The 57671-nt window shown below is 41.5% G+C and carries 47 protein-coding genes and 1 pseudogene (2 of these 48 cut by a window edge); 9 read left to right on the top strand and 39 right to left on the bottom strand.

The features are described 5' to 3' along the window. The 8 genes from queF to ABD036_RS10300 all read left to right on the top strand — a co-directional run. On the top strand, positions 1-224 hold the final stretch of the coding sequence (gene queF / locus ABD036_RS10335) for an NADPH-dependent 7-cyano-7-deazaguanine reductase QueF (RefSeq protein WP_343859535.1). It extends 646 nt beyond the left edge of the window; 224 of the gene's 870 nt are visible here — the last part of the coding sequence; its start codon lies off the left edge, out of view; the stop codon is at positions 222-224. 68 nt (positions 225-292) lie between these two features. After that, positions 293-1651 carry a nucleotide 5'-monophosphate nucleosidase PpnN gene (gene ppnN, locus ABD036_RS10330; protein ID WP_343859533.1) on the top strand — a complete coding sequence of 453 codons (1359 nt, stop codon included), beginning with the start codon at positions 293-295 and terminating at the stop codon, positions 1649-1651. A 149-nt stretch (positions 1652-1800) separates the two neighbouring features. Further along, positions 1801-2175, top strand: a complete 375-nt coding sequence (locus tag ABD036_RS10325) for a DUF3192 domain-containing protein (RefSeq protein WP_343859531.1) — start codon at positions 1801-1803, stop codon at positions 2173-2175. 62 nt (positions 2176-2237) lie between these two features. Next, positions 2238-3953, top strand: a complete 1716-nt coding sequence (locus ABD036_RS10320; protein WP_343859528.1) for a hypothetical protein — start codon at positions 2238-2240, stop codon at positions 3951-3953. Positions 3954-4128: 175 nt separating this feature from the next. Further along, positions 4129-5136 carry an isocitrate dehydrogenase gene (locus tag ABD036_RS10315; RefSeq protein WP_343859526.1) on the top strand — a complete coding sequence of 336 codons (1008 nt, stop codon included), beginning with the start codon at positions 4129-4131 and terminating at the stop codon, positions 5134-5136. Positions 5137-6309: 1173 nt separating this feature from the next. Then, a complete protein-coding gene (locus tag ABD036_RS10310) occupies positions 6310-6633 on the top strand; it encodes a ComEA family DNA-binding protein (RefSeq protein WP_343859523.1) in 324 nt (107 codons plus the stop codon). A 90-nt stretch (positions 6634-6723) separates the two neighbouring features. Beyond that, complete coding sequence (locus ABD036_RS10305; protein WP_343859521.1) at positions 6724-7056, top strand: type II toxin-antitoxin system Phd/YefM family antitoxin; 333 nt, start codon at positions 6724-6726, stop codon at positions 7054-7056. A gap of 56 nt (positions 7057-7112) precedes the next feature. Beyond that, positions 7113-7451, top strand: a complete 339-nt coding sequence (locus ABD036_RS10300) for a type II toxin-antitoxin system RelE/ParE family toxin (RefSeq protein WP_343859518.1) — start codon at positions 7113-7115, stop codon at positions 7449-7451. 131 nt (positions 7452-7582) lie between these two features. Here ABD036_RS10300 and galU read toward each other — a convergent pair whose 3' ends face one another. The 35 genes and pseudogenes from galU to ABD036_RS10125 form a co-directional block, all read right to left on the bottom strand. After that, positions 7583-8476 (bottom strand): UTP--glucose-1-phosphate uridylyltransferase GalU, encoded by an 894-nt coding sequence (gene galU / locus ABD036_RS10295; protein ID WP_343859515.1) that lies wholly within the window; start codon positions 8474-8476, stop codon positions 7583-7585. Positions 8477-8486: 10 nt separating this feature from the next. After that, positions 8487-9827 (bottom strand): UDP-glucose dehydrogenase family protein, encoded by a 1341-nt coding sequence (locus ABD036_RS10290; protein ID WP_343859512.1) that lies wholly within the window; start codon positions 9825-9827, stop codon positions 8487-8489. A gap of 111 nt (positions 9828-9938) precedes the next feature. Further along, positions 9939-10805: a glycosyltransferase family 2 protein gene (locus ABD036_RS10285; RefSeq protein WP_343859509.1), complete on the bottom strand. Its 867-nt coding sequence runs from the start codon at positions 10803-10805 to the stop codon at positions 9939-9941. After that, positions 10802-11692, bottom strand: a complete 891-nt coding sequence (locus ABD036_RS10280) for a glycosyltransferase (protein ID WP_343859506.1) — start codon at positions 11690-11692, stop codon at positions 10802-10804. The genes ABD036_RS10285 and ABD036_RS10280 overlap by 4 nt, the downstream gene beginning before the upstream one ends. Before the next feature lie 85 nt (positions 11693-11777). Beyond that, entirely contained in the window at positions 11778-12863 is a 1086-nt protein-coding gene (locus ABD036_RS10275; protein ID WP_343859503.1) for a glycosyltransferase family 2 protein, read from the bottom strand. Between the two features lie 10 nt (positions 12864-12873). Next, a complete protein-coding gene (locus ABD036_RS10270) occupies positions 12874-14637 on the bottom strand; it encodes a glycosyltransferase family 2 protein (RefSeq protein ID WP_343859500.1) in 1764 nt (587 codons plus the stop codon). Positions 14638-14639: 2 nt separating this feature from the next. Then, positions 14640-16025 (bottom strand): glycosyltransferase, encoded by a 1386-nt coding sequence (locus ABD036_RS10265; protein WP_343859498.1) that lies wholly within the window; start codon positions 16023-16025, stop codon positions 14640-14642. Next, positions 16022-17389: a hypothetical protein gene (locus ABD036_RS10260; protein ID WP_343859496.1), complete on the bottom strand. Its 1368-nt coding sequence runs from the start codon at positions 17387-17389 to the stop codon at positions 16022-16024. Before ABD036_RS10260 ends, ABD036_RS10265 begins: the two co-directional genes overlap by 4 nt. A 25-nt stretch (positions 17390-17414) precedes the next feature. Then, positions 17415-17897, bottom strand: coding sequence for an FAD synthase family protein (locus ABD036_RS10255; protein ID WP_343859908.1), 483 nt, complete (start codon positions 17895-17897; stop codon positions 17415-17417). 483 nt (positions 17898-18380) lie between these two features. Continuing rightward, a pseudogene (locus tag ABD036_RS10250) lies at positions 18381-18545 on the bottom strand (LicD family protein); the annotation flags it as partial. A 107-nt stretch (positions 18546-18652) separates the two neighbouring features. After that, positions 18653-19774 (bottom strand): glycosyltransferase, encoded by a 1122-nt coding sequence (locus ABD036_RS10245; RefSeq protein ID WP_343859494.1) that lies wholly within the window; start codon positions 19772-19774, stop codon positions 18653-18655. Next, positions 19771-20964 carry a hypothetical protein gene (locus tag ABD036_RS10240; RefSeq protein ID WP_343859491.1) on the bottom strand — a complete coding sequence of 398 codons (1194 nt, stop codon included), beginning with the start codon at positions 20962-20964 and terminating at the stop codon, positions 19771-19773. The genes ABD036_RS10245 and ABD036_RS10240 overlap by 4 nt, the downstream gene beginning before the upstream one ends. Before the next feature lies 1 nt (position 20965). After that, complete coding sequence (locus ABD036_RS10235; RefSeq protein ID WP_343859489.1) at positions 20966-22912, bottom strand: glycosyltransferase; 1947 nt, start codon at positions 22910-22912, stop codon at positions 20966-20968. 1 nt (position 22913) lies between these two features. Beyond that, entirely contained in the window at positions 22914-23384 is a 471-nt protein-coding gene (locus tag ABD036_RS10230) for a hypothetical protein (RefSeq protein WP_343859487.1), read from the bottom strand. A gap of 283 nt (positions 23385-23667) precedes the next feature. After that, positions 23668-24546 (bottom strand): WcbI family polysaccharide biosynthesis putative acetyltransferase, encoded by an 879-nt coding sequence (locus ABD036_RS10225; protein WP_343859484.1) that lies wholly within the window; start codon positions 24544-24546, stop codon positions 23668-23670. Between the two features lie 27 nt (positions 24547-24573). Then, positions 24574-25032, bottom strand: a complete 459-nt coding sequence (locus ABD036_RS10220) for a GDP-mannose mannosyl hydrolase (RefSeq protein ID WP_343859481.1) — start codon at positions 25030-25032, stop codon at positions 24574-24576. Between the two features lie 80 nt (positions 25033-25112). After that, a complete protein-coding gene (fcl, locus tag ABD036_RS10215) occupies positions 25113-26075 on the bottom strand; it encodes a GDP-L-fucose synthase (protein WP_343859479.1) in 963 nt (320 codons plus the stop codon). A 27-nt stretch (positions 26076-26102) separates the two neighbouring features. Next, on the bottom strand, positions 26103-26900 hold the full coding sequence (locus ABD036_RS10210; RefSeq protein WP_343859476.1) for a hypothetical protein: 798 nt from the start codon (positions 26898-26900) through the stop codon (positions 26103-26105). Between the two features lie 70 nt (positions 26901-26970). Continuing rightward, complete coding sequence (locus tag ABD036_RS10205) at positions 26971-27765, bottom strand: hypothetical protein (RefSeq protein ID WP_343859473.1); 795 nt, start codon at positions 27763-27765, stop codon at positions 26971-26973. Positions 27766-27882: 117 nt separating this feature from the next. After that, positions 27883-28824 (bottom strand): glycoside hydrolase family protein, encoded by a 942-nt coding sequence (locus tag ABD036_RS10200; RefSeq protein ID WP_343859469.1) that lies wholly within the window; start codon positions 28822-28824, stop codon positions 27883-27885. Between the two features lie 25 nt (positions 28825-28849). After that, positions 28850-29506, bottom strand: coding sequence for an acetyltransferase (locus ABD036_RS10195; RefSeq protein ID WP_343859467.1), 657 nt, complete (start codon positions 29504-29506; stop codon positions 28850-28852). Continuing rightward, positions 29499-30203, bottom strand: a complete 705-nt coding sequence (locus ABD036_RS10190) for a WbqC family protein (RefSeq protein ID WP_343859465.1) — start codon at positions 30201-30203, stop codon at positions 29499-29501. The genes ABD036_RS10195 and ABD036_RS10190 overlap by 8 nt, the downstream gene beginning before the upstream one ends. A gap of 1 nt (position 30204) precedes the next feature. Then, positions 30205-31326, bottom strand: a complete 1122-nt coding sequence (locus ABD036_RS10185; RefSeq protein WP_343859462.1) for a DegT/DnrJ/EryC1/StrS aminotransferase family protein — start codon at positions 31324-31326, stop codon at positions 30205-30207. A gap of 171 nt (positions 31327-31497) precedes the next feature. Then, entirely contained in the window at positions 31498-32613 is a 1116-nt protein-coding gene (gene gmd / locus ABD036_RS10180; protein ID WP_343859460.1) for a GDP-mannose 4,6-dehydratase, read from the bottom strand. Between the two features lie 33 nt (positions 32614-32646). Then, positions 32647-33405 (bottom strand): SDR family NAD(P)-dependent oxidoreductase, encoded by a 759-nt coding sequence (locus ABD036_RS10175; protein WP_343859458.1) that lies wholly within the window; start codon positions 33403-33405, stop codon positions 32647-32649. Then, positions 33395-34333, bottom strand: coding sequence for a phosphoglycerate dehydrogenase (locus ABD036_RS10170; RefSeq protein WP_343859456.1), 939 nt, complete (start codon positions 34331-34333; stop codon positions 33395-33397). The genes ABD036_RS10175 and ABD036_RS10170 overlap by 11 nt, the downstream gene beginning before the upstream one ends. Before the next feature lie 15 nt (positions 34334-34348). Continuing rightward, positions 34349-35047 carry an acylneuraminate cytidylyltransferase family protein gene (locus tag ABD036_RS10165; RefSeq protein ID WP_343859453.1) on the bottom strand — a complete coding sequence of 233 codons (699 nt, stop codon included), beginning with the start codon at positions 35045-35047 and terminating at the stop codon, positions 34349-34351. After that, on the bottom strand, positions 35040-35948 hold the full coding sequence (locus ABD036_RS10160) for a glycosyltransferase family 2 protein (protein WP_343859450.1): 909 nt from the start codon (positions 35946-35948) through the stop codon (positions 35040-35042). The genes ABD036_RS10165 and ABD036_RS10160 overlap by 8 nt, the downstream gene beginning before the upstream one ends. Next, positions 35942-36814, bottom strand: a complete 873-nt coding sequence (locus tag ABD036_RS10155; RefSeq protein WP_343859448.1) for an SMP-30/gluconolactonase/LRE family protein — start codon at positions 36812-36814, stop codon at positions 35942-35944. The genes ABD036_RS10160 and ABD036_RS10155 overlap by 7 nt, the downstream gene beginning before the upstream one ends. Next, the gene (locus tag ABD036_RS10150; protein WP_343859446.1) at positions 36811-39465 is read right to left on the bottom strand and encodes a 6-hydroxymethylpterin diphosphokinase MptE-like protein; all 2655 of its coding nucleotides are present in this window, start codon (positions 39463-39465) and stop codon (positions 36811-36813) included. The genes ABD036_RS10155 and ABD036_RS10150 overlap by 4 nt, the downstream gene beginning before the upstream one ends. Before the next feature lie 58 nt (positions 39466-39523). Beyond that, positions 39524-40204, bottom strand: coding sequence for a 6-hydroxymethylpterin diphosphokinase MptE-like protein (locus ABD036_RS10145; protein ID WP_343859444.1), 681 nt, complete (start codon positions 40202-40204; stop codon positions 39524-39526). 8 nt (positions 40205-40212) lie between these two features. Then, a complete protein-coding gene (locus tag ABD036_RS10140) occupies positions 40213-41193 on the bottom strand; it encodes a sulfotransferase (RefSeq protein ID WP_343859442.1) in 981 nt (326 codons plus the stop codon). Further along, complete coding sequence (locus ABD036_RS10135) at positions 41190-42944, bottom strand: FkbM family methyltransferase (protein WP_343859440.1); 1755 nt, start codon at positions 42942-42944, stop codon at positions 41190-41192. Before ABD036_RS10135 ends, ABD036_RS10140 begins: the two co-directional genes overlap by 4 nt. A 19-nt stretch (positions 42945-42963) precedes the next feature. Then, positions 42964-44196 (bottom strand): hypothetical protein, encoded by a 1233-nt coding sequence (locus tag ABD036_RS10130; RefSeq protein ID WP_343859437.1) that lies wholly within the window; start codon positions 44194-44196, stop codon positions 42964-42966. 9 nt (positions 44197-44205) lie between these two features. Further along, the gene (locus tag ABD036_RS10125; protein WP_343859434.1) at positions 44206-47142 is read right to left on the bottom strand and encodes a coiled-coil domain-containing protein; all 2937 of its coding nucleotides are present in this window, start codon (positions 47140-47142) and stop codon (positions 44206-44208) included. 224 nt (positions 47143-47366) lie between these two features. Here ABD036_RS10125 and ABD036_RS10120 point away from each other — a divergent pair, with 224 nt between their 5' ends. After that, a complete protein-coding gene (locus ABD036_RS10120; protein WP_343859432.1) occupies positions 47367-48191 on the top strand; it encodes a CatB-related O-acetyltransferase in 825 nt (274 codons plus the stop codon). 104 nt (positions 48192-48295) lie between these two features. Here ABD036_RS10120 and ABD036_RS10115 read toward each other — a convergent pair whose 3' ends face one another. From ABD036_RS10115 to ABD036_RS10100, 4 genes are all read right to left on the bottom strand, one after another. Continuing rightward, positions 48296-48802, bottom strand: coding sequence for a hypothetical protein (locus ABD036_RS10115; protein ID WP_343859429.1), 507 nt, complete (start codon positions 48800-48802; stop codon positions 48296-48298). A 76-nt stretch (positions 48803-48878) separates the two neighbouring features. Next, positions 48879-50612: an FG-GAP repeat domain-containing protein gene (locus ABD036_RS10110; RefSeq protein WP_343859427.1), complete on the bottom strand. Its 1734-nt coding sequence runs from the start codon at positions 50610-50612 to the stop codon at positions 48879-48881. Between the two features lie 10 nt (positions 50613-50622). Continuing rightward, positions 50623-52662, bottom strand: a complete 2040-nt coding sequence (locus tag ABD036_RS10105; RefSeq protein WP_343859425.1) for a hypothetical protein — start codon at positions 52660-52662, stop codon at positions 50623-50625. 429 nt (positions 52663-53091) lie between these two features. Next, positions 53092-57671 carry the 3' portion of an FG-GAP-like repeat-containing protein gene (locus tag ABD036_RS10100; protein WP_343859422.1) on the bottom strand. 118 nt of this gene lie beyond the right edge of the window, so only the last 4580 of its 4698 coding nucleotides appear in the window; the start codon falls outside the window, past its right edge — the gene reads right to left on this strand; its stop codon occupies positions 53092-53094.

The raw sequence follows: 57671 nt of genomic DNA, 5'->3' as shown, positions 1-57671 counted from the left end.
AGATAGACCAACAGAGACTGCTGAAGTACCTGATTTCATTTCGCATGCACAATGAGTTTCATGAACAATGCGCCGAGCGCATATTCAATGATATAAAGCGTTATTGTCACCCTGAAAAACTCTCAGTTTACGCGAGATATACGCGCAGAGGCGGGTTAGACATCAACCCATTTCGCAGTGACTTTGAAAACAGTTACCCGCAAGCTAGACAAGCTCGGCAGTAACCTTGAACATACTGATTTATACCAATATTCGCAATCACCTAGACAGTTAGCTGTAAGGAAAGCAATGTATGACCAAAATCCAATTAAACCCCGTTGGGCCGTTAAGTCAATTATCCCAATTTGAAGTAGACGGACTCAAGCAGTCAGTTGACAGTGAACTCTACAAGCTATTTCGCAATTGTAGTCTGGCGGTGCTCAACTCAGGGGTTGAAGAAGATGACTACGAGCATATTTTCGCACCTTATGAAGATTTTCAGATCAATTTGGTTAGACGCGAGCGCGGCGTCAAAATTGAACTGATCAACCCGCCCGCAGTGGCCTTTGTAGATGGCAAACTGATTAAGGGCGTACACGAGCACTTGTTCGCGGTGCTACGTGACATCTTGCATATGGGTAGCAAATACCACTTTGAAGAGTCTCAGGTTTCTGAATCGCGCTATTTAACTGACATTGTGTTTGACATGCTTAGGCACGCAGAAGCGATAAAAGTTGGCAGTGATCCCAATGTCGTCGTGTGTTGGGGTGGTCACTCTATCGGTGAAATCGAATATAAATACACTAAGAAAGTCGGTTATCAATTGGGCTTACGGGAGATGAACATTTGCACCGGGTGCGGCCCTGGTGCCATGAAAGGCCCAATGAAAGGCGCCACCATTGGTCATGCCAAGCAGCGCTACAATTATGGCCGATACTTGGGTATTTCAGAGCCCTCCATTATTGCCGCCGAGCCGCCCAATGCAATTGTCAACGAGCTGGTGATCATGCCCGACATAGAAAAACGCTTGGAAGCTTTCGTGCGCATCGCTCATTCAATCGTGATTTTCCCAGGCGGGGTAGGAACCGCCGAAGAACTGCTGTATTTATTGGGTGTGATGCTTCACGAAAATAACAAATACCAAGTGCTACCTATAGTGTTAACCGGTCCTGCGCATAGCAAAGAATATTTTGAATCTATCGACAAGTTTATAGGTGAAACCTTAGGGCCTGAAGCACAAAGCCTGTATGAAATCATCGTTGATGACCCCGAAGAAGTGGCAAGAACCCTAAAACGCAAACAAGAATTTGTGCACTCCCATCGCCGTGAGATTGGAGATTCGTATTTGTTCAATTGGTCATTACAGATTGAACCTGAATTCCAAAAACCCTTTATTCCTACGCATGAGAGCATGGCGGCCTTGAACTTACACTATTCTCAACCCAAGGCAGAATTAGCGGCCGCATTGAGAAAAGCGTTTTCGGGCATAGTGGCAGGTAATGTTAAGGCCGAAGGGATCAAGCAGATCCGAGAAAAAGGCCCCTTCACAATAAATGGAGACGCCAAGCTCATGGCCATGCTCGACGACTTATTGGAATCATTTGTAGCTCAGCAACGAATGAAGTTACCCGGTAGTAGCTACAGCCCCTGTTATCAGGTGAAAAAAGGCTAAATTAACCTGAACTCTGGATATTATGTATCGAGCAGCGGATATTATTTGTAACAATCGATTAATAATCCGCTTTTTACGTTTAGCAGCCTTTATTCAATCAGAGGTTTTCTTTAACATGGACTCAGATTACTTGGATAAATAGAACCTGTATGAATAAAAAAGTAATAAAGCGCATTGGTGTAGGCGTACTACTTTATGCAACCTTTGTTGTAGCGCTCATTATGTACAACCCCGATGATACCTCTAGCATGGGCTGGGAAGATCGTCAGGAGTACAATTTAGTCCAAGTGTCTAAGTTGCAGTTAGGTTTTGTCAAAGCCACTGTGATGGAAATGATGGGACCGCCCGATATTAGCGAAGCAAAGAAAGTCGGCGATCGCCACATTCAGGTGATGTTTTACCGCACCCAACATATGCAATCTGACGGTATCACTACCCAAGATGAATGCACTCCTTTGCTATTTGAAAACGATGAACTCATTGCTTGGGGAGATGGTGCTTATCAATCTTATCTCGATTTATAATCAAGGTGGTCGATAATATCATCACCTTCATTACGTTTTAAACTGATTGAGTTTTTGCCCATATGCCTACTCAAGTAGTGGTAAAACAATTTGCACGGATCGCTGGGATAATAAAAGACGTTAACAACCATCCCTTAAACTCCACTCAGATTCAGCCCATCGTTAAAGCCGCAGAGTTGTTCCTCAACGGTTTTAATCACACGCCAGACATTTTTAGCGCGCAACCCTATTTATACAAATCCAAATACAGCTACATTGACAACCTCACTTTCAATAGCTTGGTATTTTGCGCCTTGCTGTGCAAACAAAACAAAGTCAATGAACTGTGTAGCCAGCAAATGTTAAGCAGCATTATTAGCTTGTATGCCGAACGTGCCGCCCTGCTTACCCAGTACTATCAACAACAAGGTGACGCCGTCACCGAGCATCCTTACAATAAAGCGCTGATAACCCTGCTACAAAAAGTACATTTGGATGTGTGGTACCAAGGCTATGGCGTGTTTCAACTGTTGTGCAAGGAACCTTCGGCAATTAAAAAGTGGCCCGCTCAATTAACCCGAGTCCAACGCATGGTGTTGTGCGCCCATTGGCTGGCGGTAGGTGTGACGCATCGCACCTCGGGTAAATCCCTTTCTTTTGCTGCATGCTTGCGTCAGTTAACGCAATTATGCCCGCAACACTGGATTAACGATTTACAGCCACTGCTAGAATACCCAGGGCTGGTACCCCCCGGAACGGTGATCAAATATAGCGGTGGCCAAAATGCCATTGTATTGGGGGTGACTAGCGAACGATTGCTAGTTAACAAACTCAGTAAAGACAAAGACCAACCTGTGCAATTCGCACGAGTATATAAAACCACCGAGATGCAGCCACTGGGCGCGCAAGTGATTAAAGGCTTTAGCCAAACACACAACTGGTGGAGCGAACAGTGGCAAGCAGAAAAAGCAGATTGTATTTCGCCTATCAGTGAAAGTTACCCACTGAACAAGCCGCCGCCAGTATTACTCGAAGTGCAGACCCACTTAAACAGTGGCGAGGTCGATATCGACAAACTGGCGGTGCAAATCAGTGCCGAACCGGCGTTTTCGGAATACCTGAAACGCACAGCGACCTTTTCTAATCGCAACAAAATCCCAGTGCAGCAAGTCAAACACGGGCTGATGATGCACGGTTATCTGCGCACCAATAATATGTTGATCGAACAAGCGCTATTACTGCGCCTCAATCAAAGTTATTTTCCTTTGCAACAAGACTTTACCCAGTTTACCCGACTAGTTGCACAGATTGCCTTTAATCTCGCATCCCACGGCAATGACATTACACCTGAGCAAGCTTCAAACCTAGCCTGTTTTGCCTGCAGTGGACTCTTTACGCAGCCACGGCTAAAAACCCGGACACACTGGTCTCCGGCTCAGCAAAACCATTATGATTTGCGCAGCTTGTATGATTTTAGTCATACCGATAGTCTGATTGAGCATGGGTTAATATTGTGCAAAGCATGGCAACAACCGGGGGTGTTTATCACGGCCATTCAACACCTTTCCACTCCGCCCAATGAGTTAAAGCAAACCCAACTGGCGAAATGTTTAACCTGTATTTTAGGGCTGAGTATATTAGCGGCGAAACGCGCTTTTTTTGCCAACTTGCCGCAATGTACTGATTCTGATAATTATATTAACCAAGCCTTGGAGATCTTAGCGATGTCACCAACGGATTATCAACACCTTAGCGAACAATCACTTACGCAAACCCATTGCTACCGTACATTTCATTAACATTTAAGCAGACACCGCCGGCGTTAAATTATTCGAGATAAGCGGCCATAATTACTGGCTTTACGTGGTAAAAGCCGTCGAAAAATGGTATAAAGCCGCCCTCAATTTTAAGCGTTACTTTTACGTACACCATGTTTGCAGTAATTGACTGCCACAGCGCGAATAGGAACTAATAATGACTCAACAACGTATCACCGTGATAAAAGGTGACGGTATTGGCCCAGATATCGTCGATTCAGCCCTACAGATACTTGATAAAGTAGGCTGTAACTTCGCTTATGATTTCGCAGATGCCGGGTTAATGGCATTGGAAAATCATGGCGAGTTGTTGCCACAAGAAACGCTTGAGCTGATCGAAAAAAACAAAGTAACCTTGAAAGGCCCATTGACCACACCCGTTGGTGAAGGCTTTACCTCTATCAACGTGAGTTTGCGTAAACGTTTCCAAATGTATGCCAATGTCCGCCCAGTGTTGTCGTTCAAAGGCACCAAAGCGCGTTACGAAGACATTGACATCATCACTGTGCGTGAAAACACCGAAGGTATGTACTCAGGCCTTGGTCAAGTAGTCTCAGAAGATGGTTCAGAAGCTGAAGCCATGAGCAAGATCACCCGTGCTGGCGCAGAGCGTATTGTCAAGTTCGCCTACGAACTTGCTCGCCGTGAAGGCCGTAAGAAAGTGACCGCAGTACACAAAGCCAACATTCTAAAATCGACCTCTGGGTTGTTCTTGAAAGTGGCGCGCGAAGTGGCAAATCAATATCCAGATATCGAATCAACCGAAATGATTGTCGACAACACCTGCATGCAATTGGTTATGAATCCACATCAGTTTGACGTGATCGTCACCACCAACTTGTTTGGCGACATCATCTCTGACCTATGCGCAGGATTAGTCGGCGGCTTAGGCATGGCACCGGGTGCCAACATCGGTAATGACTGTGCAATATTTGAAGCCGTACACGGCTCAGCACCAGATATCGCCGGTAAAAACTTAGCGAATCCTACGTCGGTTATCTTGGCGTCAGTGCAAATGCTCGAATATTTAGAAATGAGCGACAAAGCCGACGCTATCAGAAAAGCGCTTAAAGAAGTGATCGAGTCAGGCGACCGCACTACCCGCGACCTAGGCGGCGAACACGGCACCACCGACTTCACCCAAGCGGTACTAGATAGACTGTAAAGCCTAAACAAAAAAATACAGCTAAAAGAGCGAAGCACATCGGTGCTTCGCTTTTTTGTTTGTACCGTTTAAAAGCGCAAAAACACAGTCATCCCCGAGGTCCAACATGCCGTCATCCCCGAGTCCAACATACCGTCATCCCCGAGACGCTCTTAGGTGCGCACGCAGTGCGGGGATCTCCCAAACAGTTTGACGTAATCAACTACAAACAACAGCCCAAAAGATCCCGGCTCTAAAAGCACTGCCGGGATGACTTTTGTTGAATGCCACTGCCGGGATGACCTTTATTCTGTCATCCCGGAGGCGAAAACACAGTGTCATCCCCGAGGTCTCTTAGATGCGCCCGCAGTGCGGGGATCTCCCAAACAATCTGACGTAACCAACTACAAACAACAGCCCAAAAGATCCCGGCTCTAAAAGCACTGCCGGGATGACTTTTGTTGAATGCCACTGCCGTGATGACCTTTATTCTGTCATCCCCGAGGCGAAAACATTGCGTCATCCCCGAAAAAGTAAAACCCCGTCATCCCCGAGGTGCTCTTGGTCGGGGATCTCCCAAACAGTCTGACGTAACCAACTACAAACAACAGCCCAAAAGATCCCGGCTCTAAGAGCACTGCCGGGATGACCTTTGTTGAATGCCACTGCCGTGATGACCTTTATTCTGTCATCCCCGAAAAAGTAAAACCCCGTCATCCCCGAGACGCTCTTAGGTGCGCACGCAGTGCGGGGATCTCCCAAACAGTCTGACGTAACTAACTACAAACAACAGCCCACAAGATCCCGGCCTAAGAGCACTGCCGGGATGACCTTTGTTGAATGCCACTGCCGGGATGACCTTTATTCTGTCATCCCCGAAAAAGTAAAACCCCGTCATCCCCAAGTGCTCTTATTGGGGATCTCCCAAACAGTCTGACGCAACCAACTACAAACAACAGCCCAAAAGATCCCGGCTCTAAGAGCACTGCCGGGATGACTTCTATTCTGTCATCCCCGAGGAGCTCTTGGTCGGGGATCTCCTTCCCCCCGTTATGCAGCCAACCACCACCAATCCAAGCAAAAACCTGTACCAAAACCCAAAAAACTAGACTTTACAGCCACGCTACACGGTTCTATTTTTAAACAGTGCAAAACAGCACAAAGGGATTGAAACAATGAACAAGGAGATCCAACATGAAAAAGTTCTTACCTACAATAGTCATCGGCTGTGCAGTATTTTTGGCGAGTGCACCAAGCATTCAAGCTAAATCGCTTGAACAGAAAATTGCCACCGCAAAAACTCAACTGCAAACCCAGTCACAAAAAGTCAATGTCAATACTGCCAGCATAGAGCAGCTACAGCGACTCCCCGGAATCGGTGCAAAAAAAGCGGCGGAAATCGTTGCATTTCGCAACGCTAACGGTGAGTTTTCCACCCTGCAAGACTTAAAAAAAGTCAAAGGGATAGGCTTGCGCATGATTGAAAAGCTGCAAGATGAGGCAGTGGTCAACGAATAAACGTTATTAATAGAATCGCTGTTTGTAAGCAAGGCAGGCCACTAAGCAGTACTGCCTTGATTTTTCTTTTATTAAGCTAGGAAAACTAAAATGCACCCACAGCAAACTTGCGATAAGTCTTTATTTAGACTAAATTTAGTCCACTATATTATTAGAGAAAAGCCAATGCGCATTGAAACTATCAGCTATATCAAAAAGAACGCTTCTAATCTACCCGTTGAAGAGCCGATTATTGTTACTCAAAACGGCGCACCTGCTTATGTCATTGAAGACTATGCACAGCGTAAGTTTCGTGACGATGCGATCGCTATATTGAAATTAGCAAGCTTTGCCGAAAATGATCTCAATAAAGGTAATGCCATTTCAAGTGATGACATGAAAACTAACCTAATCAATCGCCTTAAAGATAGTGAGGTTAAGTAAAATGGAAACAGGTGCTAGATGCAGTTTGTTGAATATACTCACAGGATATATGTAGCTTGAAGCCTAGCATTACCTACGCTGCAACATTCTACAATTTGATCAACCTTTCTGTTGATTACCTCACACGTTTTTCTACTGAAAAACAAGTAATTGAAAACATCATCGATGCGATTGAACGATTTGAAAAAATGGTCAGCGACAATCCTAAGTCCGCACCTATATCACCTTACCTCTCCTCATTAGGAATGATGAATTATCGAGAATTCACAGCAAATGATTTTAGGATCTTATATCGTGTCGAAGATGAACCATACTCAATCAAAGTCGTTTTTTTCTGTTCACAGAAACAAGATCTAACTAGATTGCTTGTGGACTACTGTCTTCTTTATAAGTAACTTTTAAAATATGTTGGATTTCTAAATTGATGAGTCCCCTTGCACCAGCTCGAAGTTTAATCACAAACAACAAAAAGGCACCAAATTGGTGCCCTTGTCTTACAATGTTCTGCTAGTAGCTTTAGCAGCGACTAAAGCTCTAATGACTTCAAATACGCTTTAAACTCTTCGCCAATCTCTTTATGACGCAGCGCATACTCTATATTTGCCTTCATATAACCCAATTTACTTCCACAATCATGGCTCTTGCCAGTCATGTAATAAGCGTCAACCTGTTCTTCGTTCATCATTGATGCGATGGCATCGGTAAGCTGGATTTCACCGCCTGCGCCAGGAGGAGTGAACTCTAACGCATCCCAAATTTTTTCAGACAGCACATACCGACCAACCACAGCCAAGTTAGAAGGCGCTTCATCAACCGGCGGCTTCTCAACCATTTTATGAATTTTGGTCGACTCCCCCTCTCCGAGCTGTTTACCTTCTAAATCAACCACACCGTAATTATTGACCTGATCTTCAGGTACCGCTTCCACCATAATTTGGCTGACGCGGCTAGTATTGAAGGTCGCGACCATGTCGGCTAGATTATCTTTTTTCTGATTACAGGCTGCATCATCAATGATGACATCCGGTAACACCACGGCAAAAGGGCTATCTCCCACCATGGGGCGTGCACACAAAATAGCGTGGCCTAAACCTTTGGCAACCCCTTGACGTACGTGCATGATAGTCACATCTTTGGGACAAATAGATTGAACATCATCCAGTAGTTGACGCTTAACACGCTTTTCAAGCGTTGCTTCCAATTCAAAACTGGTATCAAAATGATTTTCAATACTGTTTTTACTGGCATGAGTTACCAGGATAATTTCTTTAATACCCGCTGCAACGCACTCTGCAACTACATATTGAATTAGCGGTTTATCAACAACCGGTAGCATCTCTTTAGGAATAGCTTTGGTTGCAGGCAACATTCTAGTTCCCAATCCCGCGACTGGAATAACCGCTTTTTTCACTTGACTCATGTCTTTGTCCTTAATGTTTTTTAACAGATAAACCACGACCTATGGCGTAGTAATGCAATCCGTATTCCTGTATTCGTGACGGTTCAAACAAATTACGGCCATCAAATAATAATGGTTCTTTTAATTTTTCTTTGATCAACTCAAAATCCGGTGCTCTAAAAGCTTGCCATTCGGTACAAATTACCAAGAAATCAGCACCTTCTAATGCCGCCTCTTTAGTGCCCATTAAGCGTAAGTCAGAGCGTCCGTTATATATACGCTGGGTTTCTTCCATTGCTTCAGGATCATAGGCTTGGACTGTTGCACCAGCATCCCAAAGGCTCTCCATCAACACACGGCTGGAGGCTTCTCGCATATCATCGGTATTGGGTTTAAACGACAATCCCCATAGCGCAACTGTTTTACCTGCCAAATCACCATTAAAATGAGCAGAAATGTAACCAAATAACTTTTCTTTTTGTTTGTAGTTTACCGCTTCCACCGACTCTAAAATCTGCGCGGTATATCCTGCTTCAGATGCACTGCGAGCGAGCGCTTGCACATCTTTGGGGAAACAAGAGCCGCCATAACCGCAGCCAGGGTAAATAAACTGATAACCAATGCGAGGATCAGAACCTATGCCTAATCGAACGTTTTCGATGTCTGCGCCAAACACCTCAGCCAAATTAGCCATTTCGTTCATAAAGCTAATTTTAGTTGCCAACATGCAGTTGGCTGCGTATTTGGTCAGCTCAGCACTGCGAATATCCATCACAATAATTTTGTCGTGATTGCGGTTGAAAGGCGCGTAGAGCTCACGTAATTTCTTCTCAGCCGTCTCACTGTTGGTACCGATGATAATACGATCAGGACGCATACAGTCGTTAACCGCAGCGCCTTCTTTGAGAAACTCTGGGTTGGACACCACATCAAAGGTTAAGTTTTTATTCAGCTCAGCAAGGGTTTCAGAAATTTTAGCGGAAACTTTATCAGCGGTACCTACCGGCACCGTCGACTTATTGATTACAATTTTATGCTTGGGCATAAATTCAGCGATAGTTTTGGCCACCGCTAATACATATTTCAAGTCAGCCGAGCCGTCTTCATCGGGCGGTGTTCCTACCGCGATAAAGATCACGTCACCGTGCTCCACACCGCGTTTAGCATCAGTCGTAAATTTAACCCTACCCGATTCAAAATTCGATTTAACCAAAGGCGTCAAGCCCGGCTCATATATGGGGATAATGCCTTTTTCTAAATTATCGACTTTATTCTGATCGACATCGATACACACTACGTCGTGACCGACTTCAGCCAACACTGCAGCTTGCACTAAGCCCACATAACCAATACCAAAAACAGTGACTTTCATTTGTTTCCCTAAATGAATGTTATGATGAGAACTATACCGTTGAGACAGTCTAAAAACAATTGCGAGTAAGTGTAAAAGAAGTTATCTAGCGCAGAATAATCAATATGGCGTTTACCAATTGTCGGAAAAAGCCCCTTTTCGATTAAATAGCCCGTCAATTAGACCGCAGAGCATAAACTTAACGCGATCGATTCTATTATCCTGTAACAAACTATTGGCAAAAAAACGGATGGGCAACACGGCCAAGTTACGGCATTTCCAATACCAAGGAACATAGCCTCTGCGACTTAAGACTAGTACATTTCGGAATTGATAATATAGCCTCACTGGCGAGCCGACTTTATAGGTAACGCCTGCAAATTTGCTGCGCGAGTCACCTAGGCGATGGATCATTTCCACTTTTTCAGCAATGGCGACCATTAGATTATTCTTTTTGGCTCGCCAACACCACTCGTGATCAACACCATCGATAAACAGTGATTCGTCTTTGAAACCAATCAAATCTAACTTGGATAAATCGATCATCATACCGGAAGAGATAATCTGGGTTACACACACTAAATCGTCGTAAATCGCCAACTCACGCTGCACGCGTGGCCTAACTGTTTTATCCGAAAAAGAACAGATGATTCGAGGGCCAATAGCGACTAAGGGACGTTTGTCTACTTTTGAAGCCACTAACAAAGAAGACAACCTAAAGGCAAAATCTTCTTCAATACAACTATCCTGATCCAACAGTATGCCGAACTCACAGCCTGCTGTTTTTAGATCATTCAAACCAATATTGTGCGCTGCCGCAATGCCAATATTGTTTGGAAAGTGATGGAAATGTAAGTTGTCACTTTTTATATTTAATTCTGTTGGCACAGGAGAATTATCGACAATGCTCAACACATCCACTTGCTCTAAAACAGAATCAAGCAGTTGCTGGGTAATGTCCATGTCGGGTTTGTACAATATGACGGTAGCGCCAATCACTCGTGTCTTACTCGCTTATTCAGTAAATATCGGTCTATTTTATACGCTAGTTTAACAAGTTTTGCCGGCATAAGCCTTAAAAATAATACCGCACATGCATACACGATATTACCCATACTGTAGCGCTTGAGTACTTTCATTGTGTAGAAGCGCGCTTTGAACTCGTTAATGGATTTGCTCAGCCCTCTTCGTTTGTAAAAATCATTGACTCGTCTAAATTTCAATAACGCTTTAGGCAAGTTAGCAAAGATGTAGTTATTTGCGCACAGCTCAGCCCACAAAAAGTAATCTTGGGTATTTTTTAAGTCTCCTCGATAACGAAAACCATCTTTAAAAATACCAGCGCGAAGTGCCACTGTAGGATGATTAATCGCGCAGCGCTTGGGTAATATTCTCAGAATCTCATGATGTTTAATGGGAAGCTTTCTGGACCCTACTTTCTTACCCTTTTCATTGATTTCAATCAGTGCTGTACCTAGGATATCAATGTTTGGATTTTGTTCGAAAAACTGCACTTGTTTTAAAAAACGATCTTTCATGGAAATATCATCTGCATCCATGCGGAAAAAATACTGGGTGTTTTTCTTAACAAAAAGATCAACGATAAGGTTCATGCAAACGCTGAGTCCTTGATTTTCTGTGGTCTTTAACAGTATTAGATTGTTATGTTGATGTTCCAAATTAACTAACAATGTATAAACGTCGTTATGTACTTCACCATCAATAACGATGATCAAAGTAAAATCTTGATAGGATTGCGTTAGCACGCTCTTAATTGCTTGTTTTATCCAGTCCAAGCGATCGCCTTCATACACAGCCATACCCACAAGAGCATGATTCTCAATTTTATGTTCAAGGTTACTGAGCAATGTGTAAGAAGAGGTCAAAAACAAAACTACCTAAATTGTACGGTTGAGGCTAAAAGGCTGGGATCATATCAGAATATTAGGATTACGCTTAGTGAATTCGACTTTAAAGCTGATGGTTTTGTAAAAACTCTTCGTGGGCTTGCTTCACTTCGGGTAAGTCCACATTTTTAAGAATTTTTGTTAGCGTCGCGCTTTCACTTTCCGGCGCGCCTTTGATCATGGAAATCACATCATGATATCTGCTAATGACCATTTCACGGCCTTTCTCGATGACAGATTCCAGGTTTCTTTTACTGATATATAGTTGTTTTTGATGTTGGTAATCAATCACTTTTTCACTTGGAATATTTACAGTGATATTACTATCATCATTAAAAATACCACTTCGATTGTTTTTAAATTGAGAGCCTTGTTTTCCCTCTACTAGTGGACGACCTCGTTTTAACGCCGCAATATATTCCAGCGGATGTCGCGTCATTCTATGCAAAACGAAAACGGGTTTTAGTGGCTTAGCCAATTCCTCTAATGGTACTTTCGAATAATTTTCTTTATCTATTTCAAATGGCGCTCCATCTGCCAACTTATAGTTTCCCGTATTAATTAAAAAATTATGCGGATTGGCATTCAGTGGTTCAATATAGGTAGCAACCAGTGACTTAACCTGTTGCGCTCTTCGCCCTACGAGATTGGGCGTGAAAGGAGCTGCAAAAGGTGCATATTCATCCATTTTATGTACCCATTCGAAACAATAAACGTCTGCACTTTCAGAGGTTTTGATGAAGTCTTTAATATTAAGCGTAAAATCCAATGGCGTGTAAAACTCGTCCACATCCAAAAACATAAGATGGGTAAAGCCCTGCAAACGTGATTTGCGCAACTCATCGAGATAAATGGCCATTTGTGGTGCGCGTAAACTTTGTTGGAAATACGGATCACCACTTTCAAACCGAATATGATGTTCACTAGCAAGTGCATCAATCAATTCATTGGTGTTATCCGAGGTGTTATTTACGTATATAACTAATTCATCGAAGCCAAAATATAGGTGGTGAAAAATCCAATCAACCAAATAAGCACTTTCATCTTTAGCGATAGCCACCAACTTTACTTTGGGATTATCTTTTCTTAGCCTGAAATTCATTCGAGCATAGGTAATACTCAGCTTTTCCTGTAGTTTTCTCGTAATCATGTGAGGCGGACTAGCGCATTTCCTTTACATTGTCTTTTATTGAAAAATTTTCTCGGGATAGAGTTAAGTTTGGATTATAGGCAGGATCATGTTCAATAACCTGTGACCATTTTTCTGTTAGATAAGCAAGTTCAGATTCAAAACGACTACGTTTCTCGACCGTGTCCTCATGACCTCTAGACACTGATTCATGATGAAATAACTCAGCCTCTGCGCAGTATAAGTTACGACGTCCGAGCCGGGTGACTTTCAAGCAAAAATCCACATCATTAAAGGCGACTTTTAATGTTTCTTCTAAGCCACCAACCGCCTGATAATCGCTCTTACTCACTAGCAAACAGGCCGCAGTGACCGCACTAAAATTGCCAGTTGCACTTAGTCTGTTCATATATCCCGGGTGATATTGTGGGAAATACTTGTGCGCATGGCCCGCACCGCCCCCGTAGCCCATGACAACACCCGCATGTTGTATTCGACCATCAGAATACAGGAGCTTAGCGCCAACACAACCGATGTTTTCGCGCAACACATGACCAACCATATCGGTCAACCAATCAGCTGATATCACTTCTATATCATTGTTAACTAGTCCAACTACGCTACCTTTTGCATGTTCTACGGCAAAGTTATTGATTGCAGAATAATTAAATTCATAAGGATATTTTAATAGTGTTATTTGTGGGTGCTTTGCCAGCTCATCAAAATAAGCGATGCTTTGTGGCTCATCAGAATTATTGTCTACCAATAATATCTCGTAATGTGGGTAACTGGTTTTTTCTAATATTGATTCAATACACGCCTTAACAAGGGATAAACCGTTTTTGGTGGGAATGACCAAACTCACTAATGGTTGCTCTTGGTGTTGCCATCGTAATGACAAATGACGCTTGTTTTGGGATAGCAAAACATTGGCCTTAGCAGATAATGCCTGTTGCAACGCTAGCCTATATTTTTCCATGGAAAAATCGAATGTCGTAAAACGGTGTGACATGACCAAGGGTACATGGCTGATTTTTAGGTTAATTCGGGCATCAGCATTGGCTATAAAGGTAGCAATGGCTTCATTGTCATTGCTAAAACTAAATTGTTTTAACAAAGCGCCTTTTGCAATCCAAAAAACATGCCGCAAATAGGCCGTTGAATATTGTAGATCAGGAGTCCAATCTGGATAGAACTCTGGAGAATGGCGCTTACCCTGCGAAATGGCATCCGTATCAAAATAGATAATATCGGTATTTTCTGTTCGATTTACATCTAAAACTGTCGCCAAGGATCTATGCAGTTCGTTTCCGGCATACACTACAAGGAAATCGTGCTCAATTTTAGGTTCCATACCTGAAATAAAGCGTAGATTTTGGTCATTTTTGACATATTCACTTAGCTGTGTCCGACATGTTTCAATTTGTTCAACTTGGGTGAATACGGTCACACGGCACTGAGCATTGTTTAGTGCCATTATTGACCGATAGGTTCGAGCTAGACTCCCTGTTGCTTTTGCAGGAACCACAACGAGCACATTCAAGACAAGGTTGTTTTGGCTCTGTATTGAATCTATTAATTGGTTTTGGAGTGCCATGTTTTTGCTATACAGCGCTTCTAATTTTTTACGCGAAGGAAAACCGTAAAACAAGCCCGAACGCTGTAAATTTCGACTGTATAAACTGGTTAAATAAGGTGATTTCTTAAGCCAATTTTTAAATTGTTGGGGAAATAGTGAAACTAGAGCTTTTACTCCCAACATTGCATATTTTTTCAGGTGCACCGGTATACTCATTGTTACTGCCCTACCAAAAATTCAGCTAGTAGGTCTCGATATTGAGATTTTGTTTCAGTTAACGTATACCGCTCCAGTACACGTATTCGATTTAAATCACCAATTTGGGCTCGCTGTTTTTCCGGCAAACTAACAATTTGGCGCATTTTATCTGCCGCATCATCTATCTCTGCTTCGGCCCAAGCCTGCCCTTCACTATAGGGATATTGCCCTTCTTCAACCGGAACCAAACGGTAAGACACAGACAATACGTTTTGCTCACCGAGTATGTCCACACTACCAGACCAATTTGTCGCAATTACCGGTTTGCCGAGAATACAGGCTTCAGCGATCGTACGTCCAAATCCCTCACTACGATGCAGCGACAAGTAACAATCACAACGTTGCATTAACTGAGTAAGCTGATCAGTCGAATACATTTGGCTATCCAATTTAATCCGTTTATCACTTAAACAGGCTCGCTGCAGCGCTTGATAATCGGAACTGTCTTTTACGTTTGCCACTTTAAGTACAAGCCTGACATCTGTTTGGGTAGGAAACGCCGTTTGAAAAGCATTGACCGCAGCTAACGGATTTTTGCGTTGCAAATAAGAACTAGCATCAAATACGTAAAGAAAAGTAAAGGGTCGCGATTGAAGTTGGTTAAAAGACGTGATTTCAGTATTGGCAATACAAATTGGCGGCACCAGTACACTATTCGTATACTCTTGGGATTCAAATGCATTTAGAACGAAACTGGAAATACACCAAAAAGTATCCACTGAATCCAGACACTCCTTGGAAACCTTAGGCAAATTTGGCAACTCCCAGGGAGCCTGAAGTGCAATCTTGCCATACACCTTGTGTAAGTCAGGAGTAGATTGCCAGATTTTTTGGTACTCGATTAAATTGATACAAAAGATGGAATGAGAATAGCGATGTTCAACCAATCTATCCTGCTTTTTGATATAGGCTACAGAGTCTGCAGGATGACCAAGCATATTGATAGCGTAGGGAATATCGATACTTTCAAGCATTGCCGCTAAGTTTCTAACATCTTCACCTAATCCGGTTGTAGCACCACTGTAGCCAATTAGATTAACTCCATTGACCTTTCCGGCCGGTATCGCATCGTCTGTTATTGATCGTAAACGTTGCAATCCATCGATATCAAAGGTGTATCGGCCTACAGATTGATACCACTGTACCAATGCGTGCCGATTCTTAAACAAATTGAGATTTTGGTTTCCTAGCAGTTTAGCGCCAAGCAATACCATAATGTTGGTGATCGGGATTTGCTGATCTTGGATGATACCGTTGGCGTTATTAAAAAGCACTTGCCACTGATCTTGGCTAATACCTTCGATGCGCTTTTTAGTCCAGGGTAAAAAGTCGTCAAACACCTTCACTTGTTGGGATTCTCAGTTGCAGACGACACATTCAATTTATCTTGGTACTCGCTCAACTTAGCTGTAATCACAGGGCCATTTGGACGCAACTCATCGGCTTTTTTCATAAACCGGTAAGCCAATTGCAATTCGCCGTTTTGTTCACTCAACAACGCCAATTCTCGATATACTTCAGCATCACTGATCTTGTCATCAATCTGTAGTGTTTGTCTAAATCGGTCTAATGTCGATACGCTGATTTGACGACTATCTTGTCGAATCGAAGTAATACGGCGATAGAAATTACGCAGGCGATGATAGCCACTATAATATGTCTGAGTTACCCATACCTTAAATCTGTATTGATGCGAAACATAACTTACAAAAATATTAAACAATTCAGGTCGTTTAGTCATTGCCACCGAATTGTTTTGGGCGTGCTTAATCAGTACTTGGCTTAACCCAAAATCCCATTCAACCAATGCTTTTACGATGGCATCAAATGATGCTTGGTCTATTTCTTGTTTGCAGTATTGAGGTTGTTGCTTGCTGCTCAGCTTAGCGATATAAACTTCGTTATTGTCAATCGGATACTGCTCAAAAAACACGGTCAGTTGTTGCAAAAACCAATTTTTATAGTAGTCATATTTTTGCGGCTGTATTAATGAATACGACATTGTCCCAACACGATACGATTGTAAGAACCGATCTACCCTATGTTGACAATCTACTGGCATAAAGTTATTTAGCCAACGTTTCAGCTCCAATGCGTCAAAACTGTATGAGTGATTAACTACTTTTGACGGTGTCACCGCAATATCAATATTTAATGCGCTGATAAAATCAGAAACGATATCACTGCCTTGTAACACATCTTTTTCATAGAATCGTACAATAAACTTATCCGTGCCAAATTCATTTAACTGCTTTTTAAGCAAATTCAAATGGTAGGCTTTTGGCTCTTGCGGTAAGCCTAAAGGCTTGGTTTCAGCATGTCGTTTCACTGCTTGATTATAGGACGACTCAATCACATCCAATGGAAAACGAATATAGGCGATGAATTTAGCCTGCGGAAATGCTTCTAATAATTCAGTGATCTGAAAAAAGAAAAATTCAGATGACAGTAGTAAGGTATCACAGCTACTTTCTTCACAATGCTGTACTAATTTTTCGACTTTCTTGTGCGATAGAATAAGTTTTTTATCAAAAGTACGATCGAAAACATCCAATACGTTGCCTGAGCTAACGCCATTTTCATCCAGCGTATGTTCAGGATAAAAAACGCCATGAGACATCAACACGTCTCGATGAGTTTGCAACCAATTTTGTATCGCTGAAGTAGCCGTTTTCGGCGGCCCTACATGAATATAGACTTTCAATGTCACGTTCTTGATACCTGCAAGTCCAACGTTACTTATGTCCGACCGATGATGCCAAATTGATGACAATTTCTAACGCTGAATGCAGAGACTTCTCCAGTCCCATAATTTCTTCTTGATTGATATTAGATAGTGCCTTTTTAATATCAGTGGTCGAAACGTCTTCAGTTCGGTCTAAATACACCACTTCACACTTACTTTTCAAGTGGTCAAATTTACCTTCCCAGTCACTGCCCATGCCAAAAATATTGGCACCAATGCGTTCAATATCAGCTTCTTTTTGTTCCCAATTGTGCTCTGGGAACACTTCATCGACAAATTCGGTCGCCAATAAAATCTCAGCTCTTTCCTCGTAAGAATAAAACGACTTTTTACCTTTTAGGGCGTTGAATTCATCGCTTGATACTCCGACCACGAGTCGATCACCTAAACTGCGTAGTCGTTTGAGAATGCGCACGTGGCCTACATGAAATAAGTCGAAGGTACCGTAAGTCAGAATCGTCTTTTTAGCCACCTGAGCTTTGGCCGCTATAGGCGAATAGTCACCGACTTCGTCTAGGGTAATTTCATGACGTTGCTGTAAAATATCTTTGTCGCGGATGGGATAGACACCAAGCTTTTTTAGTTCTTCAATTTCAGGCAAAAAATGATCGAAATTCATGTGTCGAGCCACAATGGCTTCATCCAACGCAAAACCACTATTAGCAAAATAATTACGATAATCGCCAATGCCTTTGGTTTTTAACGGTCCAAAATCGTACACTTTTAAAGGGTATAGATCCTGCAGCCTAATATAACGCTTGGCAAACCACTTTCTAAAGTTTTCGCTTTTGTAATGTAGGCACAGTTCACCGTCAATTTCCATGCGCACGCCGATAAACACATCAATTTGCATGTAGATATCTAACGGACAAATTTCTTTACTGGCGCAGTAGAACTGCAAAAGGCCATCATGCTCGCTTTCTTTGAGTTTGATCCCTGCAGCCTCTAGTTCCGGTACTATGTCAAACAAGCGCTGCTCGTCCAATTCCTCAATCATCACATCGACATCGTCATCCCATGGAATAATTCCGCCATGCCTAACGCAGCCAAGCATGGTGCCTGAATGCGCAAAAAATTCAATGTCATGGGCTTGGAGAATTTCTTGAAAAATCGCAAACATGCGGTAATAACTAGTGATGACACTTTTTTTCAAGATGACTCTATTATAAAAACTATGTAGTTTTTCTTTAGCCTCAAGAGCCTGTTGATGTTCGGTATTGTGATCCATTATTCAGCCACTTTATTAAATAGTTCATTAAATCGTTTGATATGCGTCAGGTTGTATTGTTCAAAAACCTGTTGTGAGTCTATCGTTAATTTTGCTAAGTCTTGTTCAGAGAAAGTCGTCAATTGGGTAACCAGTTCTTCAACATTGGCACACTGGTGCAGTGGATTTTCGCTGGGTATTCCAACCATCGCATCAACCGTACCAAGTAAGGGTTTACCAAAGGACAAGGCCTCTAGTGTTTTGATTTTTAAACCTGTTCCACCCACCATAGGGTTTACTGCAATATCGATAGTGGAATAAAAATCGTCTAGCTCATCCACCATACCTACAATTGTAAATACTTGATTCTCAGACTCGATGTTGCGACATATGGTGCCAGCTAAGACAAACTCAAATTTATCAAGCAGCTCTGGGTGTGCCATGATATTTGCCTGAAAGCTGAGCATCGAGCTTACGTTAAAGGGATTGCCACTGCCGATGTAACCAACCCGAATCTTACTCGAGGTTATTGGATTTCTTGGCAGAATACGTTGCAAAGGCACCACATAACCTAGAGTAGTTACGGGCGTATCTGTAATGCTTTCAAAATAAGCCTGCTCTTCATCTTGAATAGCAATAATTAAATCAGCTCGAGACAAAGCAAGTGACTCTAATGCTCTTGTTGTATAAAACCATACAGGCTCCAAACCTGCTTGCTTAGCAACTAGATGGCGATCTCCAAACACATCGTGTGTGTCGATTATCTTCAGTGTTTGCGCTGATACGCTGTCTAATACTTTCGAAAACCAGACGTAATTCGTTAAGCAAATATCGAATTGATAGGTATCACAAAGAGTCTCAACTAGTTCACTCACCCGCTTGTCATACCAATCATCGATATCGAAGTATTCACCATATGAAGGTTCGGCTGCTGGACCGACAGGCTGTACAAAGTAGAAGTGATCCCAACAACTGCTCATGTTGCGCTGTTGCTGTTCATCCATGCCTTCCATGCCAAAATACACAAAGTGCACTTGATAGCCTGCTAGTTGATACATTCGAGTCAGGCGATAGATACGAGCACTGTTGCCCTGGAATTGAGGGTGCGATGGTATGGGTGAGATGACTAAGATACTTCTCATAGTAAATCATCCTGTGGCACGTACATTTCTAGTTTATTGATGGCGACACCAATGCGCTTGTGGTCTATCTCAAGCATATTTTCCGTGCCTATCACCAACATCACATTCTCTTTAAATCCATGAGCAGCAAAATTCCCGGAAAACTCTATTACACTAGACTCTACAATGGTTTCGTAAGCGACTTGTTGGCCGTCTAAAAATATCCTCACCTTATTTTCAGTCATGCCTGCCGGCAAAGCATCAAATTTAAGGCGAAAGTGAAAATAGCCAGACGATGGCAGACATAATTGTATGCTTGACTCTTTTTCTGGTCCAGTCCAATGCCAGCAATGATCCCGGCCCCCTTCTCTAGGGTATAAGTTTCGGGTTGGTGTAAGGTCGAGGTTTTTTACGTGATTATCACTAAACAAGCAGTGTTTAAGAAAGCTTTTACCCGCACTGTGATAGTTTAGAATATGCATGTAATACCGCTTTATTAATTCACTTCTTTGTGCTGTACCATTTTCGTAGTGCAAAGGGTCGGTAAAACATAAAATGGTTTTGAGTTTTTCGATAGTCGCGGAGTCTGAGCGCGGGATGGCCAATGCATAATGTTGGTTGGTATTAAGATCATTCAAATCAGAAATCAAATTTAACGATGAACTAAATAACTGGTAATCCAATTTTTCTATTACATTAAGTAGCGATTGGCCTGCCGTGTTCAATGCTTGTGCGGTCAGCGTAATTATCGGTTTATCTCGTGTCAGTACTTGCTCTCCACCTTGCAAGAGTTCCGCTGCCTGTGCATGGGCGCAATGTAACCACCCAATTTTTTTTGCACTGGCTAAATGTGAATCAAGGGTACGCTGACGGATGGACACCCTTGGGTGGGCCAATTCAGAAAAACCGGCTTGCACTTTTGCTTGCAGGATAAGATCTGCTTCGTCTCCCGCTAAAATAACGTCCTGGTATCCCACATCTAAGCATGCTTGCCAATACCAAAAGCCATATCGTGAAAACTCGCCTGAAGATGCGAAGTGTAGTGTATTGAGGCCTGCATCAAGGGCAAATTGTGCTGCCAACGAGTTTCGATCGGCACACATCACAACCACATCGCTGCTATCAAGCTGATTCACGACGGCCCAATTTAGTAGCGCCTTAAGTCGGTAGCTATTGTTTCCAATTACCTGTCCAATGGTTTTACATTCCACGTTACAACTCCGTTTCGAGCTTAGTAATCAAGCTCCCACCTACATAAGCTAAATTCGACAATAAACCATTGTAATATGGTTGAGGGGTTAAATTAACCATGTTTGAGCGTTTCACAAGCGCAAATGCCCACTCTTGAGAGTAAGCGGCAGCCGATTGGCTCAAGCTTAAATCAATATCTGCTTCACCTGTTTGATAGCGCTCAACCGAAAAGCCAGCCGCTTGCCAGTACGTTAACAATGCTTCGCGGGACATATCCACTTCAGGATGAATTTGATTGCCATCCCATACTACAGTGACACAGCCGATAGCACCTACATTTAGCAAACGATTAAGATTGGCAAAGACAGCTACGGGATCGTATTCGATAGCGCCTGCTGGTAGTAACACCTTGAACCGATTAAACCGAGACAGGCCTTCACTGGCCTTATTTTGGGTCAGAATAGTTGTTGGTTGGGTTTCGATTTTCGCTTCGTAATAACCGAATAACTGTTGAGCAACTTGGCTCACGCCCTGTTCATTTTTATCGGCCAGTACCAATAACTTGCGGTTGTCGCTTAGCGGTAAATATCGACTTTTCCACCAATGCAGACCTGGACTGCCTTCAATATTCATCCACTGTTGAGATTGAAAATCAATCGCTTGCTGTTCGGTAGGATATCGCAAGCACACGAAGTTAGCATCCACGGCTTCGCTTTTAGTGACATTGTGCTCATGCGCCATATCAGCTTGCTTCAAACGAGCCTGTTCGCGTTCAACCACTTCAAAATAAGCTTTGGTAGTAACAGTGATATCATGAGTTCGCTCAACCCAATGTCGAGCATTGAGGCCGATCTGCACTCGCTTGCTGGGCTGTTCAATCATTTCAGCTAGGGCGGCGGTTAAATTAGCTTGAAAGTCATCGTCGTACGCTAACTTCACGGCACAATCATCTGGTATTTCTGCAAAGGGACCTATGTCTACCACTAAACAGGCTAACCCAAGCCCTAGCGCACGAGTGAGTGTTCCTGAGGATTCTCCACCGGTGGGATAGCGCAAATTAACGATAAAATCTGAAGCAATCAGATATTTAAAGAAATCTTGATTCGACAAAAAGCCGGTTACTACTACTTCATCTTGCAGCCCATAGTCGGCAATGTCTTGGAACACATCGTATTCATGTTGCTTACATTGTCCTGCCAACACATAAACAAAGTCTTGGCCTGTGGTTTTAAGCTCACTCAATGACGCCAACACTGCTTTAATTTGCTTGGCTTTGGCAATAAACCCCATTGAGGTAATGACCACTTTATTACCGGGTAAACCCAATTGACCACGATAGTTCATTTTCAATTTGGTTTGATGCTGCCGGATCTCTGGAGATAAGTGATGAGGAATAACCGTTACATTAGGGTGCGCCAACGCTCCAATGAAATTAGCAGAGTATTGTGAATGAACAATAATCTCACTAGCCGCGTCAATGATGGACTCGTTCATCAGTAACTGTTCAGGCATGTGCTTGCCTTTCCATCCATACTGGATCATCTGTTGGCCTATTGCATAACCGGTGCTGCCGTATTGATTGAACAGCGCCATTTGATAGGCTTTTTTATCGCCATATGACAAGTTCGTCATATCTATCAAATAGTGTAAATTCAAGTCGTGAACAATGACGATGCCAGGACGATTCAATAACACGGGCAGCATGTAAAGCGTGTCAGGGTTATTTCCCACATGATACATATGTGGTATCGATTTAAGCTGTTCACTTTGCGCTTTGTATTGCTCTAACCTTAACACCATCACTGACGCTGGGATGTTGGTAGGATCAGGAGCAAGGTTGTCAATCACTACACAGATATGCCCTTTTTTAACAAAATAGCTCAGCTGCTCAGCCAAATAATCGGCTATGCCATTAGGCTTGGGTGGCAAAGGACAAAAAATGACAAGTGACGGAAGTTTGGTAAACATATTACTTGCCCGAGTTGATTTGCTTTTTCAGATAATCAAACTCTCGTTGCATACGTTCAGATTGAATTGCCAATAATGCGTCCATACGCTTTTCAACTTCAATGGCAAAATCACCTAAAATATCGGTAAAGCTACTTTTTAATTGGATTGCTGTTTGGGTGACACGTTTACCGTTAATATACAAATGCACTTCCCGTGCTTCTGCGGCAAATGGCAACATATTTAATTCGATGGTAAATCCATGACAACCATTACCTACGCCCGCGGCGACCAAGTCTTCGCGAAGTGTTGCCGCTTTAGTTTGCGCGATGGTTTTGTCGCCCTGCTTAAGCTCTACCAGACAGGGTTTAGAGGGTTTTAGCGTATTGCATGCCCAGCCAGACACCATGTCTGAGGTCACGGCATCAATATGATATTGCAGCTCGCCTCGTCCCAACACGCGTTTTATTAAATTTTTTATTTTTCGGATCATTGTGACAGCCTTGTTACATCCACTTTCAAAGGCGCGAAGTTTACAATATTCAGGAGATCCTTGCACCTATTTATAGGCTGAAACTATCAGCAATGTCATTACTCACTACCAATGAAATTGCTGATAGTTTCAGCCTATAAATAGCTTATTCTAGACAACGATTAATTGTTACTTTGGTGGAAACTCCAATCAAGGTCTATTAGTTACGCAGGGTAAGATCATTGTTTTCACAGCGGCACGGATGATTACTCGGTGGAAACGCAGATAAAATAGCGACCGCTGCTTAACAGCCTCGCTTTTGCCACAACTGAGATACTACATGCGCCAATTTCTGCGGCTCTTGTTTAGCGTAAATGTCAATCAAACCACTGACATAAGATTCAAGCGTTACCACATGACCTTTCACTTTAGTCACAGGCAAGTGCTCAGCTATCATGTGCTTTTGAACCGAATGATAAAGCGGTAAAATGGTCTCACCTAAATGTTCATAACTACCTGGAATAGATTTATCAGTAATCTCTAGATGGACTAATATTTGTTGACAAACATCTAATAGCAAACGCCGACTAGGGTGATTTACACTAAAGAACAACTGCTCTTCATGCCAATGTTGTTGGATGAAATTTGCCACCTGCGTATCCAGCCCGACTTCGCGGCTTTTTAGCTCAGCAATACTTTTTTCAATTCCAGCCAACACGTCGTTTGGTGAGTAAAAGTCAGGATCTTGCAATTGCTCCAACGATGTTTGTTTAGCTTGTTCAATGCTATCTGATTGCAAAAAGTTGTCGGCAATATTCAAATCATGGTAATCGCTAAATTGATTAATCTCATTTGGCATGCCGCGTAAGTAATCGATTTCAGTAAAGTAACCATTAAAATAGATACTGGGATAAGACATTTTTATGGCGCCCGTTTTTGCATGAGCGAATAGATTATCTGTGCTTAACAGATCGCCAAAGGCATCTCCGACTTTCTGACAAATTAACAAGTCTACCGAACTCACCACATCGAGAATATGCGGCCAGTCTTTGTTAGACAGCATAAATACCGGTTGAGAAAACTTAACCAACTCAAATTGATTGTTGAATGTTTCATTATTCAACAGTAATTTGGCTATTGGTGATGCTTGGCAATTCCCATATACCGCGAACTTCTTTTTCATAAACCCAAGACTCTTATCTTTATTACTTTATTCACTTTGTTCGAGATACCATTTTGAATGTTTATGAACATCTTTGCGATTAAGCAGGTCTTGACGATCAAACCATTGGTATTGGCTGTGTTGCTGCTGTGGTAGGTGGGCAATGTCTAAATCCAAGATCAATTCATATCCCAGCACAACGTAATGCGTAGAGGTCTCAGCGCCAAACACATAGTCTTCATAAAAATGCTCGAAGGGACCTAAAAACGCTGCATGACTGCGCTCAACCTTGACGCCTAACTCTTGCTCAGTTAAGCGCAAAAAAGCAGCATCCATAGATTCATTTTTATAGATCCGGCCTCCAGGCACAAACCAATATCCTTGCGCAGGACGATTATTTCGATAGCCTAGTAAAATTTGCTGCTTGGCATTTCTCACAACCAGATCAATTGAGATCAGCGGCGTGCTGGCGATCACTGTTTTGAATGTATTCTCTGCTAGGTACAATTTTATTAGCCTAAACCTTGGGTAAAATGTTAAGGCCACCAGATAACCGTTGCCTTACGAACCAACAAACTCAATACAGCTTAGGCTTGCCTAAAGCTATCTTGATTATCCAAAAACCACTGATACGCATCTTTTAAACCCTCTTCAAGAGAGTAAGTATATTGCCACCCAAGTGCAGCTAATCGATCGACATTCATCAATTTACGCGGCGCACCATCTGGCTTGGTGCTATCAAATTCAATCTTGCCACCAAAACCTGTAACTTTGGCCACGGTTTCCACCAGCTCACGAATAGTGCAGTCCACTCCTGTGCCAACATTGATATGGCTTAGCATGGGCTCGGTGTTTTCATCGTAAGTTTGTTTATCTAGGTTCATAACATGAATAGAAGCCGCTGCCATATCATTCACATGTAAAAACTCACGCATAGGCTTGCCACTGCCCCACGCCACGACTTTGTCATCACCGTTAAGCTTAGCTTCATGGAAACGGCGCAATAATGCAGGAATAACATGGGAATTTTCAGGGTGGAAATTATCATGTGGCCCATACAAGTTAGTTGGCATCACGCTTCGGTAATCTCGTTGAAATTGGCGATTATACGACTCACACAATTTGATCCCTGCAATTTTGGCTATCGCATAGGGTTCATTAGTTGGTTCAAGCGTGCCCGTGAGTAGCGCCGTTTCGGCCATCGGCTGTTCAGCCAATTTCGGATAAATACACGAGGAACCTAAAAACAATAATTTTTGAATACCAGCCATATGCGCACTGTGAATGATATTGCACTCAATCATCAGGTTTTCGTAAATAAAATCAGCTGGGTAAGTATTATTAGCAACTATCCCACCGACCTTGGCAGCGGCTAAATACACTTCATCGATATTTTCACTTTGAAAAAATGTCGCCACAGCCTGCTGACTGGTTAAGTCAAGCTCACTGCGCGAACGTAACACCAACTCCACATCGCCTTGCTGTTGTAATTGTCGAACAATAGCCGAGCCCACCATTCCACGGTGACCTGCTACAAAGATTCTTTTCATTATTAAATTTTTCCTAGGTTAAACAATTCAAGCTGAGTGTTGCAGCATATACTTAGTAAAATATTTCTTCATTTCAAATTTGTTTTTGGGGCAAGATACGCTGCGTTGTTTTTGAGGCTGATGCCTTTGTGTTTTTAGAATAATATTATCTGGAATATCAATGCCAACGTCTTTAATTAAATAAGAAACTTCATCCGTTCCCTGATTTTCCATAATACGCTCAGCTGAAAAAATATAGTCGGTATGTTTTTCAACTAATATTTTATAGTTTTCTTGTTGCTTTTTTAAGAACGTTATAGCCGTTACAATGTCTTCTTCCGAAACCAAAACCTTATAATCTTTCCCGATCTTCAATGCCTCTTCAATCTCACTCCCCCACAAGCCTGACTTCATGGCAATAGCAAACGAAAAAACTTGGTCAAAAAAGTTATCTCTTCGAATATAATAAACTCTATCAAATTGAAAATATTCAAAAACATCGATTTGATAATTAGTTTTCCAGTACTCATATTGATGAATGTGCACATTCAAAATAAACGTATTGGTTTTTGGATTAAATAAATTTAAAACCTGCTCTAAATACACAAACGGATCAAAATCTTTACCCGTCAATTGTTGAAAGGCTATGCAATATTTGTCGTGTAACCATTCTCGATAAATACTTTTCCCAGCAATCGGACTTAATTTATTGGAAAACATTGTAGAGCCAACGCGAGGCGTCGAAACTAATGCAATTTTGTGTTTTTTCTCGCTAAGTTGGTTACGGACAGAATGAAAAAAATGCTCTTGAATATCCTTACTAAACATTTCGCTAATATAATCCATTGCCCTCGCCCTAACCTGCTCAACACATTCGTTAGGTTTGGAACTAATCATTTGTACTCAAGCCCAAGCCTCAATTTATTGGTTTTCCAAAGCTGCGAAATTCATAATTAGCCTTTAAGATGCGTTCATCAAGAAAAAGAGTTGAATCAAATTTAAAGCCATTTTCTTTGTCCCAAAGTGAATCATGATGAAACCGTGAGGTGTTACCACAATGATATCCTGTACCATCGTGACCAATATTTTGTACTAAAGACTTTTTAGGATAAATGGTCATAGTGCCATCGATTGCTTGTCTATACATACACCTTACATCTGCAGCGTCTAGAGTTCCTCCAACTTCTTTGAGGACCATTCTTAACACATCGGGGCCGCACTTTTTAAATAGCTCCTGATCTTCAATTTTTTCGAATTCTTGTGGATCTATCTTAGTTTTTAGGGCTTCTAATGTTCTCGAAAAGATCCCACTTCCCCATCCAGAATATCTGGGCATACAAAACGTATCTGCTACCAAATCATCAGGGATATCGATTGGGGGGCAATATCCTACAATACTGAGTACACGTTGATCATTTTCGTAAAAGTTGAGTGCTTCGTTCATAAATGGAAGAAAACCTGGTGCCGTGACGATATCATCTTCTAAAAAAATAATGCGGCTAAAGCGCTCCATCATTTCATAAATGGCCGAAAGAGCGTTTCGCACACCACCTAAATTTTCTTCCCGTTCGATAACATATACTTTCCTAAAACCTGTAATTGAATTAGCGTAACTCCTTACAAGTTCAACCTGTTCTTTATGTTCGGAAACACTTGCTGCATCACTATAGATATACAAATCAGTACTTTCAGCTAAATCACTTTTCTTCAAAGCCTCAATACACTTTTTAAAATGCTCTATACGTGTATAAACTGACACGCAGACTGGGATGCACACTTTATTGTTTGTTGCGAAAATGTTTGATAAAAATCTAAATAGCACTTTATATTATTCCTCTATCGCAAAACCAAAACCGGTTTTTCCAAAACCATTGCCGTTATAAAACATCATTAGCTTTTCAGACACTCTAATCACGTGTGGGTACTCAACCATCAACGAGTCCCATCCTTCACAACTAATATCCAGGCAGTTGGGATTTTGAGGTTCACAGCGTTGCCAATTGATTCCATCATTAGATTCAGCAAACCCTATACGATAGCTTGCATCGATATTGTCTCTATAACCATCAATTTTACGATATGAAAACCACATTTTATATGTGCCATTCTCTTTAAGAACAGATGCTTTAACAATGCCGGCCTCAGAATCATTAAGATAATCGATTGCAACTACCCCCTTCCGTTGCCACACAATCCCATTTTCAGATTCAGCATATTTAATGTGGTAGCGTGGTTCAACCTTACCATTTACTTCACGCCATTCTGTACAAGACAAGTACCAATTCTTCCAAACGTTATTTTCTATAAGTACACACGAAGTGCCAGAATAGTGGGGTTCTATGGAGTCTCTATCCCACAGTGGACCGTTAGAGTATTTTTTGAATGTCTGGCAGTTATCATCGCTAATGGCTAGGCCAACAGCATTGTGATACGGGATTGTATTACGCACATTCCAACCAATGTAATACATATAATGCTTATTATCATGTTCAACCACCCACGACGGCATGACACCACAGTCATCAAATGTTCCCAATTCACCTAACTCTAAAAGAGGCTTATCGCAAATATTCAGTATGTTTTTGGGGTTACGATCATCAACATCCACATAGAAAGGTCGACTTCTAGATTGCTCGTCGCGGGACGAAAAGACAATACGAATTCTATTTTCATTAGGAAAATGAATAGGTACTGGTACCTGTGCATGACTAAGTGCATGTTTGTTTTTGCCATCAGGGACAAATATTCTTCCTTGTTTAATCCACGCCATTTAAGTTTTCAACCCCACTGTAATACTAATATACTTCGTAGCTTGGTTTGCTCTTTTTCTTCGCAGGGTTCCCTATATAAACGCCCCACTCATCAGTATCTCGTGTCAGACTTGCACTCATTCCAAGCAACGTACCTTTGGCTACATTTGTATAATCCCTAACCGTAGAATTCACACCAAAAAAACAATGCGATTCAACAACACAATGCCCAGATAAAACAACGTGAGAAGTAAAAAAACAATGATCTTTTATTTGACCATGGTGGCCGATATGATTACCACTCCATAGTACAACATTGTTGCCGATACTGGTGAATGGCTGGATTGTGTTGTCTTCTAGAATAAAGCAATTATCACCAATTTTAGTACCTTCAAATACTGTGGCTTTACTGCTGATATAAGAAATTAACTCATAGCCTTTAGCTTTAATCTCATAGTAAATCTGCTCCCGCAACTGATTCATATTCTTGCCAGTCATGGGAGCAAAAAACTTATATTCTGCAGGTGGATACTTTTTTTCTATTGATTCAAATGCAACCACATTTAAACCTTTAAAGGTTGATGTGTTCAAATATTTTTCGTGGACACTGAATGCTACGACTTCATGTTCACTATCCACCCCCAGATAGAAATGAGCCAGTTCAGCGGTATCCATCGTTCCAAAAATCACTACTTTAGCCATTTATTAACTCATAACTCTGTATTATTTGCATAGCTTCACTAGGTGAATTAAACATAAGCACATCTACAATAGAAAGATAAGGCGTATGTACATCCGAAAACTGACGATAATTTGTACCCTTGTGTTTCAAAAATTGTAATTTTATTCCCTGCATTTCAAAGGATTTAGTAGAGTATAAATCGACTCCGCCAATGGCATTGATATATTTTTCTGCTTGTAAGTTTTTTGCTATGCTGACAATCCGTTGTTCACCAGCCAACCCTTTTGCAAACTGCTCTTGGGAACTCCGAATAATTTCAACGGAAATATTTAAATATTCATTTACTTTAATCAAAGCGTTCACTAAAAAGTCAGCTAACAACTCTGTTTTATAATCAAAAATATCGACCAGTAAAGATATCACATCTTGATAATAGGGAGCTTTGGAATACGAAAAAGACAACATTCTCAGAAATTTAATTTTACTATGATGGAGAGATAATATACTTAAATCAGAAATTTTAGAATTTTGACTCGCCTTACTGATAGGCAAGGTAAATCTTTGTGGCCCACTCTTACTATAAAAATTATTTCTGTTAACCCATCCTTTTTTGATAAAATTAACATCATCGTAAATTACAAATGTGTCTGCCGCATCAAACAGACTGAAATATCCCACGTATGGGAAAAAATACGGCTGCATGATGACCAAGTTCATACTAACCGAGCTTACTTTTCAGCAAACTAACAAGCTCGTACACAGCCTCAACATCAAGGTCAGAGTAGATTGGTAAACACAAAACCTCATCGGCACGTTTTCGTGCTTTTGATACATCCAATTTACGAGCTCTTTCTTCTATTTCAGGTATTCCAAAATCACAAGTCAATGGATAAAAGTAGCGACGAACCATATATCCGTGCTCACGTAAAAACCCATAAAGCGTATCTCGATCAGTTTTGGCGTTTGGTTCAATGAAAATCGGAAAGTACGAATAATTTAAACGTGAATTGTTAGGCTCAGTAGGTATAAAAACGCCTTCTAACTTCGAAAGCTCGCTTACATAATAATCAGCAATATATTGTTTACCCGCCAACATTTTATCAATGTGTTGAAGTTGCACTAAACCAAGTGCAGCATTGAACTCAGACATTTTCGCATTGAGACCAAGGGAGGAAATAGTTGTTTCGTTTTGAAACCCAAAATTTGCAAAATTAATTAGCTTGTCACGAACCACGGCAGAATGACAAGCGACCGCTCCACCTTCAAAAGTATTAAAGGTTTTAGTTGCGTGAAAGCTCGCCACACTCATGCTGCCAAAACGAAACACACTTTCTCCAGCAAGCTCTACACCAAATGCATGAGCGGCATCATACAATACAGGAATGTTATGCCGCAATGATAGCTCGTTTAGAGCAACAACATCACAAGGGTTGCCGTAACAATGGACGGCTAAAATCGCCACTGTTTCAGAGCTTATAGCACGTTCAATTGCATCAACATCAATATTTAATGTGGTTGGATTAATGTCTACAAATACCGGCTTGTGACCAGTCCAGATTATAGAGTTAGTCGTTGCAATAAATGTAAACGGCGTAGTAATGATTTCGCCTTTTTCTTTTGTTGCAAGGCAACTCAGCGCAGCTAGCAATGCTTGTGTACCATTAGTAAAGGTCACCACATGCTCAACATCCCACAACTTTGCTAACTCACGACAAAACTTACCATTGTATTTGCCATTATTGGTTAACATTTTAGAATGCCAGATATCCTCTAGCAATGGCATAAATTCTTCGAGAGGAGGAAGGTATGGCTTGGTGACATTGATTACTTTCTTACTCACTTAATTTACCTATTCGCATTTGTCACCAAAAATCATCGTCTTATGCTCAGCAATCAAAGTTAAAACACTGATTCACCACTTCGATTAAAGTTAACTCAATCGAAGTGTATGCCTCGTTTTATCTTAAATAGCATTTTCTCCAAGCTTTCGCTGCGCTCTGAATTAATCCTATTATTCTTTAGCTACAGATACCGAATACCCATGCTTTTTCAACAAAGCATGTTGCTTAGCTTTACTTAAATCATACTGAACCATCTCGGCACACATTTCTTCAACGGTGATTTCGGGTACCCAGCCTAATTTTTCTTTGGCTTTTGTTGGGTCGCCCAACAAAGTTTCAACTTCCGCAGGCCTAAAGTATCGCGGGTCCACTTTTACGATTATGTCTCCGACTTGAACACCTTCAGCATCATCGCCGTTTATTGCTGTAATGGTGGCAATTTCATTAATCCCTTCCCCCGTGAATTCGACAATAATTCCAACATTCTCTGCTGACATTCGCACAAATTCACGCACCGATATTTGTTTGCCCGTAGCGATAACAAAATCTTCTGGCTTGTCTTGTTGTAACATCATCCATTGCATACGGACGTAATCCTTTGCATGGCCCCAGTCGCGCAACGCATCCATGTTTCCTAAATACAAACAAGACTCTAACCCTTGCGCAATATTGGCTATAGCTCGAGTAATCTTACGTGTTACGAACGTCTCTCCTCGACGAGGTGACTCGTGGTTAAATAAGATACCGTTACAAGCGTAGATACCATAAGATTCTCGATAGTTAACTGCTATCCAGTAGGCATACATTTTGGCAACCGCGTAAGGTGACCTTGGATGAAAAGGTGTAGTTTCTTTCTGCGGTATTTCTTGCACTTCACCGTAGAGCTCTGACGTAGAGGCCTGATAGAATTTGGTTTTCTTTTCTAAACCCAAAAAGCGAATTGCTTCTAATAAGCGTAAGGTGCCTAAAGCATCTACGTCAGCGGTGTATTCTGGCGCTTCAAACGATACTGCAACATGTGACTGCGCACCCAAGTTATATACCTCGTCAGGCTCTACTTCCCTCATAATGCGAATAAGGTTAGAAGAGTCGCTCAAATCCCCATAATGCAGTTTAAAGCGTGCATTTTCTATATGCACATCTTCATAGATATGATCGACACGCTGAGTATTAAATAATGAAGCTCGACGCTTAATACCGTGAACCTCATATCCTTTTTCTAATAAAAATTCGGCTAAATAAGAGCCATCCTGGCCGGTTACACCGGTAATTAATGCTTTTTTCATATTTTTTCACTTTAAAAATTCAAATATCGTAAATTACGATGGATCACTTAAGCAACTGTGGATCCCGCCAGTTGCGCTGATGCACGCACCTTGAATAAACCCAGCTTCTTCAGAAGCTAAAAAGACTGCAAGTTTAGCCACCTCTGACGGTGTCCCAACCCTGCCCATTGGGTGAAAAGACTCGAGCTCTCTATATTTCTCATCCATGCCTTTAAATCCCGCTTTAAGCATATCCGTTTCGATTGCCGCCGGTTCTATTGCATTTATACGAATACGAGCACCCAAATCTATCGCCATATTTCGAGTCAATGCACTTAGCGCCGCTTTACTAGTTGCGTAGGCAACAAAGTTCTTCTTGGTTAAAGATGCATGGATGCTACTTATGTTGATAATTGCACCATAGGTAACTTCTAGTAATGGTAACATTGCTTGAGACAAAAAGAACGGCGCGCTTAAGTTCACTCGCAATGTTTCATCCCACACACTGCGAGCCATAGTGCGTGAATTTTCTAACAATTGAACTGCAGCATTGTTAACTAACGCCAATAAATTTCCACTAGAAACTGTCGAAACTAGTTGTTTATTAACCGATTCGGCATAGTCTTGATCTAAGGCATATTGATTTAGATCCAAGCTCATGTATACAGCATGTACTAAATCGTTGTTTGGCACATCGTTTAAATCCAAAGCAAGTACATGATGACCTGAATTCGTAAACTCTTCGCATAGTGCTCTACCTATGCCACCATTAGCACCGGTAACAATTACCCACTTTTTTTTGTTAATTTGCATGCAAAAACGCAGCTATTTTGTTGATTGCTTCTTGGGTCGCTCTGCGCACACCTTCTTTAGTATTTGACCCATTATGAGAGCCAAAAATGCACTGTGGCATTTCTCGAAGAGGAGAACTCTTAGGTAATGGTTCTTCTTCAAACACATCTAACGCAGCTGCAGATACATGGCCTGATTGCAATGCACTGATAAGTGCAGGCTCATCTATAAGAGGCCCACGTGCTACGTTTATCACCTTACAACCTGGTTTGAGTTGAGATATCGCTTTTTCATCAAGCATATGGAAGTTGTGCTTGTTCAACGCGCAAGTGAAAATTAAGAAATCCAATTTATCTAGCCCTTCAGGGAAAGACATTCTGGTGACAAAATCAAACTCTTTATTACCTTCAACACCAGGGTCATAGACAATAGCGTTAACATCGAATCCGGATAAACGTTTTACTGTGTTGTAACCGATATCGCCGAATCCCACGACACCAACAGTTTTACCCGCGACGCTCATTCCTGCTGGCTTTGGCCATGCGAAGTTGTTTCTTATCTCGCGATCTATATAAAAAGTTTCACGAGCAAGCCCCAACATAAATCCGATAGCCAAGTCAGCCACTTCACCACCAAACATATTAGGGGTATTAGTAATTGGTATGCCAAGTTCTTCGCATGCGGCAAAGTCGACATTATCGACACCTATGCCCCACTTTACAGCCGCTTCAAGTTTACCCTTAATAGCTGCACTGAAAACCTGATGCGTAGCTGGGTCATCACCGATGATCCATCCCTCAAAATCAGGAAGTAAAGCCATCAGCTCTTGTTCGGATAATATTTGCGTTGTTTGTGCTGCAACTAGCTCGACGCCGAGTTTTTTTGCCGGTTCAACGAACTCATCAAACATGCCCAACATCGGTGGGCAAGTCACTAATACCTTTTTCATAAAACCTCTTGCATATCAGGGCTTGATCAGACCTTTTTGAATAAAATAATGGGTTGTCACTATTGCTCTATCCCAATCGTCAGGCGTATCAATATCAGAAGACTCCATATCAGGCGTGACCATCATCATTGGGTGCTTGCCTATACGTGCTTGTGTAGTAGCGAAACTGTCACGGGTGAATATATACAGATTCGAATTTTCCTCGTACCAAGGCTCCAAATTTTGAGTAGGTATAAGGTTGTTTGGGTCATGATTTATCGGAGAGCAATCTTCACGATAAAATCGAGTTTGTATTTTGTTTACCGTAAACAGTGAATCTGTATCGGATTTCTCACGGGCATCCGCAAACTCTAGTATGGCTTTTTTGATAGTTTCGGGTCTTAACAATGGGTTGGTAGTATGAGTCATCAAATACATATCAGCCTCCACATTGGCCAAATCATCGGCAAGCACCAGATTCATCGATACATCGTCACCACAGATATCTTTATGGCGATCGCGAATGCGAATGCGATCTGTATCTACTAATCCATTCTCGGCAAGAATCTCTCTTGCATCAGTATTGATAATGACTTCATCTATTTCATCTACAGCCAACAGGCTGTCGAGTATCCAACGGAAAAGCGGTTTACCGCAAAACTCTCGAAAGTTCTTTCCTTTTACACGCGTACTGTTTGCTTTCATTGGCAACAATGCGACTATTTTTTTAGTCATGATAAATCTCTTTCTCTACATCTTTTGGGTAAAAATAATGAAACTTTTGTTTAGCCGACAGTTTCCGCATTTCATGGTTACCTTTGTAGGTTCCCCAGTAATGATTATAGCGAAATAAGACTATTTCTATGCAGCGTTTTAGAAAAACCTTCTCTCGCACAGCCCCTGCAAAATCAGCCATTACGCCCGATATTAAAAAGCGCAAAAAATCAGTGAAGGAGAAATGTACTTCAGGCATAATTTTTTGTAATGCATAAGCTTCTCTTTCATAACGGGTTCGCAATTGGGACCAGCTTTCATCATGAATATGATAAACGGGTGCTGTTGATACATAACCAATCTTTTCACCTGATTCGACCAATTGCTTCGCCAAATACATGTCTTCTAAACCGGTTAACTCTTCATTAAAGCCGAACTTTTCCCAAGCAGTACGAGTCACTGCAGCATTCGCATTGTTACAAAAGTATCCTTCTTGAGGTATTTTTGAATATTCTGGAAACCATTTATCAAAATGCTTGCTCTCAGAATATTTTGTTGTGTCTCGGCCAATTTGGCGGCCATAAGCGTATGCGATTTTCTGTTCCACCAATGGTTTGCAAAGTTCATCCAACCAATCTGGACTCGCAGGGATGCAATGACCACTGACAAACACCAGAAAATCCCCTTTTGCAAATTCGCACCCCATATTTAATGAGCGGCCAAAGGTAAAGTCCGACTTTTTAATATGAGTGATACGGCAATTGTGTTTTTCAGCAATCTCTAGGGTGCCATCAGTCGACCCTGAGTCAATTATTACTACTTCATTGTCAACAACCGCGGTATTTTGCTTGCCAATTTCACTGAGCAGTTCGTCCAAGTATTTGGCTTCATTGTAGGTTCTGATAACAACGCTTGCTAACATGATGCTACTTCTAACTTGAAATGGGGCATGGGTTTGCCTTTAATTAATTGGTGGTATTGCAGTACTTTCCCAGAGTCAGGATAGTCTTTCATTTGCTGTTCAGACAACCCTTCAGTTGCAGTCGTGATAAGCAAGAACTCCATATCAGGCCCCCCGAATGCACAAGATGTTGGTTGTAAAGCTTGAAGTTGAATTTTATCTAACAATTTCCCAGCAGGCGAGTATTTATGTATAGCAGCCCCTCCCCAGATTGCTAACCAAATATTCCCCTGCTCATCTATTGCTCCCCCATCGGGTGTGCAATCTGTTTCAGACAGATCTAACCACACTGACCTATTGGCCCAATCGAGTTTCCCTTCGGTATTCAAATTCACTTTGAATGTTTTTTGCAAGAAAGAATCAGAAACTAGCACGGAATAATCATCAACCCAAATAAATGAATTAGGGATTCCAATAGGGATATTTTGCGCTACTAACTGGCCTTTTGCATCTAACGAGTAAATGTCTCCGTTGAGGCCGGTAGGTTTTTTCTCCATAGTGCCGAACCAATATTTACCGTCTGGCCCAACGCTACCGTCGTTACAACGAAACAAGTCAGAATGCGGCAACTCAGCGATAGGAGTGCACGTCTCACTTTTCAGATCGAACACAAAATGGCTTTTTTCAGCACTTAATAATAATGAATTTTCATTCAACAACACAATATTTGACACCATTTGCTCAATCGCAAAATGGCGTTTAACCCCAACATCTTTTGTCTTACTCAGCGATGCAAGAAAGATGTGCTGTTGCAAAATATCAGTCCAAATCCACTGGTTGTTTTTGGCATGCCATAAAGGCGATTCTGCTAAGTGAAATGGACTCATTTTACAATCAATTTCAATATGTTAGCATTTATTGTATTAAACCTTTCATGCTCGAGTGACGTCATTAGAAAGGCAACCATTTCTAGTCTTTCTTGTGCGCTGTGTTTCTCTTTACGCACTAATTTCTCAATCTTTTGTTGATCCTGTTTAAACTGCCAATCAACCCCATGCGATTGCATTAAATTAACTAACTCTGTCCGTTGCAATTCATTTAAATCAAGAAGCGTATCTAGCACTTTCAAGCTTTTATATTTCTGTTTTCTTGTACCTAACAATTCAAACAACTGAGCACTTAACTGTTTGATCTGTTTTACGTCAGCTTGTGTGTAATAAACGATACTGTTCTGTGAAACCTTACGAAGCGTATTCTGAAAACCGTATTGGTTTCTAGCTGCTGAAAATTCTTCTTTCAGACTATTTAGCGATTCAAAATACTGTTCGGTGGCGCTCTCTTTATTGAAAAGAATATTGTTTATTTGAGATTGTACTGAGCCACTGTTGTGCTCCGCGATAACAAATGGATACTTTTCTTCAAGCAAATATGTGATAGTGCCTATTTCTTTACTTCCTATTGCGAGGAAAGGTACATTCGCGCCAATCGTCTCGGGCAATTTGTTTGCCATAGAATACTTCAAATACACTTTTGATTTTTCGTCAAAATTGTAACACAACACGTTTAAATCTGAACTCTCGAGAAGAGCTAGATAGACTTGATAGTTATCGTGCTGGCGACTAATCGATGTATGTTTAAATTTATCAAAATCTTTAGCAAATCTGTCTATGTAGTTTTGCCCCGTATAAATTTCAAAACGCACGGGAGTCTCTGCAGAACTTATATCTTCGATAGCTTTAGCGACATTGATAATAGACGACAGACTCATGTCCGGCTCCATACCCCCAAAATAACGCACGACTTTACAATTTTTATCTTTAGGTAAGGCAAGAGCCCCTTGTTCTTGAATGTAATTATGAACTACTTGTAAACGCTCTTGCTCAACATTAAACGCGGTGTGTAAATAATCAGCCATTTTTTGTGAGATGGTCAATACTTTTGCCGCTTTTGCAAAAAGGAATTTCATTAGTTTTTCGTAAACCAAAGAAATTTCAGGCCCTTGATTCATTTCAATTTTTGCAAGCCAGTCGTCCATATAATGAATAACAAAGGGTTTGTTTAAAATAACCGGCATTATCATTTGAATGATACTTAAAGCCGGTCTGTCATGCGTTGGCCGAGTGTAAAGCACATCAGGGTTATACTCTAACAGGCACCTAAGTGACGCGAATACGCTAGATTTATCCGCATTGGCCGCGTAACAGTCATTCGGTATTTTTTGGTAAGCAGAAACAAAATCAGGGTGTTGTCCATGAACGTGAAACAAAGAATGCTTTGCCCATCCATCGAACATATTCTTTTTCACGATCCCAGTAGCACAAAGCCAATCTATATGCGTAAAGTCTATAACAGCGGTTTTGGGGTAGACCTTACTATGCTCAAAAAGCGAATAAAGGTCGACTCTAGGGAAAACATCTAACTCTCCACCTATAGTAGCGTTGGCAACTTTAATTCCTTTGATTTTCGCGTAGTTTCTGACTTTTCGATATGCTTGAAGCATAGTATTCACGTTAGGATCGTGCCATCTGTAACCTTTGCCAAAGTAGCGAGAGTCAAAGTGGTTTACATCATCGGATTTGGAGCACAGTACCCCGGTACCATAGTCAGTGCTTCTATCAACATTTTCAACCTTGTAACTTGCATCTACACCAATAAGATAAATTTCATCAAAACCTAGCGAAGCAGCAATTTGCATTCCGGTATAAGTTACAGTGCCTCCGGTGTATGATATTTCACCGACGTCATCAGAGAAATCGGTATCCACGGGGAAGCTTCTCCGCGGTAAATGATTTAAAAATATGGTGTTTTCTTGCACTGGAACACAATAACCTAAATAAGAAGGAAATATTTTTACTGGACAGTTATATTTGGCGATTTCTGATGCTCGGTCTTCTGCAACCAAGTGATCTTCCACTACGTATATAGTTGGGGTAAAGGTATCGTGTAAGAAAATACCATTGAATCCAATGGTAATTTCGTCTTTAAGCAACGACAAATCGGTTTGTTTCAAACTAGGACCATTACCGAGAATAAAAACCCGTTTTTTGCCGGTTTGTTTAATCCGTTCTTTAAGCTTTTCAAATCGATTTTTAGATATTGCTCGATTATCTGGTTTTACCAGTTCAGCGACCTTTTTCAAACCTATTACTTGTTCAGACAATGGGATTTTATTTGTTGGTAGGTAAATATCACCATTAAAAGGAAAGCTTTTCACCAGCTTCAACTTTTCTGATTCCATTTCTGATATTGTTTCTGGATAAGTCAATTCTCGACCAGGAAGCTCTCGATACTGAAAGTTCTTGAAGTCAGGCGATAATGATTTAGGAATAGACAACGCAGGTTCAATATTCTGCTGGCGTGTGACTATTAATTGCGAGGAGTTGTTAGTATGGTTTTTTGTAGTGCCATTCAATTTATCAAGCCAAAACTGATAAAACGACAAATGAGGTTTGGTTTCTCGCATGCGTTGGCAAAACTCGATAGCTTCTTGGGTCTTGCCTTCCTCAAGTAACTTTTTAAAAACTTGTACATCTAACATTTTTCTTCCCTTGCTACATCAACCAGAAGCTGACCTTCGCTTTGCTTTATTATTTGGTTCAAAGAAAAACCGATGTGTAATCGACTTTCTCAAAAACATCACAATTGCCACCTACTGTAGCATCGTATATGCGGCGCCCACTATTCTCATAGACTTGTCGCGCAATTTCATAAGAACGCTCAGAATTTTTTAAATCAGGATTATCCCATGTGCAACCTTTAGCGAAATATTCATCACTAAAGTGATTAGGATCTTTTTGAGTCATAATGCTCTCTGCATTAGGAGCGCCATTATATTGGAAAGAATGGTCCATACCAATAATAAATACCTCTTTAAACCCTAAATAGTACGCTATTTGCAGAGCTGCATAGGTAACCGTCCAACCTTCTTCGATATTTGACTCAATATTTTTACAAAATCTTGCCGACGGAGCACTAGTGTCAATTACATGAGTCAAGTAATCATTCTGAAACAAGTTACCGCAACGATTACTCAAAAACTTTCGGCAAGTTAGTTGCTTAATATCTTGTTGAGCCTGCTCCAATACCTTTTTATTTACGCATACGTAATAATTTGGATAGAATTTAAACTTTTTAAAACCCAAAAATATTTTGTTTAAACCGATAGTCGTTTCTCTTTGCAAAAACGACAGCTCCATGTTGTTCAAAGAGGGGCCATTGCAAATAATGACTCCCTTTTGCCCGTGGTGACGATTCTTTAAATATTTGATCAATCCCATTCCTTCCTTTAATTCGCAGTGACTGGTTGAGGTAATTGATACAAGCCTGTATTACAAATTTTGTTAAATTCAGGTGAGTTCAAACTTTCCTCAATGATCGATGGGGGCGCAATTCGTTCTCGAACCCCAATGACATTAGCGCTCCTGCCACTATCGCCAGTAACGTTGAACAATTCGAACAATGATTCAAACTCTTCACTAAAGGGGATTTCAAAGAATTTACATATTTTATGCATTTCAGAAATTGGCGAATGAGTAAAATCTTCAAACTTGATGATGGGACAATGGCTGAAATCGCAAAGCAATCGATTTAAGCGTCGACAGTATTCGTCAAAAGTGAATGGCTCAAAATGCTGCCAATTATTTTTTACTAGAGAAGCGTAAGCATCAATTGGATTTCGAACGGTAACAATTGACCTTATCTCAAAATCATCTTTTAATGCACTTACTACTTCACTGCCATTTTCGGTTAACGAGCCAAGATTATAATCAGAATGAGTATGATCTCTAAGAATCAAAGTTCCCGCCCGATTGTCTACATGCTCAAAAGTGAGTTTAACACTCTGTGCGAATAATTTTTGCGCCAGTTGCCTTTGTTCCGGTACTTGCGCATATTTAGAAAGCGATGCAATATCGCTAGGAGAAAACTTTGGTTTCGCGGTTCTTAGATGTAGATCTGAATATGGATGCAGCTCACTTAACAAAAAAACATTGGGGATTGCAGAAAGACATTTGGATATTAATGTTCCCCCACTGCAGGCTAAATGATGAATGATCCTAAGCACAGGTTTTTCATTTGTGAATTGACTTTCGACGTTTTCGCATTTTTCCATTAAAGATGAAGCCTTCGAAAAATCTAATCGAGACAAAGGCGAGGCGGAATTATCTGTCAACTCATCGAATACCCCGTTAGGCAACAAGTGACTATCATCAATTAAATCTATAGCGTCTTCTAATGAAGCTAGCAGTCGATTCACTGGATTCTTCATGAGCTTTTAGCCGACTTTTTAGTTTTAGGAGCTTTTACTAAACTGGCTGTAGTGTCTGCATAATCTAACTCAGCCAGCTCAGGGTGGTTGTTTTCCAAGTAATGGTAAAATTCTGCTGCCTGTTTAAGTTTTACGCGCAATTCTTTGACTAACTCAACCAACTGCTGTTCGTTATAATTTTTATTCTTATATTTTTCTCTTAAATCTTCTAAATCTACTTGAGCTTTAGTTTGCAATTTTATAGCCATATCACTGGCTTTTTGGCGTTCTAATACTTGTTGCTTAAGCTCGGTCATTTGTTTATTAAGGTTTTCAACTCTGTCTTTATTCTGGTGATGCCATTGAGTTTGTTGTTCCAATTGTTTTTTGGTTTTAGCGAGTTCGCTTTGCAAATCCCTTACTTTAGCCTCCTCTAATTTAATGGACTCTTGAGTTGCCTGCTTTTGCTCTTCAGCCAGTTCTATTAAAGCTTGTTTTTCACCTTGTAGCTGCGTGTATTTATCTTCCGCTTGCTTAGCTTTTTCTTGCTGTGCTTGAACTTTCTGACTTTGTTCTTCGAACTGCTCAACTAGCGTTTGTTTTTCGTCGCGCAGCAACTTAGCTGCATCTTCAGTATGTTTCGCTTTTTCTTCTAGTAATTGAACCGTCTTCTTTTGAGTCTCTACACTTTGACTAAGCTCATTATTCTCTCGCTCAAGTCGTTGTTGTGTTTCTTGCGATTCAGCCTCTAATTTGGTTAGCTGTTGCGCTTTTTCTGCCAACTGCTTGGAAAGGGATTCAATTTGTTGCTGGGCTTTTTCAAATTCAATTTGTTTATTGGCTAAGTCTTGCAGAGCTTTTTTCGCTTTTTGTTCAGCCACTTCTAGTTGCTGTTGTGTGCTTTCAGTTAATTTAGCAATTTGCTCTTTCAACTGTTCGACAAGTGCTTTTTTGTCTGCTAATTCTTTTTCTTTTGCGGTTGTATTACCGCTTAGCTCTTTAAGCTTAACATTTAGGTCATTGATGTCTTGTTTTGCTTGTAAGTTTGCTTTTCCAGCCTCTTCATAACGGGCAGTTAATTCAGAGTTATTTTGTTGGCTTTCTAGCAGTTTTGACTCTAGCTGTTTTATCGTAATTGCATTTTGATCGCGTTGATAATAGTGCTCGGTATAAGGCACATTTTCATCATCGGTAAAACGTAAGGTAAGATTACGCGTTGCTAATGTTTTAATAAGCTCATTAGCCTGAGTACTATTTTTATACAGCGACTCTTGACTGGTGCGCACAATTACCCAATCAAACTGATTCAAATTATCTTGTGAACATTCACTAAACAAATTTGATTCAGCGCCTTGGACGTCAAAGATCAAAACATTAACCTTGTTTGGATCTAATGGCTGTAGATTTTCAATGAAATCATTGATTCCTTCTGCCATCGAGGATTTTTGTTCACATTGTTTAAGATTAGAAAAATGTTCGGTTAGCTGATCAGGGGCGAGTAACGAGTTAAACCGAGGATTGGCAAAGCAATATATTGAGGTCTCGCCAGTTTTCGGTGCAACCCAAACATTCTTCACTTGTACGTGTTCGAAACGCTTAGATTTTCGGTTGAGTTTGTCAAACAGTGTAGGATCAGGTTCTACAGCAACAATTCGTGAAAAATTCATTGCATTGTAAATTTCAAGCTCGCGTCCTACGCCTGCACCAATATGCACAGCGACGCCTAAGGACTTCTCCTTATTTCCCAGAATATTAGATAAAAACGCTAGCATAGTGTTCCTTGATCTATCCTTAATGATTAACAAGCCAACTGAACAGAGGCTCAAACATTGTTTCTTTGTACGACTCAACATTCGTTTTGATGTTGCTGCTATCATCCTGAATATTGAGCAATGCTAAGTCAGGTGATACTTGATAGCGCACGCCTAAACGTTGTGCTTCACGGGTCAACCAACAAGGTGCATCGATAATAAACGGGCGATCGAAAAAAGCCAGCATCCACACTAAGCCTGAGCTCTTATTTTGATATACGTTTGTATCATAGGTACAAACGGCTAAGCTAATGCGCATCATCACTTGAGCAAGTTGATCATTTGACCAAAACCCATGATGCAAAATTAATCGAGGTTCAGTTTCAGCCCACGCCTTTAATTGACTAATACAATCACTTAGCTCTGGATACGCCCAAGCTAGCGTAAACTGAATCAAAAAATGCGTGTCTTTTGATGAGTTCGCCAACGCACTTTTGAGTACTTCAGGTAAACGATTGAACCCTTTATCTTCTTTAGCATCGCCCAAGTAGAGCAATACTGTATTGCCCGGTATATCAACAGCATGCTTATTCGTCGATTGGTTTCTTAAGGACGACCAGTCCATTAAATAGCATGGATGATTCTCAATAGCGTCGCAGTTTATCAAATCTTGATATGCCTGACAAAGCTCATATTCACTGGCATATAGCGATAAAAAAGGATGTGAAATTAATCGTTGAAACCCCATCCTAAACCACATTTTTTGATTGGATAATTTAGTCGTCTGCGTCGGCGAGTACATAGCACAACACACCATGTGCAGATCGGCTTGCACTATGCTCTGACCACATCTTGCTATTGCCATATCCAAGGCCCAAGCGTGCTCCCAATTTAAGCAAGGAAAAAACAATACAATCCGATTTTCAAGTGATTGCGTTATCGCCTCATCGAGTGCCAATTGATATTCACTACAAAGTTGACGCACATATTCCTGCACACCGGCAGGACCTAGGGTAACGCCATCATGAAAATATTTATAAAATAACGATGCAAAATGTCGCGATACGGTTAGCCCCGACTCTTCCAACTGTGTTTTTAAACCGTTATCAAAAAGCTGATGGGCCAATACTGACACGTCAAAGTTAATATTATGATTATCTTTATGATGTCGATAGTATTGGCAAAGCGTTTCAGCTAGAGCTGCGTGATGCCCACCAGCTTCCATCAGTCCTGGATCAACAACCCAAATTCGCGCTTGTTTTGATAGTGTCAAAATTAGACTCTACAGGTCTTTTAACCACTGTGACCACAGCAATTGTGCTTTCTCATCCAACTCAGATGTTGCATTTGTTAGTGCTGGTAATGCTTGGATAAATTCATTTAACATATTGCGATGCTCTGCATCTAAAGAGTCATCAAAGATAATCTCTTCGACATCCCCCAGATTGAATAACACTCTGGGACCGTAATCATCTTCGTCGAAATGACGACTATTGGCCAAAGGCACGTTATCATCTCCGGTACGCAGATCTATAGCAATATCAGCATTCCCACTTTCATCGATATTATCAGCGCGCACTTTTAATTTGAGCATGGTTTCAGGCTGTATTTCATATTCAAACACAAGGTGTTGATAGCCACCTAGGTCGACAAATTCAGCAAAAGTGAAAGGCGTTGGATTAGTCACCGCCTCTTTTTCAACTTGCTCATTTGTTTCAGCAAAACCGCCAATCTTTGACAGACACTCGCCCACTGCCAGCCAATCGTTATTGTCTCTGGTAATCTCGGCACCTTGTGCTTTTAGTACCGGCAAAAAGTGAATGAAGTTTTTGAATAAATGACGGATCAGTTGTTTGTCTCGCTGAGAGGTTCTATCTGTCGCGAAAATCTCCACTCCCTCATCACTGAGTTTTACCTTAGCCTGAAATTTATAACCGTAATCATCTTTTAACTCGGGAGGCCATGCTTGCAAAGGACCAAATCCTGCAGGTGTCTCTCTTATCTCTAACGTGATTTCATCAGTAAAAAGTGTGTCCGATGACTTACCTGTTGCGGCAAACTTTACTTCGAACTCTGGAAACAATTGGTCGTTTACCAATAGTTTTTCGAATCTTAACCAAAGGTGCTCGTAATCGTCTGTGCGATATTCTTCCACCAACGAAAGTTGGTCGAAACTCATCCATTGTGGCAATGTCGCAATCTGATTTTTGAGTTCAATGGCACTTAGGCGCCAATCACGCAGCTCACCCTCTTCCATCGGTTTTATAATAGATAAATCTTCAAGCTGCAAAGCATCATTCAGCAAAGACGCAATACTCAACACGACCACTCGCTCACCTGCGCTGAGTTTTTCATTTACCCGTTGTTGTTGTTGCGTTTTACTCTCTGGAGGAATGGGGATAAAGGTTATGTAATGTCCGTATTCGTCTTTGAGATCGTCTAACCAGCGAAGCTCAACATTTGAATCAGCCGCGCGAAACTCAATACCCACATGCCCTTCAACGTTAATTAGTTTACACACTATGTTATCGAATAATCGACCATCCGCTAGGGCCACGTTTTCAAGGCGCAGTTGGATGTCACTGTAACCATCGGTTGCATAGCCAGCAACCATCTCGGCACGACCTACCGCAGTCTTATCGAACACCTTTTGAATTGGCTTATTGTCTGATTGGCTATGTAACATGTGAGCCGATTCCTTTTGTTGTAATTGCAGATAGTAAAATTCCAGCTCTTCTTGTAGCTGATTTATTTGTAGTGTGGCGATTTCGTTTTCTGCAACTAAGTCTTCAATTTTGTCTTGGCTGAGCAGTGAAGTCTGTTGCTGTGTTTGATTTTGTTCAGTTGCAGTTTGCGCTTCGCCTTCCACTCGCTCTAATTTGAGAAGGGTACTTTCTAGCTCTTCCTGCAGCTTTACAGTTTGCAATATCAATAGCTCACACTCAGCTTCTGTGTGCTGCAGTTTATTTTGTACTGTTTCCAGCTGTTGCGTCGAGTCCTTAGATTTAGCGTGCGCTACTTCTGATGCGTGATTGAGTTCGTTAATTTGGTCTGTCAAATTGGTTAATTCTTTTTTATGCTCAGAATGACCAGACTCTAACTCTTCTTGCAACTGCCCAATCTGCAACACCTGCAATTCACTTTCTTGTGTTGCTTGTTTCACTTGAGCCGTTTGCTCTTGTAAACGGCCCGTTAGCTGTTTTATCTGTTCCGCTTTTTCGGCTTGGTCTTTTTGCGCGGCAACTAAATCTTTATGCGTTGCTTCTAATTCCTCTTGCAATTGATTGAGTTGCAACACTTGTAGTTCATTGTCTGCTTCGAGTTGCTCTATTTGCGATGCTGACTTTGTCCGCTGCGTCTCTAGCTCTTTCAATTTTGCCGCTAATTCTGAATTACTATCTTCGAGTTGCTGCTTTTGTTGCTTTAATTCAATTAACTCATTATTCGCACTGTCTAGTCTTTTCTCAACATCAGAAAGCTCGGCGGCTTGTTTTTGGGTTGCCTGAGAAAATTGCTTTTGGCTGCTTTGATGTTGTTTGATTGCTTTCAACGCCAACGATGATAACTGTGAGGGAGCGGCTACGCCACTAACACTAAAAGTCCCAAATATGGGCGCATCACTTCTGATCTCATCGTAAAAATCGAATATATCATCTTGATCTTGCAGAATTAATTGGGCTGCGAGCATCCGATCAGATGATAGACCAAGTTCAGTACTTTCGAATGTTACCTTGGCCTGGCAAAACTCGGCTAAGGCCGGTAATGATTGCGGTTGATTTTCCACTACATCGATATAGTTAAGTAGAAGACAAGTTTGACGATGTTCACGGTATAACTCAAAAGCCGTTTTAAGTTGCTGCTTCCATACCTGTGCTTCTTTTAAACCATCTTGCTCCCCCAGCGCGGTATCTGTCAGCGTATGGGCAACAGAAAGTTCAGGGTCGCTATAAAAAACCAGTGATTTAACCGATTCATGTTCTAGATAAATTGGTAGTTGTGGAACACAATTTGGCAAAAAAATACAGTGAGGCTTTTGCTGATCCAATGAGTCAAGTACGTCGTTAAGTGCTTCGGTAATGTCTTTCTTGCTTGATTTAGTTTGCAAGCCTTCAAGAGCTGACTGCACTTCAACTGAAACTTGGGGAAGTGGTATTTCAATGGTATCTCTCCATTCAATCCAATTAGCATCGGATATACCAGTAACAATCAACAGTTTCATTTATGCTCCATTTAATTACACCGTACCAACAAGTGAACAAGTCATCACTGTTGTTTTACAAACGGCATCAATTGTCCACTAAAAATCAGCTGGAATTTTACATTGTTCCATGACAATTCCAAGTCACTATTGCCTTTGGCATTAAAATAGACGAGCTCTATATGAAATTGGTATGATCTTGCGCTCATTATATTGGACTCGCCTCTTGCAATGGAGAACACGGATTGGCCACCACAATTAAAATTACTGCAGAACATATTGCCATTTTGAAAAAACATCGTATTTTTACTGGGTGGTATCCCTCGTTTGAAGCATACCTAGCTGATACCAATGGTACTGGTTGGCTTAGAGTAGGAAGTGAGCTGGTTTTTCGCAGCAAAATAGAGTTAGAGCCTTATTCAGCACTCTATGGTTCTCCTTACGTTGGTGGAAAAGGCACAATGCCAAGCTCTGGTTTGTGCAGCATGGGCGCGCAAAGCTACTCCCACTCGGCGTTACCTGAAAAGATGCAAGTGGGCAGATATTGCAGTATTGGCGAAGGCTTGAAAGTACTCGACAGTCACCACCCTATCGAGTTCATCTCTACTTCTCATTTTACTTGGCGACCTCGCTCGGCCTTTGTTGATGCAGCACGCACTGATAAAGGAGTAGATTCACAACCTGAGCCTAACTTTAATATCCACGGCAAGAAGCCTTTCCCGGTTATTGGCAATGATGTTTGGATTGGCCAGAGTGTCACCTTGTCTATGGGCGTGAAAATAGGCGATGGCGCTGTCATCGCGGCTAATTCAGTGGTAACAAAATCAGTCCCGCCGTTTGCCATCGTGGGGGGCAATCCCGCTAAGGTCATAAAATTCCGATTTACCGAGTACCAAATCGATCAGCTAAAACAGATCCGGTGGTGGGATTATCTGTTTACCGACTTCCAGCATTTAGATATGCACAATATGGGTGATTTCATTCGTCAATGGCGGGAGCATAAATCTGGCTTTACACCATACACACCAGCACCTTTAACTTTACCCGTTGCATTTAAGTCATCGAATTAATTTTATATCGGAAACTTAGACCGACAACTCATGCATCATATAAACAAATGGTGCGGGTTAAATGTACAAAATGACTTATGATGGCAGTAATTCGGAATAGAGGGCTATTGGTTTTGCCCATCCATAGACTCGGGGGCATCTTGTCCATCAATTGACTCAGCAAACATGGGGTTACCTTCGCCGCTGGGCATCATTTCACTGCCCGCTTCAGGTGCCAGCGCATCTGACTCAGTCACTTGCATCGCATCGTCATACACGTTTTGGACCGATTCATCCTCGGGGGCAATCGCAGTTGGATCGTACTTACCGATAATATCATCTGCTGGATCTGCATATTGAACATTAGGCATTGCGGGTTGAGAGCCGTTTTTGGCTGCCTTTTGAACAGATAATAATGAGCGACTATCGTTGACTACAGGTGCATAAACATCGCCTTTCGTTGGACCTTGCTGTTTTTCCAAAAGCGCATCTTGCTGCGTGCCATCGGTGTTTGTTAGCGGTAGTTGTTTTGCTTCTTCTGTTAACTCAATGGCGGGTTTGTCAGTGTCAAAAAACGCGAAATAACCGCCGATAGCGGCAACAATTAGTATAAAAACCAAGATCACTTTCACAATTGATATCCTTTTGTGTCATGTGTTGTCATAGATGGGGACGAAAATACACTATTTCATCCCCTCTATCTATACCCTAGTGGATAACCTTCCAAACAGGGTTAACCGTATTGCTATACCCTGCACTTGTGACACTCAAACCATTCATCAAGAAGATATAGCTTTGACCGCTTTGTGCTTGTCGCCAGAACAGGTCGGCTTTGCCATCGCCATTGAGATCGGAGATATCGGCGATTTGCCAGTTGATATTGCTTACGGTGTTAATCAGTGAACTGGTTTGGATCTGCCCACCATTCATCAAGTACGCCCAGTTGCGGCCATCTCGTTGATTGCGCCAGATAATATCGTCAGTGCCATCACCGTTTAAGTCACCGGCTCCGGCGATTGTCCAATCACTGCTAGCCACGCGATTGAGCACATAACGATTACTGATAGTGGTGCCGTTCATTAACCAGATGTAGTTATCACCACGGGTTTTATGACGCCAAATCACATCGGCTTTGTTATCACCGTTAACATCACCACTGGCAACAATCTCCCAGTTCAAATCTGCAACTCGTAAGTTGGCTTGAGATACTCGTGCACTCATGCCATCCATCAAGTACATCCAAGTATCACCGCGCACCGCATGGCGCCACAAGATGTCATCTTTACCGTCACCGTCAAAGTCAGCTACTTCTGCCACTTTCCAGTTAGTGTCTACCACATAGTTGAGTTGGCCTTGCTGTTTAATGCTAAAGCCGTCCATCAAATATATGTAGTTACGACCAGTATTGCTGTTACGCCACAAGATATCTGATTTACCATCACCATCAAAGTCACCACGACCAACCATTTGCCACGCTTGGTCAGCAATAACGTTAATACCGGCACTGGTAAGAATTGAACGACCATTCATGGTCCATAGCCAGTTGCGACCGGTAGATGAATTACGCCAAAGAATGTCGGCATTACCGTCTCCGTTGGTATCACTTTGCGTTGCTACCAATTTGGCATTCCAATTATCTATGTTTAATGGTAAATCACTGTTGCGATAACTATTCCCTAGCTCTGGAATCCCCGCTAATGCCCAAGGCTCAGTGATGTCATCTAAACCGTTTTGGCTAAACAAAAACCCGCCTTCTGTACCAAACGGGCAATCTCCACTACCGTCATTTCGGGTTTGTGAGAAACCTTGTACACAAACCCAAAAATCCAACACCGCACCAGATAAGCTCATACGAGGGGTATTTTCAGGAAGGATGGCTTGGATACCAATAGATTCAGATATCTGGTACTCATAACCTGCCAAACTCACTTTAGTAATGGCGAGAATGTCGATAGTGTCATTATCAGGTTGCAACATACCTTCCACAACCCCTGTGATAACCACGCCAGCTTCGCCTCGGGTATTGCCATCAAAGGTGTATGAAAATTGATATTCGGATGACTCACCAAATAGCAGTGGTTGATTATCCACATTGTCGTTGATGCCATCACCATCGGTATCCACAGAATTAATATTGCTACCCAATAAATACTCTTCACCATTAGTCAGGCCATCACCGTCGTTGTCGGCAGTAGCATCGCTGGCGTCAACTGGATTAAGGTTATTGGCGAGCTCGAAAGTATCTGGCAATCCATCATTGTCATCGTCAAGGTCGTCCCGATTTAACACGCTATCACCATCGGTGTCGTCCCATTCGATATCCCCGCCTGCGCTCCATGCGGATGCATCCCAAGTACCGTTATCCCATGACAGCGATGCCGCATTCGCGAGGTTTATATTCACCCCGGCGCAGATAAACAGAAACAGTAATAATTTTTTCATGACTATTACCTTAGCAACCGTTAGTAACAATTGCGTTAGCTGACTCAGGAACATACACAACCGAACTGCTGCAATGACCTATAGTGATACCATCTAAACCTTGGTCAAAACCAGAATCAAACTCAGCGAAAGAAGACGCCTCCACGCGAATTGGCAACGCACCGTCGCCAAGGCCCGATACGCCCCAAAATCCTAGACTAGAATTTCTGTCGATATAGATTGAAGCTGACACGTAGTCAACTACGGAATTCGAACCAATTACGGTTGAATCGGCGATTTGTAAAGAAGAGTTAAATCGTACCATTGCGTTCTCAACAGTACTGCTATTTAGCGCCAACGATGAATTGAACTCAGCCACTACTTTGCCGTCAGAAGTCACGTTATTGAGAGTAATGTTCGAACCTCGTGAGGCATTTACCTCGGTCATTGGTGAGTTATCAACAATAACAGTGCTCGACTCTGCGACCAAATTATTTACAGTAGCGTCATTGACAGTCACCTGTGAGCTTGCTGCATTGATATCATTGGCCGTTGAATTACTAAAGGTCAGGGTTGAGTTTTTAGTCAGTGCAACTCCCTCGTTGACGGTAATATTTTCTGCCGTCACAGCAGAGCCACTATCGATCCAAAGTGCGCGCATTGTGGTGGCAATATTATCCGAGCCAGAAATGTTTGCTACTGACTGATTCTGTAGCTCAACGGAATCCAAGAACGTGCTGTTTTCAATATAAACAGTTGACCCCATATTGCTGTACAAACTCTTCCACTGGGCATTACTGGTTGCAAAGGTAACATTGCCATTGATTTGCATGTGCACATTAGTTGCCGCTACATTTTTTATATCAACCCAACTACTATTGCCTACAGCAGCAATATATTCAGCATTTTGGCCCATAACCCCGTTGCTCACTCTAAAATCAGATAAGTCATAAACATAAAGACCACCGGCTAAATGATTTAAATCATCAACCTGCAATTTACCATGATTTAGGCCAATAAACCCGTTGGCTATATCTAGACTAGTGAGTGATAAAATAGAATCTTTAGAAAGGTCAACAGCACCGTACATTTGCAAATCTAAGGATGCGGTGCGGTGTACATCAGTATAAAAATTTGAACCCTCAGTAATATTAACAACCGCATCCCACAGGTCGTAGTTTTCTGCTCTTTGTCCGTTAATGTATATTGTTGAAGCCAATCGCGCTGTAGAAGCTCGGCTTACAAGCGCATACTTCATGGCATCAGATTCAATGGTTACTTCACCGATAGTGCGCATCACTGCACCGCCGGTTAGACCAATACCTTGGGGGGAATTAATGGTGACATTGCCGATGTAAAATTGCGCCCCAGCTTGAGCCCATATACCCCATGCCGACGAACTATTTGGCACGTTAATAACAGTATCGCGAATGCTATTATGCGAGTTTCTTGAAAACAGCACTGCAAAGTCACTATTACCCAACGTTATATCAAGGTTCGACAAATACAATCCACCGCCAAAGCCACCTAACAAATCAACTTGTTCAGTGACCGGATCAGCGATAAGCGCAGCATTATCTGCTTCACCATTTAGTCCCAAAACTTGGCTATGGATCTGAATGACAGAGTCAGCAAGCTGATTTAGTGAACCATAACATTCCCCCGTAATTGATAAGGTCAGATGTTTAACAAAAGAATATTGCAAAAACGTTTCACGCAATGCATTTTTATCGGTTGAGCAATCTACTGACATGGCCACTTTGGGACTCATTGGTTTTTTTGCTAACGCCGCTGCGTACTGTTCGTATGTAGCCTCGCGCAAGTTCTCAACACCGTTAATAGTTATTGGTGTTAAGTCTGCGCTGTTCGAATTTTGCCCCTGTTCGAGGACAATAATTCGAGATTCGTGGTCAGCAGCGCGCGCATCCAAACTAGCAAAGTTTTGATTTACTTCTGTTGCTTTGGCTGGAGAGTTGCTCTGAAATACGAAAGGTACGTCGGCTAATGCAACGCCGGATGCCAAATATAATAAGGATGTCGATATTGCTTTTTTTACTGAAAAAATTTCCATTTAAGTCACCTTTAAAAATTGCTATGAAACATAGTTGTTGTTTTGTTTGTTAGCGCATGTGAACAGACTGCTCTCAGCGCGGTTGCGCTTAAGGTTGTGACTAAAGGCTTGATGTTAAAGCTGGCGTGCTATTAAGCATTGAATTTAGTCCCTTAAAAACAGTTAGTTAGCTAGTTATTCTAGTGTACCTAATATTTCGCTTTTGACTGTTCAATTAACCACCAAACAAGTTTGATTATTAATACATAGTTATATTTTTTAACACCTATTCGGGAGGGGAAAGTTCGGGAAGTACTCTGACAAATAAGGGTATTCGGCAAGGAAGAGAAAGAGAGGCAATCAACCTCTCTTTCAATCACTTTCACAAAATGGATTAACTATGTGGCTTTCTAACCTAAAAAGTGATCAGAGTTATTTCTTCATCTACAATTACTTAATAACCTGCCACACCGGATTAACCGTGGTGCTATACCCTGAACTATCAATACTCATACCGTTCATTAAATAGATATAGCTTTGGCCGCTTTGTGCTTGTCGCCAGAACAAATCAGCCTTGCCATCGCCATTGAGATCGGAGATATCGGCAATTTGCCAGTGAGTATTGGCCACGCTATTAATCATCGCACTGGTTTGGATCTGCCCGCCATTCATCAAGTACGCCCAGTTGCGGCCATCTCGCTGATTACGCCAGATAATATCGTCGCAGCCATCACCGTTTAAGTCACCTGCTCCGGCGATAGTCCAATCACTGCTGGCCACTTTGTTTAACACATAGCGATTGGTAATAGTTGTGCCGTTCATTAACCAGATGTAATTATCGCCGCGGGTTTTATGACGCCAAATCAAATCAGCTTTGTCATCACCGTTAACATCACCACTGGCAACAATCTCCCAGTTTAAATCTGCCACTTTTAAGTTGGCTTGAGACACTCGCGCACTCATGCCATCCATCAAGTACATCCAGGTATCACCGCGCACCGCATGACGCCACAGAATGTCATCTTTGCCGTCACCGTCAAAGTCTGCCACTTCGGCCACTTTCCAGTTGCTGTCCACTACATAGTTGAGTTGGCCATGTTGTTTAATATTAAAGCCGTCCATTAAATAGATGTAGTTTCGGCCGGTATTGCCGTTGCGCCATAAGATGTCAGATTTACCGTCACCGTCGAAATCGCCACGACCAACAATTTGCCAAGCTTGGTCGGCAATCACATTGATACCGGCACTACGAACAATGGAACGGCCATTCATGGTCCACAGCCAGTTCTGGCCGGTAGATGAATTACGCCACAGAATGTCGGCATTGCCGTCACCGTTGGTGTCGTTTGTTACTGCAGGATGATCTACTGCATTGCAATCATCGGTACAGTCTTTCCCGGAGAATCCTTGGTTACCTTTTGGCCATGGGGCAGCTGCAACGCCTCCTGCCTGACTATTTATCGAATAGACTTTATGATCGTTGGAAGCTAAATATATCTGCCCACCATTATCAATGGATGGTGCGGAAGTTATAAAAGCATCTGTTGCAAATTGCCACTTCAAGCTTCCTGATTTTGAGAAAGCAGAAAGCCGCCCTTCATTATCGCCAATTAAGATATACCCTTTTGATGTGATAATAGGAGAGCTTTCTACAAATGCATTTATAGCAGAATTCCAGTTTAGTTCACCTTGGTTAGACAACGAGAACAGTCCTTTATCGCCTGCCGCGAAATAAACATTATCTTGAGCGTCAATTGCTGGAGAACTTTTCAAACCATAACTGGCAAAGTACTCCCATCGTTTATTGCCTTCTTTACTAAAGGAATAGATTTTGCCGTCTTCTAAGCCAAAAAAAATGTTTTCATTTTTATCAATCGATATGGATGTAGTTACGGTGCGAGTGAGAGGAGTTACCCAATTTATGTCTCCTGAAGGGGCAATAGAGTATACGTTCTTCCAGCCATGTGTATAAATTGTCCCTGATTTTGCTACCGAAGGATTACTATTTATGTAGCCCCCTGTAACTAGACTCCACTTAATGTTCCCATTGAAATCAATTGCATATAAATTAAAATCTCTTGACGTCACGTAAATTGTACTAGTTCGATCAGACGATAGCCCTAATATGCCTGTGAATCCATTACCTTCAATTTGCTTCTTCCAAATTACGCTTCCTTGAAGATCTAACTTCACAATCAGGCCATCCATATCACCAAAATAAAGATATTTATCATCGACTAAAAGAGGGGCTGTTCGAATTAAAGATGTCCCTTCATAAACCCATCTTAGTTGCCCATCTTTACTCATTGCGTAAAAATTCCCATCATCAGAGCCAAAATAGATGTTGTTAAGGCTATCTACTACCGGTGACGAGTGCTTTATCATCCCGTTTGTTAAAAATGACCAGTACATACCTCCTTCTGACCTGCTGTTTCCAATTTGAGCATTCTTGGGATCATCGTCTTCGCTGTCTGGAACACCATCGTTATCGTCATCTTGATCTGCATTGTCGCCAATAAAGTCACCGTCAAAGTCTAGAGTTTCGGTTTTATCCCAAGGGAAAGCATCGTCTTCGTCCAATACACCATCGCCATCATCGTCTGTGTCGATTTGGTCATAAACACCATCTTGATCCAGATCCTCAGGTAAGTGCTCTGCGGATTTGTCGGATGCGTTATTTTTGCCATTTTGCAACTCGCTTGGCCAAGGTGAATCCTGTATTCCCTCTAGCAAACTAGAGTACGCAAAGTGTGGCGTACCAAAATGAATAACTCCGGATGAAGATATTGTGGCAGGAGAATTTGGGCTGGTTTTGTATGGGGAAACATCAATCTTAGACAGTATTTCTCCATTTTGTGAAAAGCGCCAGATATAATCGACGTCTGTTATAAAAATACTTCCGTCACTACCAATCGTGGCTGCCGATGGGTTGCTTGAAAGTTGATACTGCCAGTTCAATAGCCCATTTCGGTCGATAGAAGCAAAATGATAAGTGCCGCCAACTAACAGATCTCCTTGCTTTGAAATTGTAGGACGCTTTCTAAATTGAAACTCACCATCCCATTGATATTTCCATTTTAAACTGCCATTGGGATATACCGCATATAAGGTATTATCAAAATCACCAAAGAAGACTGTACCAAATTGGCCAATAGAAGGAGCCGCATTTATCCTATAATCGGTATGAAATTGCCATTTAATGTTACCTAAACTATCTATTGCTATTAATCGACCAAAATCACTAACATTATCAGTGGCCGTTATGTATATCGAACCATCAGCTGCTAGCGCTATTCCTCCAACTTTCTGAATTTCAGTGAGGGAAATCTGTCTCAATATAGTGCCTAGCGGATCGAGCTGATATAGTTCTAACTGGTTAGCATAACCACCAACAATATTAATTTTTCCATTTTTATCTTCGACAGGGGAAATGACAGGCTTCTTTACTAAATCGAAGTGTTGAGTCCATTTTAACTGTCCATCAGGTTTGAAGGCATACAAAGCACGATATTTACCAGTACTAACATAGATATCACCATTATCTGCAATAACTGGTGCGTATAGATCCGCGAAGGTACCAAAGTTATATAGCCACAAGATTTTTCCTGATGGGCTGAGTTTATAAAACCGTCCATCTCCATTACCCGATACTACATAAGTATTACCCATAGTATCTAGAGCAATAGATTCTTCCGTTTGCGGATTTTTTGTTGGCTCAAATTTCCACAATAGATTAGTTCGTTGAACATTATCCCAGTATTGATTGTTAGTAGGTTCATTGTCCTCTAGATCTGGGATACCATCGTTATCATCATCTAGATCTCTAAGATTACCCACGCCATCACCATCAGTGTCCAAAGTTTCTAATGGATCGTAGGGTAGTCCGTCTATTTGATTAGCTACATTGTCGTTATCTATATCGTCGTCAATTTCATCCAATAATCCATCGTAGTCAAAATCACGAGTCCACAAAGGGGCCGAATTGTTATTGGCTAAACTACCCCCTATTTTAGGCCAAGGTGAATCACTCAGTGAGCCTGCGTCACTCTCTATTGACATTATTTGCTTATCATCAGTTGCCATAATTATATCGCCAAAGCGGGTGACGGTTGGTGAGAAACTAGAGTGACTTAAATTCGGTTTCTGCCACAAAATGTCGCCGTAATTATTAAGAACCGTTAATCCTGAATCCCTTTGAGATACAATAATCTTTCTACTTTTAGTAATGACAGGATAAGTAGATTTTACCCCAAGTGAAGAATCTTCGTATAAGTCAGTAATCCAGAGCAAACTTCCGTCTGCACGAAGAGCGTGAAGCTCTCCCTTTTCAATTTGGTAAATCTCCCCTTGAGGTCCTACGATTTGAGCCCCTTCTCTTTTAACCAACCTTCTCGAATCAATCCATTGCTTCATACCTTGCATTGAAATTGATGCCATACCTTGCGATGAATCGACAATAACAGTGTTATTTAGACCTACAACAGGATTTCTAAGCATTAGCGAATTACCCTGCCTAGATATAGTTTCAGACCACCTTCTTTGACCTTCCATATTAAATGATTGTAAAGAATAGCTAGCAACATATAGGTTGTTTTCTTGATCGAAAATTGGACGAGAAGATATTTCGCTTTCAAGTAAATCACGCCACAACAATCTACCATAATTATCAATCACGAGCAGAGCACCGCTCTTTAGGACAAGTGCTATCTCACCATTGATTGAAATCGATGGACCAATATCTGCAGTTCCGCCCGTAATAAGTGTTCTAAAATTTTTATCTCCGTTTTGAGAGTAACTTTCCAAGATTGTTTGGCCTTTTAACAAAGAGGAAGATATGATCAGAATATTGCCATCAATATCAATTATTGGAGCGTCGATAAACTTAAAAGTATCATCGGGCAACAATGACCAGTTTAAAACACCATTTTTATCCAAAGAGGTTACCTTTCGTCCCCCTTCGTTAAATATAAGATTATCGCCTTTATCTATTGCAACGGTGGATTGAACTATTTCATCAGTCTGATATGTCC

It is taken from the genome of Aliiglaciecola litoralis, from assembly GCF_039523355.1.
Classification (GTDB): Bacteria; Pseudomonadota; Gammaproteobacteria; order Enterobacterales; family Alteromonadaceae; genus Aliiglaciecola; species Aliiglaciecola litoralis.
This window is presented reverse-complemented; position numbering and strand designations above follow the sequence as displayed.

Bases quoted from the DNA above. Each gene is read 5' to 3' on its own strand.
- ABD036_RS10190 (WP_343859465.1), bottom strand. From the start codon at position 30,203: ATGAACTTGGTCATCATGCAGCCGTATTTTTTCCCATACGTGGGATAT.
- ppnN (WP_343859533.1), top strand. From the start codon at position 293: ATGACCAAAATCCAATTAAACCCCGTTGGGCCGTTAAGTCAATTATCC.
- ABD036_RS10270 (WP_343859500.1), bottom strand. From the start codon at position 14,637: ATGAGTATACCGGTGCACCTGAAAAAATATGCAATGTTGGGAGTAAAA.
- ABD036_RS10145 (WP_343859444.1), bottom strand. From the start codon at position 40,204: ATGGGATTGATCAAATATTTAAAGAATCGTCACCACGGGCAAAAGGGA.
- ABD036_RS10290 (WP_343859512.1), bottom strand. From the start codon at position 9,827: ATGAAAGTCACTGTTTTTGGTATTGGTTATGTGGGCTTAGTGCAAGCT.
- ABD036_RS10110 (WP_343859427.1), bottom strand. From the start codon at position 50,612: ATGAAAAAATTATTACTGTTTCTGTTTATCTGCGCCGGGGTGAATATA.
- ABD036_RS10310 (WP_343859523.1), top strand. From the start codon at position 6,310: ATGAAAAAGTTCTTACCTACAATAGTCATCGGCTGTGCAGTATTTTTG.
- ABD036_RS10210 (WP_343859476.1), bottom strand. From the start codon at position 26,900: ATGGATTATATTAGCGAAATGTTTAGTAAGGATATTCAAGAGCATTTT.
- ABD036_RS10105 (WP_343859425.1), bottom strand. From the start codon at position 52,662: ATGGAAATTTTTTCAGTAAAAAAAGCAATATCGACATCCTTATTATAT.
- fcl (WP_343859479.1), bottom strand. From the start codon at position 26,075: ATGAAAAGAATCTTTGTAGCAGGTCACCGTGGAATGGTGGGCTCGGCT.
- ABD036_RS10320 (WP_343859528.1), top strand. From the start codon at position 2,238: ATGCCTACTCAAGTAGTGGTAAAACAATTTGCACGGATCGCTGGGATA.
- ABD036_RS10140 (WP_343859442.1), bottom strand. From the start codon at position 41,193: ATGAAGAATCCAGTGAATCGACTGCTAGCTTCATTAGAAGACGCTATA.
- ABD036_RS10200 (WP_343859469.1), bottom strand. From the start codon at position 28,824: ATGGCGTGGATTAAACAAGGAAGAATATTTGTCCCTGATGGCAAAAAC.
- ABD036_RS10175 (WP_343859458.1), bottom strand. From the start codon at position 33,405: ATGCAAATTAACAAAAAAAAGTGGGTAATTGTTACCGGTGCTAATGGT.
- ABD036_RS10170 (WP_343859456.1), bottom strand. From the start codon at position 34,333: ATGAAAAAGGTATTAGTGACTTGCCCACCGATGTTGGGCATGTTTGAT.
- galU (WP_343859515.1), bottom strand. From the start codon at position 8,476: ATGAGTCAAGTGAAAAAAGCGGTTATTCCAGTCGCGGGATTGGGAACT.
- ABD036_RS10150 (WP_343859446.1), bottom strand. From the start codon at position 39,465: ATGTTAGATGTACAAGTTTTTAAAAAGTTACTTGAGGAAGGCAAGACC.
- ABD036_RS10165 (WP_343859453.1), bottom strand. From the start codon at position 35,047: ATGACTAAAAAAATAGTCGCATTGTTGCCAATGAAAGCAAACAGTACG.
- ABD036_RS10305 (WP_343859521.1), top strand. From the start codon at position 6,724: ATGCACCCACAGCAAACTTGCGATAAGTCTTTATTTAGACTAAATTTA.
- ABD036_RS10125 (WP_343859434.1), bottom strand. From the start codon at position 47,142: ATGAAACTGTTGATTGTTACTGGTATATCCGATGCTAATTGGATTGAA.
- ABD036_RS10325 (WP_343859531.1), top strand. From the start codon at position 1,801: ATGAATAAAAAAGTAATAAAGCGCATTGGTGTAGGCGTACTACTTTAT.
- ABD036_RS10235 (WP_343859489.1), bottom strand. From the start codon at position 22,912: ATGTTTACCAAACTTCCGTCACTTGTCATTTTTTGTCCTTTGCCACCC.
- ABD036_RS10315 (WP_343859526.1), top strand. From the start codon at position 4,129: ATGACTCAACAACGTATCACCGTGATAAAAGGTGACGGTATTGGCCCA.
- ABD036_RS10230 (WP_343859487.1), bottom strand. From the start codon at position 23,384: ATGATCCGAAAAATAAAAAATTTAATAAAACGCGTGTTGGGACGAGGC.
- ABD036_RS10195 (WP_343859467.1), bottom strand. From the start codon at position 29,506: ATGGCTAAAGTAGTGATTTTTGGAACGATGGATACCGCTGAACTGGCT.
- ABD036_RS10275 (WP_343859503.1), bottom strand. From the start codon at position 12,863: ATGATTACGAGAAAACTACAGGAAAAGCTGAGTATTACCTATGCTCGA.
- gmd (WP_343859460.1), bottom strand. From the start codon at position 32,613: ATGAAAAAAGCATTAATTACCGGTGTAACCGGCCAGGATGGCTCTTAT.
- ABD036_RS10160 (WP_343859450.1), bottom strand. From the start codon at position 35,948: ATGTTAGCAAGCGTTGTTATCAGAACCTACAATGAAGCCAAATACTTG.
- ABD036_RS10245 (WP_343859494.1), bottom strand. From the start codon at position 19,774: ATGAGAAGTATCTTAGTCATCTCACCCATACCATCGCACCCTCAATTC.
- ABD036_RS10225 (WP_343859484.1), bottom strand. From the start codon at position 24,546: ATGAAAAAGAAGTTCGCGGTATATGGGAATTGCCAAGCATCACCAATA.
- ABD036_RS10155 (WP_343859448.1), bottom strand. From the start codon at position 36,814: ATGAGTCCATTTCACTTAGCAGAATCGCCTTTATGGCATGCCAAAAAC.
- ABD036_RS10135 (WP_343859440.1), bottom strand. From the start codon at position 42,944: ATGCTAGCGTTTTTATCTAATATTCTGGGAAATAAGGAGAAGTCCTTA.